This window comes from Bradyrhizobium sp. WSM4874 (assembly GCF_055811835.1).
Genome location: NZ_JBVVPR010000021.1, coordinates 57,672 through 115,342 on the forward strand (window position 1 = coordinate 57,672; position 57,671 = coordinate 115,342).

Annotated in this window: 43 protein-coding genes, 1 other RNA gene and 5 pseudogenes (1 of these 49 only partly in view); 30 read left to right on the forward strand and 19 right to left on the reverse strand. The window is 61.7% G+C overall.

Translation table 11 applies throughout. The features are described from left to right. Positions 1–139 precede the first annotated feature (139 nt). Positions 140–1,000 (forward strand): tyrosine-type recombinase/integrase, encoded by an 861-nt coding sequence (locus AC0L3P_RS21805; RefSeq protein ID WP_473304905.1) that lies wholly within the window; start codon positions 140–142, stop codon positions 998–1,000. Positions 1,001–1,056: 56 nt separating this feature from the next. Then, positions 1,057–2,241, forward strand: a pseudogene (locus AC0L3P_RS21810) (IS91 family transposase). 612 nt (positions 2,242–2,853) lie between these two features. Here AC0L3P_RS21810 and AC0L3P_RS21815 read toward each other — a convergent pair. Continuing rightward, positions 2,854–3,159, reverse strand: a complete 306-nt coding sequence (locus AC0L3P_RS21815; RefSeq protein ID WP_007599988.1) for a hypothetical protein — start codon at positions 3,157–3,159, stop codon at positions 2,854–2,856. A 415-nt stretch (positions 3,160–3,574) separates the two neighbouring features. Between AC0L3P_RS21815 and AC0L3P_RS21820 the strand changes: the two genes are divergently transcribed. The 7 genes and pseudogenes from AC0L3P_RS21820 to AC0L3P_RS21850 all read left to right on the forward strand — a co-directional run. Beyond that, complete coding sequence (locus AC0L3P_RS21820) at positions 3,575–3,781, forward strand: cold-shock protein (protein WP_473304989.1); 207 nt, start codon at positions 3,575–3,577, stop codon at positions 3,779–3,781. A gap of 1,213 nt (positions 3,782–4,994) precedes the next feature. Continuing rightward, positions 4,995–5,302: pseudogene (locus tag AC0L3P_RS21825) on the forward strand (transposase); the annotation flags it as partial. A gap of 880 nt (positions 5,303–6,182) precedes the next feature. Continuing rightward, the gene (locus tag AC0L3P_RS21830) at positions 6,183–7,388 is read left to right on the forward strand and encodes an MFS transporter (RefSeq protein WP_007599985.1); all 1,206 of its coding nucleotides are present in this window, start codon (positions 6,183–6,185) and stop codon (positions 7,386–7,388) included. Continuing rightward, complete coding sequence (locus AC0L3P_RS21835; RefSeq protein ID WP_473304908.1) at positions 7,381–7,773, forward strand: hypothetical protein; 393 nt, start codon at positions 7,381–7,383, stop codon at positions 7,771–7,773. Before AC0L3P_RS21830 ends, AC0L3P_RS21835 begins: the two co-directional genes overlap by 8 nt. Before the next feature lie 1,185 nt (positions 7,774–8,958). Further along, entirely contained in the window at positions 8,959–10,014 is a 1,056-nt protein-coding gene (locus AC0L3P_RS21840; protein ID WP_456766253.1) for a LysR family transcriptional regulator, read from the forward strand. A 99-nt stretch (positions 10,015–10,113) separates the two neighbouring features. After that, the gene (locus AC0L3P_RS21845) at positions 10,114–11,514 is read left to right on the forward strand and encodes an aspartate ammonia-lyase (protein ID WP_473304912.1); all 1,401 of its coding nucleotides are present in this window, start codon (positions 10,114–10,116) and stop codon (positions 11,512–11,514) included. A gap of 1,075 nt (positions 11,515–12,589) precedes the next feature. Further along, a pseudogene (locus tag AC0L3P_RS21850) lies at positions 12,590–12,993 on the forward strand (IS630 family transposase); the annotation flags it as partial. Positions 12,994–13,079: 86 nt separating this feature from the next. Here the strand turns inward: AC0L3P_RS21850 and AC0L3P_RS21855 are convergent. Further along, positions 13,080–14,498: an MATE family efflux transporter gene (locus AC0L3P_RS21855; RefSeq protein ID WP_473304914.1), complete on the reverse strand. Its 1,419-nt coding sequence runs from the start codon at positions 14,496–14,498 to the stop codon at positions 13,080–13,082. Between the two features lie 706 nt (positions 14,499–15,204). Here AC0L3P_RS21855 and queD point away from each other — a divergent pair. Then, positions 15,205–15,564, forward strand: a complete 360-nt coding sequence (queD, locus tag AC0L3P_RS21860) for a 6-carboxytetrahydropterin synthase QueD (protein ID WP_473304992.1) — start codon at positions 15,205–15,207, stop codon at positions 15,562–15,564. A 1,374-nt stretch (positions 15,565–16,938) separates the two neighbouring features. Here the strand turns inward: queD and AC0L3P_RS21865 are convergent. Both AC0L3P_RS21865 and AC0L3P_RS21870 read right to left on the reverse strand, forming a co-directional pair. Further along, the gene (locus tag AC0L3P_RS21865; RefSeq protein WP_473304916.1) at positions 16,939–20,043 is read right to left on the reverse strand and encodes an efflux RND transporter permease subunit; all 3,105 of its coding nucleotides are present in this window, start codon (positions 20,041–20,043) and stop codon (positions 16,939–16,941) included. A gap of 588 nt (positions 20,044–20,631) precedes the next feature. After that, positions 20,632–21,324, reverse strand: a complete 693-nt coding sequence (locus AC0L3P_RS21870) for an RNA-dependent RNA polymerase family protein (protein ID WP_473304920.1) — start codon at positions 21,322–21,324, stop codon at positions 20,632–20,634. 195 nt (positions 21,325–21,519) lie between these two features. Between AC0L3P_RS21870 and AC0L3P_RS21875 the strand changes: the two are divergent. Further along, positions 21,520–21,680, forward strand: a pseudogene (locus AC0L3P_RS21875) (IS256 family transposase); the annotation flags it as partial. 736 nt (positions 21,681–22,416) lie between these two features. Then, on the forward strand, positions 22,417–24,120 hold the full coding sequence (locus tag AC0L3P_RS21880; protein WP_473304922.1) for a recombinase family protein: 1,704 nt from the start codon (positions 22,417–22,419) through the stop codon (positions 24,118–24,120). Here the strand turns inward: AC0L3P_RS21880 and AC0L3P_RS21885 are convergent. The 7 genes and pseudogenes from AC0L3P_RS21885 to AC0L3P_RS21915 form a co-directional block, all read right to left on the reverse strand. Next, positions 24,102–24,182 (reverse strand): annotated as a pseudogene (locus AC0L3P_RS21885) (acyl-CoA thioester hydrolase); the annotation flags it as partial. The gene AC0L3P_RS21880 and the pseudogene AC0L3P_RS21885 overlap by 19 nt on opposite strands. A gap of 69 nt (positions 24,183–24,251) precedes the next feature. Beyond that, complete coding sequence (locus AC0L3P_RS21890) at positions 24,252–25,169, reverse strand: metallophosphoesterase (protein ID WP_473304925.1); 918 nt, start codon at positions 25,167–25,169, stop codon at positions 24,252–24,254. Between the two features lie 129 nt (positions 25,170–25,298). Further along, entirely contained in the window at positions 25,299–26,351 is a 1,053-nt protein-coding gene (gene ruvB / locus AC0L3P_RS21895) for a Holliday junction branch migration DNA helicase RuvB (protein WP_354063120.1), read from the reverse strand. Next, on the reverse strand, positions 26,348–26,878 hold the full coding sequence (locus AC0L3P_RS21900; protein WP_473304928.1) for a hypothetical protein: 531 nt from the start codon (positions 26,876–26,878) through the stop codon (positions 26,348–26,350). Before AC0L3P_RS21900 ends, ruvB begins: the two co-directional genes overlap by 4 nt. Further along, positions 26,875–27,492: a Holliday junction branch migration protein RuvA gene (gene ruvA, locus AC0L3P_RS21905; protein ID WP_473304932.1), complete on the reverse strand. Its 618-nt coding sequence runs from the start codon at positions 27,490–27,492 to the stop codon at positions 26,875–26,877. The genes AC0L3P_RS21900 and ruvA overlap by 4 nt, the downstream gene beginning before the upstream one ends. After that, positions 27,489–28,016, reverse strand: a complete 528-nt coding sequence (ruvC, locus tag AC0L3P_RS21910; RefSeq protein WP_007599969.1) for a crossover junction endodeoxyribonuclease RuvC — start codon at positions 28,014–28,016, stop codon at positions 27,489–27,491. The genes ruvA and ruvC overlap by 4 nt, the downstream gene beginning before the upstream one ends. A 70-nt stretch (positions 28,017–28,086) precedes the next feature. Then, positions 28,087–28,833, reverse strand: a complete 747-nt coding sequence (locus AC0L3P_RS21915) for a YebC/PmpR family DNA-binding transcriptional regulator (RefSeq protein WP_275174278.1) — start codon at positions 28,831–28,833, stop codon at positions 28,087–28,089. Positions 28,834–29,038: 205 nt separating this feature from the next. Here AC0L3P_RS21915 and AC0L3P_RS21920 point away from each other — a divergent pair, with 205 nt between their 5' ends. The 3 genes from AC0L3P_RS21920 to AC0L3P_RS21930 all read left to right on the forward strand — a co-directional run bounded on the left by AC0L3P_RS21920 (position 29,039) and on the right by AC0L3P_RS21930 (position 32,948). Continuing rightward, the gene (locus AC0L3P_RS21920; protein WP_473304938.1) at positions 29,039–30,787 is read left to right on the forward strand and encodes a methyl-accepting chemotaxis protein; all 1,749 of its coding nucleotides are present in this window, start codon (positions 29,039–29,041) and stop codon (positions 30,785–30,787) included. A 109-nt stretch (positions 30,788–30,896) separates the two neighbouring features. After that, on the forward strand, positions 30,897–32,321 hold the full coding sequence (locus AC0L3P_RS21925) for a methyl-accepting chemotaxis protein (protein WP_275174280.1): 1,425 nt from the start codon (positions 30,897–30,899) through the stop codon (positions 32,319–32,321). A gap of 225 nt (positions 32,322–32,546) precedes the next feature. Next, positions 32,547–32,948: a hypothetical protein gene (locus tag AC0L3P_RS21930; protein WP_473304940.1), complete on the forward strand. Its 402-nt coding sequence runs from the start codon at positions 32,547–32,549 to the stop codon at positions 32,946–32,948. A 732-nt stretch (positions 32,949–33,680) separates the two neighbouring features. Here the strand turns inward: AC0L3P_RS21930 and AC0L3P_RS21935 are convergent. Both AC0L3P_RS21935 and AC0L3P_RS21940 read right to left on the reverse strand, forming a co-directional pair. Further along, positions 33,681–33,929, reverse strand: coding sequence for a hypothetical protein (locus AC0L3P_RS21935; RefSeq protein ID WP_275174284.1), 249 nt, complete (start codon positions 33,927–33,929; stop codon positions 33,681–33,683). A 108-nt stretch (positions 33,930–34,037) separates the two neighbouring features. Continuing rightward, positions 34,038–34,301 (reverse strand): hypothetical protein, encoded by a 264-nt coding sequence (locus AC0L3P_RS21940; protein ID WP_275174286.1) that lies wholly within the window; start codon positions 34,299–34,301, stop codon positions 34,038–34,040. Positions 34,302–34,478: 177 nt separating this feature from the next. Here AC0L3P_RS21940 and AC0L3P_RS21945 point away from each other — a divergent pair, with 177 nt between their 5' ends. From AC0L3P_RS21945 to AC0L3P_RS21975, 7 genes are all read left to right on the forward strand, one after another. After that, positions 34,479–34,814 (forward strand): hypothetical protein, encoded by a 336-nt coding sequence (locus AC0L3P_RS21945; RefSeq protein WP_245286150.1) that lies wholly within the window; start codon positions 34,479–34,481, stop codon positions 34,812–34,814. A gap of 253 nt (positions 34,815–35,067) precedes the next feature. Beyond that, positions 35,068–37,014, forward strand: a complete 1,947-nt coding sequence (locus tag AC0L3P_RS21950) for a sensor histidine kinase (RefSeq protein WP_275174288.1) — start codon at positions 35,068–35,070, stop codon at positions 37,012–37,014. Between the two features lie 423 nt (positions 37,015–37,437). Then, positions 37,438–38,778 (forward strand): carbohydrate porin, encoded by a 1,341-nt coding sequence (locus AC0L3P_RS21955; protein WP_275174289.1) that lies wholly within the window; start codon positions 37,438–37,440, stop codon positions 38,776–38,778. Between the two features lie 13 nt (positions 38,779–38,791). After that, positions 38,792–40,663: a sensor histidine kinase gene (locus tag AC0L3P_RS21960; RefSeq protein WP_473304945.1), complete on the forward strand. Its 1,872-nt coding sequence runs from the start codon at positions 38,792–38,794 to the stop codon at positions 40,661–40,663. Between the two features lie 445 nt (positions 40,664–41,108). Further along, on the forward strand, positions 41,109–41,573 hold the full coding sequence (locus AC0L3P_RS21965) for a (2Fe-2S)-binding protein (protein WP_275174292.1): 465 nt from the start codon (positions 41,109–41,111) through the stop codon (positions 41,571–41,573). 8 nt (positions 41,574–41,581) lie between these two features. Continuing rightward, complete coding sequence (locus AC0L3P_RS21970; protein ID WP_473304947.1) at positions 41,582–43,759, forward strand: xanthine dehydrogenase family protein molybdopterin-binding subunit; 2,178 nt, start codon at positions 41,582–41,584, stop codon at positions 43,757–43,759. Beyond that, positions 43,756–45,099, forward strand: coding sequence for a c-type cytochrome (locus AC0L3P_RS21975; RefSeq protein ID WP_473304949.1), 1,344 nt, complete (start codon positions 43,756–43,758; stop codon positions 45,097–45,099). The genes AC0L3P_RS21970 and AC0L3P_RS21975 overlap by 4 nt, the downstream gene beginning before the upstream one ends. A gap of 218 nt (positions 45,100–45,317) precedes the next feature. Here the strand turns inward: AC0L3P_RS21975 and AC0L3P_RS21980 are convergent, their stop codons facing one another. The 5 genes from AC0L3P_RS21980 to AC0L3P_RS22000 form a co-directional block, all read right to left on the reverse strand. Beyond that, complete coding sequence (locus tag AC0L3P_RS21980; protein WP_275174298.1) at positions 45,318–46,142, reverse strand: TIGR00282 family metallophosphoesterase; 825 nt, start codon at positions 46,140–46,142, stop codon at positions 45,318–45,320. Continuing rightward, the gene (locus tag AC0L3P_RS21985; protein ID WP_473304954.1) at positions 46,120–46,710 is read right to left on the reverse strand and encodes a 5-formyltetrahydrofolate cyclo-ligase; all 591 of its coding nucleotides are present in this window, start codon (positions 46,708–46,710) and stop codon (positions 46,120–46,122) included. Before AC0L3P_RS21985 ends, AC0L3P_RS21980 begins: the two co-directional genes overlap by 23 nt. A 101-nt stretch (positions 46,711–46,811) precedes the next feature. Then, a non-coding RNA gene (gene ssrS, locus AC0L3P_RS21990) (6S RNA) lies at positions 46,812–46,971 on the reverse strand. Positions 46,972–47,019: 48 nt separating this feature from the next. After that, positions 47,020–47,403, reverse strand: coding sequence for a cell division protein ZapA (locus AC0L3P_RS21995; RefSeq protein ID WP_007599950.1), 384 nt, complete (start codon positions 47,401–47,403; stop codon positions 47,020–47,022). Continuing rightward, positions 47,400–47,720 carry a DUF4164 domain-containing protein gene (locus tag AC0L3P_RS22000; protein ID WP_026232773.1) on the reverse strand — a complete coding sequence of 107 codons (321 nt, stop codon included), beginning with the start codon at positions 47,718–47,720 and terminating at the stop codon, positions 47,400–47,402. The genes AC0L3P_RS21995 and AC0L3P_RS22000 overlap by 4 nt, the downstream gene beginning before the upstream one ends. A gap of 378 nt (positions 47,721–48,098) precedes the next feature. Here AC0L3P_RS22000 and tkt point away from each other — a divergent pair, with 378 nt between their 5' ends. The 8 genes from tkt (at position 48,099) to AC0L3P_RS22040 (ending at position 57,606) form a co-directional block, all read left to right on the forward strand. Then, positions 48,099–50,084, forward strand: a complete 1,986-nt coding sequence (gene tkt, locus AC0L3P_RS22005; protein ID WP_275174301.1) for a transketolase — start codon at positions 48,099–48,101, stop codon at positions 50,082–50,084. A gap of 146 nt (positions 50,085–50,230) precedes the next feature. Beyond that, positions 50,231–51,238: a type I glyceraldehyde-3-phosphate dehydrogenase gene (gap, locus tag AC0L3P_RS22010; protein WP_027515515.1), complete on the forward strand. Its 1,008-nt coding sequence runs from the start codon at positions 50,231–50,233 to the stop codon at positions 51,236–51,238. A 125-nt stretch (positions 51,239–51,363) separates the two neighbouring features. After that, positions 51,364–52,560, forward strand: coding sequence for a phosphoglycerate kinase (locus AC0L3P_RS22015; protein WP_354063092.1), 1,197 nt, complete (start codon positions 51,364–51,366; stop codon positions 52,558–52,560). A 67-nt stretch (positions 52,561–52,627) separates the two neighbouring features. Further along, entirely contained in the window at positions 52,628–53,695 is a 1,068-nt protein-coding gene (gene fba / locus AC0L3P_RS22020) for a class II fructose-bisphosphate aldolase (RefSeq protein WP_473304957.1), read from the forward strand. 213 nt (positions 53,696–53,908) lie between these two features. After that, positions 53,909–54,934: a class I fructose-bisphosphate aldolase gene (locus AC0L3P_RS22025; RefSeq protein WP_354209431.1), complete on the forward strand. Its 1,026-nt coding sequence runs from the start codon at positions 53,909–53,911 to the stop codon at positions 54,932–54,934. A 3-nt stretch (positions 54,935–54,937) separates the two neighbouring features. Beyond that, on the forward strand, positions 54,938–55,627 hold the full coding sequence (locus AC0L3P_RS22030; protein ID WP_354209432.1) for a thiamine phosphate synthase: 690 nt from the start codon (positions 54,938–54,940) through the stop codon (positions 55,625–55,627). An 8-nt stretch (positions 55,628–55,635) separates the two neighbouring features. Continuing rightward, positions 55,636–56,736 carry a tetratricopeptide repeat protein gene (locus AC0L3P_RS22035; RefSeq protein ID WP_354209433.1) on the forward strand — a complete coding sequence of 367 codons (1,101 nt, stop codon included), beginning with the start codon at positions 55,636–55,638 and terminating at the stop codon, positions 56,734–56,736. Positions 56,737–56,820: 84 nt separating this feature from the next. Further along, the gene (locus AC0L3P_RS22040; RefSeq protein ID WP_027515509.1) at positions 56,821–57,606 is read left to right on the forward strand and encodes an inositol monophosphatase family protein; all 786 of its coding nucleotides are present in this window, start codon (positions 56,821–56,823) and stop codon (positions 57,604–57,606) included. Positions 57,607–57,639: 33 nt separating this feature from the next. On the opposite strand, the gene AC0L3P_RS22045 is transcribed toward AC0L3P_RS22040, so the two are convergent. Continuing rightward, positions 57,640–57,671, reverse strand: the 3' portion of a protein-coding gene (locus AC0L3P_RS22045) for an AAA family ATPase (RefSeq protein ID WP_473304962.1). It continues 1,096 nt past the right edge of the window; the window shows 32 of its 1,128 coding nt (coding positions 1,097–1,128); its start codon lies beyond the right edge, outside the window; it ends in the stop codon at positions 57,640–57,642.

A 57,671-nucleotide genomic window follows, 5' to 3' on the forward strand; every position in this document is an offset into this window, starting at 1 on the left:
GCCGGATGGGGTTAGACCGAATCGATTTGGGATTGAACGAAGCCGCTGTCGCGGCGTGCGTGGCGAGGTGGCGTAGATCGCCTCCTGGCTGAGAGGATGTGGGTGTTGGAGCCCATCCCCCTCAGACAGGAGTATCGAGATGGCCGATTTGAGCCCTCTTCGCCGCCGCATGATCGAAGACATGACCGTCCGCAATCTGTCGCCGGCGACGCAACGATCCTACATCAGCGCGGTTTCGAAGTTCAGCCGCTATTTTGGCCGATCGCCTGACCGGTTAGAGCTGAAAGACGTCCGCGCCTTCCAGGTGCATCTGGTCTCGACCGGCATCTCATGGCCAGCGCTGAACCAGATCGTCTGTGCGCTCCGGTTTTTCTACGGCGTCACGCTCGGCGAGGCGCTCATCCCGGAGCGCATTCCCTATGCGCGAGAACCGCGCAAGCTGCCGGTCGTTCTCAGCGCCGACGAAGTGGTTCAGTTCCTCGAGGCCGTGTCCAGCCTGAAGAGCCGCGCCGCGCTCACCACGGCCTATGCGGCCGGACTCAGGGCCTCCGAAGTCGCGGGACTGCGGATCGAAGACATCGACAGCGCCCGCGGCGTCATCCAGGTGCGCCACGGCAAGGGCGCGAAGGATCGCAACGTGATGCTGTCGCCCCAGTTGCTGGGCATCCTGCGCACCTACTGGCGGCTCGCCCGGCCGCGGCTTTATCTGTTCCCTGGTCGTGACGAAGATCATCCGATCGATCAGACCGTGTTGCACGCAGCCTGTCGATCGGCGGTGAAGGCTGCGGGCCTGACCAAGCGCGTCACGCTGCACACACTGCGCCACAGCTTCGCGACGCATCTTCTCGAGAACGGAATCGACATCCGGATCATCCAGGTTCTGCTCGGCCACAATAATCCGTCGTCGACGGCGCGCTACACGCAGGTCGCCACCCATACGATCCGGGCGCCCCAGAGCCCGCTCGACCGCCTGTCGCTGGAGGTGACGCCACCGGCATGACAACGGCTCCGGGATCCGGCTTATGACCCCCCGACGTCCGCCCGCACCGACCCGCCATCGACATTGCCGATATCTTGCGCCGGCATGGCGACGACTATCGTCGTGACCATGCCGGTCATCACGGTCGCGTCGAGCGGCGGGTGATGAGCGCCATTGTTGGGTGCCGAACCGAGGCGCTCGGCGGCCACGTCGAGGCCGCAATGACTGCGGCATGACGCGGATCGCCTGTAATTCCTGCCGGAATCGGCATTGTCCGAGGTGTCAGGGGCCAGCCCGAGCCGCGTGCCTTGCCGCGCGAGAAGCCGACCTGCTGCCGGTCCCCTACTTCCACGTCGTCTTTACGCTTCCTGCACCGATCGCCGCGATTGCTTTCCAAAACAAGGCGGTCGTCTATGCCATCCTGTTTAAGGCCGCCGCCGAGGCGATCACCGACGCTTGCTGCCAATCCGCGCCGGCTCGGCGCGGAGATCGGCAGCGTCGCGGTCCTGCACACCTGTGGACGAGCGCTAACGCATCATCCCCACATTCACTGTGTCGTGCCGGGCGGCGGCCCGTCACCTGATGGAACACGCTGGATCGCCAGCCGACCGAACTTCTTCCTGGCTGTCAAACCGCTGTCCCGGCTCTTTCGCTGGCTTTTTCTCAAACGCCTGATCGGGGCCTTCAACGCCGCCGCCTTGCGCTTCTTCGGCGATCTTGCTTCTCTTGCCGAACTCGACGCTTTCGCTGGTCGCATCAAAGCCATGCAGCGCGTCAACTGGGTTGCTTACGCCAAGCGGCCCTTCGGCGGACCCGCACAGGTGCTGGCCTATCTCGGCCGCTATACCCATCGCGTCGCGATCGCCAACAGCCGGCTCGTCGCACCCGACAACGATCATGTTGCCTTCACATGGAAGGATTACCGCCAGGACGGCGCGACAAAGATCATGAAGCTCAAGCCCGACGAGTTCACTCGCCGCTTCCTGCTTCATACGCTGCCCGACGGTTTCCATCGCATCCGCCACTTCGGCTTCATGGCCAACCAATCGCGCTGCCAAGCTCGCCCTTTGCCGCGAACTTCTCGATCATGAGACAGCCCCAACGACAGCCAGCCGCCGCCTGTGGATTCGGAAGCTCAAACCTGGGCCGAAGTTCCTGCCTGTCCGGATTGTGGTGGCGTCATGCGCATCATTGAGCGCTTTCGACACAGCTTCAGACGCTCCAGCCCTCGAACATCACCGTTCCGATGCGACACATCGTGAGCCAAGTCATGCCGTGCACGACGATCATCATTCGTCATTTCGCTCCCAGCGTCTCGATCATGGCGGACGATTTCGACTCCGTGCTTTCACACTGCGCGACAACAACGGTCCCATGCAGCAAAATGCCTATCGCGATCTCCAGTGAAGCGCGTCTGATCTCAACTCTTCCCCGATGCGCACATCTCGTGTCTCTGCCTCACGCGCCGAGCCAGCAGATCGGGCCTTCCGATCTCGAACGTGCTGCATGCTCTGGTCCTCGTCTTCGGCCAGAACGAACTTCAAACTGGATTAAGCCCGAGGGGCAGGGTCAACACCCACGCCTTCCTCGGCGGTGCAAAATCCATGCGCCAGATTCGTGTTGGCGTCGGCGGCGCCACTACGACGATCGCGTGGTTGCCCCCCAGCGCATCCAGTACGAGGGCAACCTATGGCGTGAGGACACCACGCGGCAATCCTCAGCGCGCGACAATCCTCAGATGGGCTGTGACGGGCGTCTCTTGGAGACTCGTACGACTCTCACGGCTACTCGCCGTTCCCAGCCGGTGGTCGGCCGCAGTCGACTCTTCTGGCGCGTGGCGGATTGTTAGCAAAGTTGCGCGACTGTCCGACGGCCTACATCTGTTCGTCGGAGCCGTGGCCTCTCGCGAGATCCCGTGTCCGTTGCATCGTGCGGGAAAAATATTCGTCGCGCTCGCGGCGCACGCGCTCTTGATGCGCTCTGAAATTCGCAACTCGTTTGCTGATGTGCTCTCGCTCGGAGGTGTCCCAGCTCAACCGCGGGGGAGAATCGGGTGGGGAAGCTTTTGCGATTGGCGCGATGGGTGCTATCAGCTTTGGAATAGGCGCTACGCTCCGTGCGCGTTCTACGAGTGCCGCGGATTGTTGAACCAGCGCCTCCAGTTCCTTCTTCCAGTTCATCTTCCATGTTCTCCGAACAGTCATGGGAGCATGCTAATTTGGTGCGGCACGCTCGTCCAGCTACCCCTTTTGGTAGTTGCGAGGCCGCTGCTTGTCCGCAAAATAGTGGCCGATGAGCCATTTGGGCCGATGAAATTCGCGGCTTCCCTGCTAGGAGACCCCACCCACGTGACCTTCGTCACCCAAGTGACGCAACAGGATGGAAGATCAGAACGATGCGACCTGGGTCAGACCCGTCGGCTGTGCCTGGCCTCTGGCATGAAAGCATGATCGCCCAGGCTCGCCATACTCGAACTCCTCAAGCGAACTACGCTGACGCCGAAGCAGCGGAGATTGTGCGTCAATGCGCGAATCGGTGCCGCCCGAATGGTCCGACCAGAACTACTCTACAGTATTGCTCAAATGGGAGACGGGAGTGGCGAGGGGTGTTGTGAAATGGTTTAACGCGACGAAGGGTTTCGGCTTCATTCAGCCGGATGGGAGCGGCCAAGATGTCTTTGTACACATAAGCGCCCTGGAGCGCGCTGGCCTCTCTGACCTGCGGGAAGGGCAGGCAGTCTCTTACGAGCTTAAAGTCGACCCGAGGCGTGCTAAAAGCGGTGCGGAAAATCTGCGTTTCTGATTTCATGTCGTAGGCGTCTGGCCTCAGCCCCCCCGCCCATGTCTGGCGCTTACCTCGGAACGACCCCAGCCGCTTTAAGCACTGGGGTCGTTTCATTTCTCGCCAATTTTCGACGTTTCGCGGGTCCGAATACAAGAGAACGTAGATAGCGATGCTCGCTAGCGCGTCGCCTCTTTGTCCCGTTTGGTAGACGGGTAACAGTCGGTCCGCCCGCTCGTCATAGCGCGATTTGAAGCGCGCTCGCGAGCGGCTTATTGGTCGGAAGGTCATCCTCGCCCATCATCCTGGACTGGAGGTGATGGCGCGGGCGCTGATCAAACCCGATACCGTGCTGCGACGCGAGTTCAACAGTGTGGACCAACGAAGGGATGGGAAAGCTAAGCAAGGACTCTCGAGCGGTTCGAGAGGGCTACGAAATCAGGCTATTGCTGCGCGAGCTCCCTTCGCCGGACGTTGGATCCGGTAAAGGTCGCCAGCCTCGAGGGCTCACAACCAGGCAATTCGTAGATTGTGGGCAGGCTCGTCAACGCACTCCATCAGGAGCCTTCGGGGATCTCGGGGAGCACGACGCCGCACCTGCGGCCGCGTTTGTGCATGCGCTCGCCGCGCTCTTGGCTCCGCCACACGGCTGGCGCGTACGCTGAAGCTGCAACCGCGTAGCCGCCCTTCAAGTGCTGGATGATCCTCGCCGAGAAATGATAGCTCGTCACGCAGCGGCGATGATCGTTTACCTTTACATCAATAATTGTCGGGGCAGGGCTGGATTGAATTTACCTTAATTGGGCGGGGCCATCTTTGGTTGAGTGCTCGTCCGGTCGCCACGCCATTATGGGATCGCTCTCCGCCCTAGAGCCTCTCGTCCTGAGGTTGGCAATCCTCTTGGCGCAGCGAACCGGCTAGAACTGACAATCGAACTTTGAGATGCACGAAGGCAATGCCGAACTCACCTATCGGAATTCCAAGGGGATTTTGCTGAGCCGGGACATTTCGGGCGTCCACCACCGATCCGCGCCCCTCGTAGCCTAATCTATTAACCGCGGAACGCTTCCGTCCATCATTAGGACTTCGCACGGACCAACATACGGCCCGTTGGCATCGCGCGTTGAAGCCCACTTGAGGATTCAAAGCCGGAGCGGCTGCTAGCATCAATGCTAAAGCTCGATCCGTCCTCCTAATTTAACAGCGCATGCGACGGCACCTTGAAACATCGCACTTCCGATCGGCATCAAGCGTCGGCGCCTATCTGGGTCTTACGCCTCGACGCAACCACTCTGGCGAAACCGGGCAAAATATCACGATGGGGCGACCGTCTTCTCCCAACCTACCTGTACGAGGCGGCGATCGTCCTGCTTCATCGAACGAAGAAATGGTCCTCTCTTAAGGCCTGGGGGCATGGAGCTCGCTAAGCGGATTGGCATGCGAAAGGCAAAGGTCGCCATCGCGCGCAAACTCGCCATCCTTCTTCACTGTATCTGGGTCTACGGCACATCGTTCGACTGGGGCCAGGGGAAGGAAGCCTGATCCGATCTTGTAGAGTTCCTGGTCCGGTCTGCCGGGCTGGCGATGTCCCGCTGGGAGGGTGTTGTGGCGACCTCGGTCAATCAGGTGGTGGCGGCTCGTTCGCACTCCGCTGCAAACGTTGAGGCGCCCGACCCCGACATCATCATGAGGCGCTGCGCGACCTCGGAAAGGACCATGATCCGAGCGAAGACCTCAACCAGCCCCGGCGATCCAATGCACGTATCAGCCGGCCCGCGCCGTCTCCGCAATCCGGACCAGCTCCGACGGCGCGAGCACTACCACCGTGCCGCGGGCGAGTTCAGAAATGTAAGCTTGACAACAAACCGCGATTAAAGGGCCGATTGACACCCAGGGCGCGCGTACGCACCGAGGCAATGGCGGCTCCCCGGAGATCATGATCCGCGAGCGCCCTGCTAAAGCTGCCGAAGCAGTGCCGGGACATTGTGAGTGAGACCTCCTCCTCGGTGTTGGCAGCTCAGCAATCTGCAGGCCGTCCGTGCGCACGAAAGGCATCACGATTCTATTGCACCGTTCGTTTGGCGCGGTTGGCGAAGCGCAGCGCCTGGTGGCGAGCGACGCAGCTCTTCGAGTAAGGTCAGGCCCTCCTTCACGATGCCGGCCGGAACGACAGTCCCACTCAGGACGCCAGTCGGAGGACACCGAGTGCCGTTTGTCGTGTGTCAACTATCAACTCTCGCAGTTGATGGAGAGAACGACCCATGCAACCGTAACGATCGGATACCACCGATGCAGGTCGATCAACATTCGGAGAGACGCCCATGCCATGCGGCGCCACGTCCATGGATGAAAAATGCGTACAAGCAGCGGCTGATCATCGACAAATGAAACGGGCGGATCCTTCGTACAGTGATGTTTAATAATGACGAGTGACGGCACAGAATCTTCGCTCCGCATCTGGCTCGCCGTCATCGTGCTAGGCATCGCCTCGTTTCACATCGTCTTGGCAGAGATAGCACCTATCGGGCTGTTGTCTCAGATTGCTCGCGACCTCGGACGAGATCAGGCAGCGGTCGGGCTCACGGTGGCCCTCTATGCCTGGATCGGTGCTGCCAGCGCTCTGTTGTCGCCCGTTCTGCTTCAGAAGTTTCCTCGCAAGCCGCTAGTCATCGCCTTAACTATTATCCTTTCCGCAACAACGTTTGCGGCGACGATGTCTCACACTTTCGAAGGGTTGTTGCTGGCACGCACGGTGGGCGCTGTCGTTCACGGTTTCTATTGGGCCATGGCGGCTGTGGTTGCGTCTAAGATTGCGCCGTCCCGCAGTATGGGTGTTGCGACGGCAATCGTATTCGGCGGGATCTCGATGGCGACCGTTGTTGGCGTGCCGCTCGCGAACTTCGTCGGTCAGGTGAGCGGATGGCGTGCAGCGTTCAGATTGATTGGCGCCATCGGACTGATCACCTCAGCCCTGATGGTGGCAGTTCTTCCGAAAATGCAGGCCGGGACGCCAGCGGGATGGAGAGAGCTTGGATCAGTCTGCCGCAGGCATGACCTGTTGGGGATCTATGCCGTAACGACATTCATGGCGGCGGCGCATTTCGGGGCGTACACATTTATAGAACCATTCCTCAACGAGATTCCAAATGTTGCCCAAGTCATGATTGGCGCGCTGTTGTTCGGCTTTGGCGGAGCAGGATTCCTGGGGAACATCTTGGCGGGCGTCCTCATCGACCGCTTCATGAAACCCATCATCACTGCGGGGCTGCTTGCTCTGTGTCTGGCGCTCGTTGGCCTTGGATGGTTTGGTCCCCAGTTGGGGACAGGCCGGGTCCTTGTCTTGCTGGTCATCTGGGGCGCGGCCGTCGCGGCGCTGTTCGCGGGACTCCAGACCTGGATCCTGCGCGCCGCCGGTTCGACAGTGATGACTGCTGCCGCGATGCACTCGGCGGTCATCAATTCGGCCATCGGCTTCGGAGCCGTCCTTGGCGCCCAGGTGTTGACTGTAGCCGGCCCATCAGGAGTGATGCTGGCAGCTGGTATGGTCGTCATCATCCCTCTGCTGATAGTTCTCCCGCAAGCGGCCCCAGAGGGTGATCTAAAAAAGGGGGCGTTGCTTGATGGATAACGCCGCAGCCGTGCGCACGGCGCGGATCGCCGCGTGCCCTACCGCGAATGTCGCACGAAACCTTCCGCTGGTGCGCGAGCGTTGGACCAAAATGTTCGTGCAGCCCGGCGGACCGGTCGAAGGGGGTGAAACACCACGCCAGGCCTTGCCCGAGAACTCGTTGAGGAACTCGGCATCGAAGTTTCTGGCGATGTACGCGAACATCTCGGGCGATTGCGCCGTTGCGGCATTGCGAGGAGCATTCGGTCGAGCGGTCTACCGCACTGCGGGACACTTTTGCATTCTTTCCACACAACAATGTCTGTGTCCTGAGATTACCCCGCATTCTAGCATCATAATTGACGCTACCCGACAGACGGGCAAGCTCGCCTTCTTCATCCCGTGAGCGTCCTCACGCTGGCGTGTGACGCGCTTCTCGATGATCGGTCCTATCGCGCTCAACCGAAGGCGCTCTTTGCTGGCTCTTCCGAGGCGCTGCCGAGCAGCTGAGCCATCATCGCCTTCCTGCGCGGAAGAGCAAGCTGATGACGTCTACTTGCGTGCTTTCCTGATTGAGCGCTCACCAGCATCACAATGGCACTCCAACCAGCGACTTCGATCAATTGCGTCCTTAGACCCACTGGGATCTCAAAGCCATGGTCTAGAACTGGGCTTACTGTCAATGAACTCGCATGATGGTGCCGAAGACGAGACGCAAGATCGGCGCGGCCTCTAGATCAAGTTTACGCTCTTGAGCGCATTGTGGCAGGTGGCTTCACTCCTTTCGGGATGGCCGTCGCATTGGATCATCGGCCGGTGGTCGGACGTGTCCTGCGGATACCCATATCCGCGAACTCGCAGGCACTTACACATTGATGCCCGCGTCGGCCAAAACCACAGGCTCAAGAGGGAGCTCATGCGCGGCGGCCATCGCGTCAACTTCTGACCTCGTGGACAAAGGCGGCGCACTCATCGTTGACAAGAGAGAGGCGCGGCTACGTCCATGATCCAATAGGTGCGTGCACGAAAATCGAGCTGTTCCAGGAGCTCCTAAAATCGGGCTGCAGGGCGGAGGACTCAAAACTGCGGACCGCAGAGCGGCTCGCTAGTTTGATGGCGGTCGTCTGCCCTCTCAGCTGGCGCGTCCTCTGGCTCATCATGCTCAATCGTACGGCCCGGACGCATCACCGAAGATCGCCTCCACGGACACCGAGATCGTATTGCCCGATGAACTCATCAAGGACGTCGGCATTCGACGAGGTCGCCTTGGAACCCCGCATTCTACTTGACCGAACTTGCACAATTGGGTGGCGACCTGGCCAGGGCCGCCGATCCGCCACCCGGAAATGTTGTCATTTGGCGCGGACTCTCCAGACACACCGGATCGAACTCTGCGCCGAAATTGGAGCGGTTGGAAATGTCGATAAATGAAGTGTCATCGAACAGTTCCACCGCTGCGGCTTTGGAATCGGCTGTTTGCGCAGTAAGCGCGAGTTTCCGGTGCGCCAACCTGTCGAGTAGATTGACTCGCCGCAACTGAGAAAACGGACTAGTGGCACACCCGATAAAAATCCATTAGCGTAGGCTTCCTATGTTTAGTTTGCCTGATTTGCGTGTACTGGAAGTCGCGGCCGTCGTCATCGAAGAGGGCAGCATGAGCGCGGCCGGCCTCAGACTTGGCATCACTCAATCGGCCGTTTCACAAGCGATGAAGCGCGCGGAGGCGCATATTGGCGCATCCCTCGTCCGTCGCGATCGTCGTCCCCTTGGGCCCACGGAGGCGGGGCAAGCTCTGCTCACCCACATGCGCGAGATAACCCTGCGCGTCGGACGAGCTGTCGAGGAAATGCGGGCCGCCGCAGCGCGTCCCGAACGCGAGGACCTTCGGCTCGGGATGATCGACACGTTCGCGTCCACAGTGGGACCACTGTTGGTCCGCAGCCTCATGGCGGGTTCAATCGCGCTTCGCGTGAGCGCGTATTCGGGGCTGGTACCCGCGCACGCCGAGGCATTGATGCGCAACGAGATCGATGCAGCTGTCACATCGGATCCAATGGAGGGCGTTGACGAAGTTACCCGCTTACCCCTATTGCGCGAGCCATTCCTCCTGGTAGCACCGATTGCCTGGGCGGATACTCTTCGCGATCGTCCACTGGACGACCTACTACTCGAGCACCGACTTATCCGCTACACCGCGCGTTCGCACATGGGAACGCAAATTGAACGTCATCTCCGGCGTCTAAGGATAGAGCATCCGCAGACGATGTCGTTCGACACGTCGGACTCGCTGCTCTCGATGGTCGCCAATGGCATGGGCGTGGCGATTACAACACCCCTGTGCATATTGCAGGCTGCCGTCCATCGACCGGCGCTCGAAGTCATGCCATTGCCGGCGACCGGCCTCTCGCGCACGATCGCGTTGGTGACTAAGCAAGGCGGATTAGGCACGTTGGCTGCGCGAATAGCGGATGATACTTGTGTGCTCCTGCGGAACTGGACCTTGCCCCAGATCGCGGCTCAAATTCCCTGGATGGCTCGTTCCGTCGGCAGCATCGTGTTGGATCCGCTCGCTCACGAGGACGCCGCCTGCCGGTGCGTTGCGGGTGGCTCCACCCGGACTCTCGACGAACAGTATAACCCTAATTAATCATACTTATTAGCCTTCATAACATCTCCGATCTTAGCTTTAACTCTCACCCGTCTTCGGAGAGAGTTGTTTGCGTAACGTCCGAACCCGGGATCAGAGATGTCAGCGACTCGCACCGAAATAGACAGTCTAGGAACGCGCGAGCTGCCGCTGCGCGCCCTGTACGGCTTGGCCTCCCTGCGTGGGAGCGAGAACTTCGACATCTCATTCCAGAAGCTCGGTGATCAGCCGGCACTTCTTCGGGCACTAGCGCGCATCAAGCGCGCTGCCGCGGCGGCGAACCGTGAGCTCGGAGCCCTCGACGCCAAAGTAGCAGGAGCACTAATCGCAGCTGCGGACGAGGTCATTGCTGGTAAACACGATGGGCAGTTTATCATCGGTTTGCTCGAAGGCTCCGGCGGTACATCGATCAACATGAACATGAACGAGGTTCTGGCGAACCGGGCCCTGCAAATTGTCGGTGAAAAGCCCGGTCGGTACGACGTGATCCATCCAAATGATCACGTGAACCTATGCCAGTCGACGAACGATGTGCTGCCCTCGGCGCTCAAGTTGGCGGCGCACGAAAAGTCCGGCGATCTGGTGGGTGCGCTGGACCAGGTGGCGGCCGCTCTTTCGGAGCGGGCCATTGTATTCGCTGACGTATTGCGCGTCGGCCGCACATGCATGCAGGCCGCCCAGCCGATGACGCTCGGTCAGGCGTTCGGCGGTTACGCATCAGCGATCAAGCGGCTCTCCTTGAAGCTGTCCGTGGCGCGCCAGGAATTGATGGTGCTTCCCCTCGGAGGCACTGCGATTGGCACCGGGCTCGGAGCAGTGCCGGGCTATCGCCGTGCCGTTTATGGACATCTTGCGGCAATCTTGGGCCACGCGGTACGCCCAGGCGACGACATGTTCGATGCCATGCAGAACGCCGACGCCTTCGCACGCGTGTCGTCGGAAATCCGCATCGCAGCAGAGGTAATGGCGAAAATCGCCTCTGACCTGATCATCCTTTCCTCTGGGCCAAATACGGGGCTTGGCGAATTGCGGTTGCCCGCTCTCCAGCCCGGTTCTTCGATCATGCCAGGTAAACTCAATCCAGTCCTGCCGATGATGATCCAGCAAGTTGCGTTCGCTATCGTGGGCAACGACGCCGCAGTATCTCTCTCAGCGTTGAGCGGCCAACTCGAAATCAATCACTTCGAGCCAGTCATCGCCTCGCGCCTCTTCGATTCGATCGAGCTTTTGACGCGATCGGCCAGAATATTTGCCGACCAATGCATCTCGGGGATCCGGGCAGACCGGGAACGGTCGCTCAGCAACTTGATGCAATCTTCGGCTCTTGCGACCGTGTTCGTACCGCGCCTTGGTTATGAACAGGTATCGACACTTGTGCTTACAGCCGCTGAGCAAATGCGGCCCTTCATCGAAATCGCGATCGACCGCGGACTTCTGAACCGTAGCGCGGTTTTGCAGATGCTGCACGAGAGCACCCGTTATCGCGAGAATGCCGCATGAGCCGCGATTCTGCACTTGCCCTTGTACGCGAAGGGCTCACGAGCATGCCGCGAGTCGATGCACAACGCCAGAGGATCAACCTACGAAGGTCATGCCACAGCCAACTCGCCATCGCCCTGTCTCCAACCCGATGCGGCGGATGAGACGATGCGCCGCGATCGAGAGGCCGCTTGTCCATAGGTCAGTGCTCCGGCCTCTCTTCAAGTCGTGCTTATACGGACGCGCCTGGCCGTAGTGCCAGGGGCAGTGATCGGCAAAGTCAGCAAACACGTAAGACATCGTCGATAACGTATTCTAACCATTCGCGTGGGGCCGTCCTGGCCTCCGCCAATCTTCACATCCTGTTCGGCCGGTAGCCCGATCAAGATGTGCAAGTTCTCCGATAGCTGGTTACGGCCTGATTCACCTGATGATACATTCACGAGGCGTGATCGAGTCCCGCAGGTTCGAACACTGGCCCAACATTTTTTCGTTCGTTCGCTGCCGTATTCAAGACGGCACTGAGGCACGCGAAATCCATCCGATGCCGAGAGGCAGCTGCGCGCGTCAGAATCTCATCCGTCGTATCGACTGGGCCCAGCTGAAGTTTCCCCACTCCCAGACGTTGTTTATGTCGTATGCGACATTCGGTTTGAGTATAAGGTAAGGTCAATCAAGATGCTCTGGCTGTAGGCCTTGTTGATGACCGTGCCAGTGTTTACCTGGTTTGTAGCAAAAGTTAGCATCACCTTTTGTATTGGCGCCATTGCATTTAGCTGCTTGCCATAGAGTAGCAAAGCGCAAAGGGGGTTCGCATTTCCACTCACCAATTCGGAAACACCGCATGTTACTGGTGTGACAGTCAGCTCTCGATTGAGATCACCCCCGCTTCACGGCCGACCACATTGCCACTGCCTTGGGGCGCTTCGACTTCCAGCCTTTGGCCGATATCAATGCCGTAAGAGCTGACGCCCTTAATTTGGCCGTTAGGGCGCGCAATCGGACCGCCAAGCAGTTTGGAGTGGCGATCAGCACGGCGATCGGCTGGATGAAGCGGGTCGATGAGACCGGCAGCGTTGCTCGGGGCCAGATGGGTTGGAAAACCATTACCTTTCTGGCGGCCCTGCGCCATGACCGGATCGATGCGCCATGGTTCATCGAGGGACCAATCACGGCGTGAGCTTCCGGATCTATGTGGAGAAGGTTCTCCTGCCGACCCTTCGGCCCGGCGACATCGTCGTCCCGGACAATCTCGGCAGCCACAAAAGCAAAGCCGTGCGCCAGCTCATCCGCTTCGCCGGAGCAAAGCTCTTCTTCCTGCCAAAATACTCACCCGACCTGAACCCCATCGAACAAGTCTTTGCCAAACTCAAGCATCTGCTCCGCAAGGCAGCCGCACGAACCGTCGATGCGGTCTGCGCCGCCATCGGCGAACTCCTTTATGCATTTACACCCGAAGAATGCGCCAACTACCTCAAAAACTCAGGCCATCGAAGCTAGTCCCATCACGCTTTAACGGCGAGCCTCCCAGGAGGCTAGCGCCCAATGATCTGTGCCTCGATCATATCCGTTCTCAGCTCAACCCGCTATCCCGATCGCTCTTGAGGACCGTGCCGGAGCGCTCGTCTGAGCTCGCCGAACTGGTTGAACATGACGATGAGAGCGATTATTCCGGCGCCAAGCTCTGCGAGCGCTTGACTGGCTAACAGTCCGTTAAAACCCGCTACCAGCGGGAATAACAGTACGGCCGGTATGAAGAGATACCCCTGCCTGGCCAAGGACACAATTGCACTGAGGCGCGCTCTCCCAAATGACTGAAGCATTGCCGTCACGAAACTCTGCACCCCAAACAGTCCAAAGAAGAGATGGAACACGATGCAGGTCGAGACGGCAATTTCGGTGACGTACTCGTTATCGCTAAATAGGCTCACTAAAGGCCTCGCAAAAATCACAACGCCCGCAGAATACAGCACCGAGAATGCGATCGTCACGAAGAGCATGAACTTCGCAGCCCTCAATATATGAGCATAGTCGCGTGCGCCCCAACCGAAACCCAGGATAGCTTGAGCGCCAATACAGAACCCGGTGATAGGCAGTGCGCCGACCATCAAGATACGCACAGCTATTCCAACCGCGGCGATGGAATCGTCGCCGAACGGCGCAGCAGCTCCGTACAAGAGCATAACGGCAAGAGCAGATAAGATACTCGTCATTGTCGCCGGCGCGCCTACCAACGCGATCTGTCTGATGCGATCTGCTCGCAATGATATGTGAGATATCCTGACGAGAACCGTCCCGCCAAGCTTCGTAAAAAACGCGATATACAGTCCGACAGCAGAGATCTGAGACACCAGCGTTGCGAGGGCTGCGCCTCGCACGCCAAGGTCAAGTGAAAATATGAAGACGGGATCAAGCACAGCGTTCAGGATAAACGCGGTCATCATCACCCACATGCTAAATCGTGTATAGCCTTCGGCTCTTACAATGAACCCGCTGACGGTATTTAGTAGCATCGGGGTGTACCCCAACAAAACCGTTCCCGCGTAGTCGAGCGCCACGGGCATGATGGTTGGGGTTGCTCCGAGCGTTGCAAATATCCCTGGCAGATTTGGAAGCAGAGTGAGGGTGACTATGATACCGATCGGAGCGGCGAGCGCGAGTGCCGTGCTTGCGCCTCGACTCGCTTCTAGGTACTCACGAGCGCCCAGATGACGAGATATGAACGACGCTGCCCCAACACCGATTCCCTGTCCGGCTGCGGCGAGCAGGACCACGATCGGCAAGGTCATGCTAACAGCTGCGATCGCCTGGGCGCCTAGGGCGCCAACAATGATCGCGTTGACGACCTGCTGCAGCGCATGGATCGATAATCCAACAACAGACGGAATGGCGAGCCGCAGGATAAGACTCAAGAGATTCTGGTCCGATAGATCGACGTGCTGTTTTTTCTTTGGCATCACATTGCGCTTGCTGTCGAGGGCGAATTCTGTATTCGGTCCATTCACGGGCGAGTGAACTTTTCCAAATTCGACGATGGCGTACTCAGCGCAATCCTCTCTGGATCTGCTCTGGCACGCCGTGATCGGCTGGATAGGTTGACGTTTTCAAAGCTGATTTTTGCCTGGGCATACGCCTCCCGTCAGTTGTAGCGAATACTGACTGAGGTGTTCGAGGGTAGCCCCCAGGTTCTGCTAGTCATATTGTGCCGTTCCGCCCTTTGGTTGAGCATCGTGCCGGTTGCGTTCACTTCTCGGGATGATGATCGGCGGGGAAACGCGGCCAGACCCTAGAGCCTCAAGTTGGTTTTGGCATCTACCGGATCTTGTAGTAGACGCTCCATCATCTGCATGGCACAAGCAATGAACGTGCTCAGAACCACTGTGGTGGTTCGATGATGTCCTGCAATCTTTACACGACATCGGGTTCCTCAGCGCGATCGAGACGAACGGCAGGCTGCCGGCCCCGGCCAGCGTAGTGACTGGATTTGCGTCAGTAAATCGCGCCGCGCTGGCCGTCACTCGCGGACACGAACTGAAAATTCGTGTGGCCGCAACCGGCAGCCTGCCAGACCGGTTCGATGAGCGTGGCTTGAACAATTTCTGCTTCGATCGAAAGACCGCCCTGACGCCGTCGAGCGGCGGGCTATCTCGTACTGCCTGGCTCAGCCGAAATGGCGGCTCAGCGTGCAGTCCCACAAACACTCGGCATCACATGAAGATATCCCAAGCATTTAAGTTCGAGGCAGCGCACCGACTTCCAAACGTCCCGCAGACACATCGCTGTCATCGGGTGCATGGTCATTCCTATCGCGTCGAGGTCGTGCTGAACGGGGCCGTCGATCCGCACACCGGATTCGTAATGGATTTCTTCAACATGGAGGAAGCGTTTGGCCTTATAAAAAAGCTCGATCACCATTGCCTGAACGACGTCCCGGGACTGGAAAATCCGACGGCGGAAAATATCGCCATCTGGATCTGGGAGCACGCGAAACCGCGCCTCGCCCAACTCTCGAGCGTGAGGGTGTACGAGACGACGGATAGTTGGGCGGAATATGACGGGCCCGATCGCTGAATTCAGCGCTGATTTAGGAGTGTGTCGATGCGGCGCGCCTGTCGTTCTTCGGCTCAGAAGCGGACTTGCTCGATCTGCGATTCGGCTCTTCATCCGCCACGCCCGCGGCCAGATTTCCGCGCTCACAGAAGAGCCCTTGGATCCGACCGGAGCGCCCGGTTTGGCTATGCGGACACCCATCACGTGACCGCATTCGAAAAGCTTCCGGCCAAACGATTCGGAATCCCGCGTTGTGCTAACCGCGGAACGATCTGAGGGATTCGTCCTCAGGAGCGAATTCGATGCTGATTGTACCGGCGAGACGACCCGCCATTCCGGACGCTGCGGCTGGGCGACTTGGTGCTGCAGCAGGTCGGCGCTAGCCGCCAATGCGAGGAGCACGGGTTGATGCAAGATCGCGCAAGCCCGCATGTGCGCGAGCGTGCCATAGACATCGCCGTCAATACCCCCCGCTCGACACTTCGAGGGGCGAAGCCTCAATTGAAGCTGGCGAGGTGCCGGACTCGAGCGTCCGCGCTGACTGGTCACGGATGCATCCCTTGGCCGACTGGTTATTTCCACCCAACCAATAGCTGCGGACGTAAACCGGGCGAACAGCTGTCCACAGGAACCGATGCCTCGCCCCGCCGCATCCGATAGAGTGCAGTCAGGCCCGCACCGACCGCGGGTTCATCCCGGGAGCCTCCGATCCCCAAACCTTAGCCGAAATGGCGGCCGCGCTCGAGTAATCGCCGGACTATCGCGTCTTGGCCGGCTCGTTTCGCGCCCAAAATTGGCGGGGATTGAATTTCTTGGCAACTATCTAAGCCTGCAGCAAATCAGCGGTCTCTTTTCAGACAGCAATTGCAGCGCGGTCAGGAAGTGAATAATTCTCCACCAAGAACCAATTGAAAAATGGGTACGCCACCCATTCGGGGAACATGGATTCTGTCCCTGTCCCGGGCGACATCAATCCTGCGAGTTATGCTGCCGTGATGTCCGGCAAATCACGTGGCGGTGGCCTGCTCGGTCAGGTAACAACAGCATCCGCCTGTCGGAGCAGAAACGGATCCGCGACGCGCTCTTCGCCGAACACATGATTCCCCCCAAGCTTCGCACCACCGGCTTGAAGCTCCGGACGCGCAAGGGACCGTGAAACCCTCCCAGGCATCCGTCGCTCACCACATCTGCACAATGAAGCGGCCGTATTTGGTCGCGATGTAGTCCTTCACCTCGGGCAAGCAGTAGATCGAGACGAAGCGCAGCAGCCGCGGATCATCCTTCCTGTCCGCCGCCATGAACTGCAGGCACCCAGTGCGATCAAGTTACCGCGGTCGGCGAGCAGCGCCGCTACGCTAACGGCGCGATCGAGCAAACCCGAGTTGATCGTTAGGATCATCGCTTGGCCAGGTGGGCATCGGATGCTCGGATGAAGGCGAGCTCGGCGGCGTTCTGGACGTGATCGGAACTCGCGTCGGCGCGGTGATCCGACGCGATCGCGACATAGAGCGCCGGCAGCACGAAAAGCGTGAACAGCGTGCCGATGGACATGCCCGCGACGACCACGAGCCCGATCGAGAAGCGGCTCGCGGCGCCAGCACCAGTTGCGGTCAACAAAGGTAAGAGGCCCGTGACCATCGCCGCGGTGGTCATCAAGATTGGGCGGAGGCGGACGCGCGCCGCCATCTCGATGGCCGAGCGGGAATCGAGTCTCTCCTTGAGCTGCAGCTGATTGGCGAACTGGACCATCAGAATACCGTGCTTGGATATCAGCCCAGCCAATGTCAACAGTCCGATTTGGGTGTAGATGTTCATCGTCGCCAAGCCAAAGAATAGCGGGATTAAGGCGCCGGCGATTGCCATGGGAACGCTGAACATGATGATGAGGGGATCGCGCAGACTTTCGAACTGCGCCGCAAGCACCAAGAAAATGACGATGAGTGCAAACGCAAAGGTGATGACTAGTTTGTTACCCTCCTGCACATATTGACGGGCGTCCCCGAGGAAGTCGTGACTGAACTCTGCGGGCAGTTTCATTGCCTCGACGTCGAGGAAGTCCACAGCCTGACCGATCGTGACGCCGGGCATCGGTACGGCTTGGAAGGTCGCGGAGTTGAGCTGGTTGTAGTGGGTGAGTGCGTTCGGATTGGTCGCAGTCTCGATGGAGACCACGGTCGATAGCGGCAGCATCGAGCCCGCCGCTGTCTTGACATAATAGCTCCCAAGTGATTCCGGCGTCAGGCGTTTCTCGCGCGGCACCTGCGGGATCACTTCGTAGGAGCGGCCCTGCAGGTTGAAGCGATTGACGTAGTTTCCGCCAAGGAGGGTCGCGAGCGCGCTACCGACGTTCTGCATGGTGATGCCAAGGTCGCTCGCCTTGGATCGATCGACCTTGATTCGCACCCCCGGCTGGTTGAACTCAAGGTCAGAGTCGCTGACCATGAACAGACCGCTCTTGCGCGCGGCATCCTTCAGCTCCGACATCTGCTCGTAGATGTACTGGAAACCGAGCGTCGACTTGATCACCATCTGCACTGGTAAGCCGCCCGAACCGCCCGGAAGCGGCGGCAAGCTAAAGGCAAATGCGTTGATGCCTTCCAGTTTGGACAGCTCGGCCTGGACCAGCGATTTCAGCGCGATCGATGAGCGCTTGCGCTCGGCCCAAGGCTTAAGCAACATCCCGGCCATGCCGCCCTGCGGACCGCTGATGCCGTTGAGCACGAAGCGAAAATCCGTCTCGGGAAACTTCTGGAGTGCCTTGTCGAGCTTGGCGCCGTAATAATCCAGGTAATCAATATTGGCGTATTTCGGCGCTTTTGTCAGTGCGAATACGATGCCCTGATCCTCCTCGGGTGCGAGTTCCTTGGAAGTGTGCATATACAGAAAGGCGACGAGGCCCAGCATGGTCAGCGCAAACAGCCCGGTAATCGGGCGATAGTCGAGCGAGCGGTCGAGCTTGCGGCCGTACCAGCGCGTCATGGCGCTGAACACACGATTCACAAACTTTGCAAACCGCCCCTCTTCAGCGCTCTTCAGGAAGACCGCGCACATCATGGGCGACAGCGTCAACGCGATCACGCCCGACACGATCACCGAACCCGCCAGTGTAAACGCGAATTCGCGGAACAGCGCGCCGGTGAGGCCGCCGAGAAAGCCGATGGGCGCGTACACGGCGGCCAACGTAATCGTCATGGAGAGGACGGGGCCGACGATCTCGCCCGCGCCGTTCGTAGCGGCCTGCGCGGGCGACGCACCTTCTTCCATATGGCGATGAACGTTCTCCACCACGACAATTGCGTCATCAACCACAAGGCCGATCGCAAGCACCATCGCAAGGAGGGTCAGCAGATTGAATGAGAACCCCAGCGCCAGCATCATACTGCAGACGCCAATAATGGACAGCGGAATGGTGACGACCGGAATGATGACAGACCGTAAGGAGGCCAGGAACAGGAAGATCACCAACACCACGATCGCGACCGCCTCAAGGAGCGTCTTCTCCACCTCGTCTATCGATGATTGGATGAACTTGGTGGAGTCGTAGGCCACTTCCATCTTCAGCGATGGCGGCAGGCTGCGCTTCATTTCTGGAAGCAGTGCCCGAACGCCTCGCGCTATGTTCAGTGGATTACCTTCTGGGCTCGCCTGCACGGCGACGAAGATAGCGTGTTCGCCGTTCATCGCGACGCTGGCGTTTGTGCTCTGCGCCGCAAGCTCGACTGTCGCGATGTCCTCCATGCGCACAAAGCCGCCGTCATTGGCTTTGACGATCATGCGCTTGAATTCATCAACACTCCGCAGATCAGTGTTTACCGTGACGTCGGAGAGAGTGAAATAGCCCTTAGTCTGGCCGGCCGCAGCCTGGAAGTTGTTGGCCGCGATTGCAGCCGAAACATCAGCTGGCGACACGCCGTGGCCCGCCATTCTCGCCGGATCGAGCCATAACCGCATCGCAAAACTCTGGCCGCCGAGGATGTCTGCCGCTGCGACGCCGTCTACAGTTGACATAATCGGTTGCACCACGCGCGAGAGATAGTCGGAGATCGCGCTGGCCGTCAGTTCTTCGCTGGAGAAGGCGATATACATGACAGCTGTGGTCTGACCGGCAGATTTGGTGACGACCGGATCGTTCGATTCCTTAGGGATTAAATATTTGACCGAGTTGACCTTGGAGAGCACTTCAGTGAGCGCCTCGTTGGGCTCGAAATTGAGCTTGATATAGACCTGGATCGTCGAGGCACCGAGCACCGAGGAGGACGTAATGTAATCAACGCCTTCGGCCGAAGCGAGCGCTTGCTCAAGGGGCGTGGTGATGAACCCCTGGATCATGTCGGCGGAGGCGCCAGGATAAGAGGTTGTGATATTGACGACCGTGTTGGTCAGCTTAGGATACTGCCGGATTCGCAAAACGGTGGCCGCACCAATGCCGGTCAGCAGGATCAGGAGACTGACGACGATAGACAATATCGGACGTTTGATGAAGAGCTCGGTAAATGCCATCGCGATGCTCGCATTCAAGAGACTGACGGAAATTCGCCAGTAAGCCAGGCTACAGCAACAGTCATCAACGCGGCGACTGTGGCTAGGGGCACCTTCTCAGGGTAGAGTCCCATGTTTCTCTTAAGCTAGCAACCGCCCCGGGGGGGCCGGCTCGAACCAGTAGAGCTGAGCCTCTGGGCAAAGCCGCAGACAATGTAAAGAGTCAGCTCCGTCGTAGCAGCCGATGTCCAAGATCACTGGGTCTTGCTTCTGGAGGGAGCACACAATGTGCTGATGGACCTCCAACGCGGAAGTGGGCTGACGTATTTCCATTTAACCTCGTCCCACGCCTCAATGGCAGCAATGCCTTGCAGCACACTTATCAACTCAGCTTAGGATTTCGCGCCGCCCCACCCTTCGGACGGTCCAGCTTCGACGCTGAAACTACAGACAAGCCGACGGGCAGCTCAACTCTACAGAGGTAAGCGGGGGATATAGAACGGGTTGCATAACCTATACCAACGTTTGTCGACGAGCGACGCCCGCATGAGCCGCGCGAGACTTGTGATGTTGCTCGAGAGCACAGGCGTTTCCCTTCGGTCTTGTGCTTCACGATGAACCGGCCATCTCGGGTCCGCCCGCAAAGTAAGTGAACCCCAGGAAGGCGAAGGTCTCGGCCACCGCTCGCTGCGCGGCTGACGCGGGAGGCCGCGAACCGCGCCAAACTCGATCAACCGGGTTTTGTCCGCATGGAGCGCCGGCCAGTCGCGCATTGAGGGCCAAGAGCATTTCCTGGGCATCTGCCTTGCTCTCGAAGCCGATGACGAAGTCGTGCGCAAAGCGCACGGTCACAACGCGACCGCGTGCATGGCGACCGCTCCAGTGGTCGACCCAGCGATCGAGGAGGTAATGCAGGAAGATGTTAGAAAGGAGCGGACTGATCCTGCCCTTTGCGGCGTGTGTCTTGCTTCTCGCCGCTCTCACGAACGCCAGCTCGCAGCCGCATCTCGATGAGCTGCAGGATACGAGGATCGGCAATCCTGTGCGCCACCATCCGCAGCAGCCACTCGTGGTCGACCGAATCGAAGACACTGGATATGTCATGAAAGCCGGATCGAGGGCATCAAGCTCCATCTGAGGATCCCGCCCCGGCCGGAAGCCGTAGGAGAACCCGAGGAATTCGAGCTCATAGGCGGCGCTCAACACCTCGGCCACCGCGCTTTGGACGATCTTGTCCTCTAGCGGCCGGCACACCGAGAGGCCGCCTACCCCCGTCGGGTTGGGGATGTAGACGCGCCGCACCGGCTGTAGCCGGTAGGGACAGTGTGGACCCGTGCGCAGAGATCGCGGATTGGTCCGTGAGCCCCTCTTCGTACTTTGCCTCCCTTATCCCATCGACCTCCGCGCCGGCCTGCGGGCTTTTGTCGTCGAAACGCCCGAAGCAGAGCGTCTTTCTCGATGTGGTGCAGCAAGGCTGTGAACCGGTTTGGACATATGGTCGGCATGTTCCCCAACGAGGAGGCCATGGTTCGCCTCATTGGAGCGGTCCTGCTCGAACAGAACGACAATGGGCCGTCCAGCGCGCCCGTTACATGACGCTAGAAACCATCGCGCCTTTGAGCGATGATTCGAGCGTCAGCCTTCCGGCCGCCAGCTGACCGGCCCGGCCCTCTTGCCGGCGAACCGGTTGCCCGAGCGCCAGTTACAGCATGCTGAGGAACACGAGTATTTCTGACAGTGCTTTTCGCGCCCTACTGCGGAGCTCACGAAGACGCGATTGCTGGCTCTTGGAGCCTCGACGCAAGATCAGTCAAGCGGAATAAGAAAAGACCCAATCATCGAAGGGTCCTTGGGGTCGGACCACCGCGTCTGGGCTGAACGTTACAGTTCGCCGGGGCTCTGCGGCAGCCACTACAATATGTGGGGAACCGAGGACGGCTCCTACGCACCGGGCACCCGCACCCGCACCCGCACCCGATAACAAACTTACGCCGCCGCCAGTATTTTTACTCCGCTTTGCTTAGCATTTCTGCTCTGGACTACGCGCCTCATCGCCAGGAATGCCCTCACGCACGCTGCGGCACTTGACGAATTTCATTTTCATTCGACGCTGCCGAAGCCAGCATGAGGGACGCGTTGCGAGTAATCGCTGCGGCTTGGCCGTAGCGCAGCGCGGAAATTTACGCTAGCTTCCGCTCGCGAGTTTGCAAATGCCTACCCGCATCCGATCTTTCCGAAGACAACGAGCGACCATTCGACCGCTTGCCCCCTCCCATCCTCAGAGCTGGGATAATCCGGACAATGAGGAAATCTGGTTTGAGTTGGCGCGCTCCATCGGCCGTCAGATCGCACGGGATGAAAATCATGGCTCGGGGCAGCCGATAGAGGACCGGCATGACGACACCGTCATCGAAGAAAACGGCCGTAATATACGCGCGCTATTCGAGCGACATGCAAAAGGCGAGCTCGATTGACGGTCAGCTGTTACTCTGCCGCAAGGTCGCATTGCGCAACAACCTCGATGTCGTCGGCGAGTTTGTGGATGCCGCAAAATCTGGTCTTACCGAAGGTGCGCGGGACGGCTATCAGCGCTTGCTCAACGGTGTGCGAAGCCGGCAGTTTGACGTAGTCGTCGTTGAGCATTTCGACCGCTTGTCGCGCGATCCCGCAACCATCCAGCGTCTCAAGCAGGTTTTCGAGTTCAACGGCGTTGAGCTGATGGATCAGAAAGGAGTCTACGCGACCGCCACTGACATTAGCATCGCAAGTCTGTACAACACGATTTACAAGCCGCAGCTCGCCGAAAAGGTTCGGCGCGGCCATGACAACGCTGTTGCGAACGGAAGAATTCCGGGCTCATACGCCTATGGTTATCGGCCAAGGCCGGGCGCGCCCGGCGAGCGCGTAATCGATGAGAACGAAGCAAAGATTGTGCTCCGCATCTTCAAAGAATATGCAGCGGGCCGCTCGACCCGAACTATCGCCGCTGACCTCACCCGCGAAGGCGTGCCCTCACCAGGGGCAACTCGTCACAAGAACAAGGCGGGTCGCACCACCTGGAACCATCAGTGCATCACAGGCGGTCGGCATGGTCGCGGCATTATCGGCAACGAACTCTACATCGGCGAGATACATTGGAACGTTCGCTCGACAATTCTTAACCCAGAGACGCAGAAGAAACAGAAGCGCCGCAATCCAGCTGAACGCCACATTATCGTCAAAAAGCCAGAGCTGCGGATCGTTCCGCAAGGGCTCTGGGATCTAGCGCAGAAGGTTCGTAGGGTGCGCGCGGTGTCTATGTTCGGACCGACTGGCCAGCCGCGGCGTCGCGCCGTGAGTCCGCGCAACAATGAGCACCCGCTTGCCGGTGTGCTCCGGTGTGGCGTCTGCATTGGCCATATGCGAATCGCTCAATCCTCGCGTAACGGTGCGCCGCGCGCGGCATGCGCGAGCGCGCATCAGCGGGGCACCTGCGAGCACACCCGTAGCTTTGATATGGACGTTCTGCTCGAGGATGCCTCCGAAAAAATCCAGGTGAAATTGCTTTCGCCGAAAGCCATTGAAGAGGCGATGCGTTCTTGGAAGGAGGAGCGCAAAAACGATCGGAACAATGGCAGCGAACACAATAAGCTAGAGCGTCGACGCCGCGTATTGACTACCGAGATCGAACGCCTCTCTTATGCCATCGCAAATAGCCGCCGCAAGCCGGACGAATTGCTCAAGCGGATCGATGAGTGCGACCTGGAGCGGGAAAGCGTTGAAGAGCGCTTGCGGCTGCTGGGCGGTGGCGGCGAAAATATAGTTGGCTTCGATCGCCCGAAATTCAGTGACCGATACTCCTCGGAGGTTAGAAGGCTTATCACCGCGCTCAAAACCAATCCGAAGGCGATCGAAACTCGCATTGCCTTCCGCAACTTGATTGAATGCATAGTAGTGCATCCGGTTCGCAAGCGGATGCCCTACGAATATACGCCCTACCTGAATAGCTCCGCGCTTTACGGAAGGAACCTTTTTCCCGAAAACCGCAGCAAGGAGCGAGAGATCAGCACGTTTGCATACTACGACAATGGCAAGTCAGGGAAATCCGTGTCCTCGTAGTAGACGCGGACCTGCATATGGTGGCGGCCGTCGCGGATCTCGCCGTCGAGATGAGCTGTCACGTCGCTAGCCTCTTCGCATTGCGGTCACCAACCCGTTTTGCGCAAAAACGGCCGGCTGCGCAAGCGTGGCTAGACGACCAACGGCCCCCGCCCCAGCGTCACTTCGACGATCTCAGGCGGCACGCCGACGCGGAGCGGCATGATGCTGCAACCGAGGCCGCCGGAGATGATGACGTCGCATTTCAGCCGGACATGACCATAGGCGAGCCGGAGGCCGTGCTGCGGCGGAACCGCCGGCGACCAGCCGAGCAGACGGACCTGACCGCCATGGGTGTGCCCGGACAGTTGCAACGCGACGCGGGCAGGCACGCGCGGCGCGATATTGGGCTCATGCGCGAGCAGGATGATCGGCGCATCGTCGGTGACCTTGGCAAGCGTCGCGTCGAGATCGTCGGCGCCGAAGCGCCCCGTGCTCCGGAAGCGTCGCGCCGGCAGAAAGGCAAGCTGATCGCCGAGGCCGGCGAGCCAGAACGCGCGGCCGTCCTTGGTGAGCCGCACGACGTCGTTCTCGTAGACGGGAATGCCGGCCGCCTCCAGCGCGCGATGCGCGACCGTCGCCCCGTGCCCCACCTGCTGCACGGTCCTGTCGTCCCAATAATCGTGATTGCCCATGACGGCATGGACGCCGAGCGGCGCTTTCAGGCCGGCCAGCACCTTGGCCCATTCGCTCGCCGGAATGACACGCGTGACCTGGTGCAGGCCGGCGACATAGTCGCCGAGCAGCACGATGATATCCGCGTTCAGCGCGTTGGTGCGATCGACGATTGCCTCGATCCGCTCCAGCGACATCCAGGGATCGCAGGCATGGATGTCGGCGATCACGGCGATCTTCAGCGGGAAATCCGCCGGCCATTGCCGCGGGGTTGGATGATAGCGGGTGACCCGAAGCCGAAGCATCGGCTCGACGCCGACGCCATAGGCCGCGGTCGAGACGCCAAGGGCGGACAGGCCGCCGATGGAACGGAAGAAATGACGGCGCGTGATCATGGCAGCCCGATCGTGATGCGGCTTGTTGATGCGACCCTATTGGAGCGGAAATGGGGTGCGTTTGTGCAGACCCTCTGCACGAGATGACTGGAAATTCATGACGGCCCGAGCAGTCTGCACTTGCGCAGATCAGTCGTCGCTCTCGTCGGTGCCGAACAGGCCGAACTGCGCCGCCGCATCGCGCGAGGGCTCGCTGATGCCGAGGTGGCGGAAGGCGTGCGAGGTGAGCAGGCGGCCGCGCGGGGTGCGCTGCAGATAGCCGCACTGGATCAGATAGGGCTCGATGATGTCCTCAATCGCATCGCGCGGCTCGGACAACGCGGCGGCCATCGTCTCGACGCCGACCGGGCCGCCGCCATAGTTCTGCGCGATGGTCGTGAGATAGCGGCGGTCCATGGCATCGAGGCCGGCGGCGTCGACCTCGAGCGCACTCAGCGCGTGGTCGGCAATCTTGCGATCAATCCTGTCGGCATCAGCCGCCGAGGCGAAATCGCGCACGCGGCGCAACAGCCGGCCGGCGATACGCGGCGTGCCACGGGCGCGGCGCGCGATCTCGTTGGCGCCATCCGCGCTCATGCCGACGTTGAGCACGCGGGCGCCCCGGGTGACGATACTCTCAAGCTCTTCGATCGTGTAGAAATTCAACCGGATCGGAATGCCGAAGCGGTCGCGCAAGGGATTGGTGAGCAGGCCGGCGCGGGTGGTGGCGCCGACAAGGGTGAATTTCGATAGCTCGATCTTCACCGAGCGCGCCGCCGGGCCCTCGCCGATGATGAGGTCGAGCTGGAAATCCTCCATCGCGGGATAGAGCACTTCTTCCACCGCCGGGCTCAGGCGATGGATCTCGTCAATGAACAGCACATCGCGCTCTTCGAGATTGGTGAGCAGCGCCGCGAGATCGCCGGCCTTGGCGATCACCGGGCCCGACGTGGCACGAAAGCCGACGCCGAGCTCCTTGGCCACGATCTGTGCCAGCGTGGTCTTGCCGAGACCGGGGGGACCGACGAACAGCACGTGATCCAGCGCCTCGCCGCGCTTGCGCGCCGCCTCGATGAAGATGGACAGATTCTTGCGCGCCTGCTGCTGGCCGACGAAGTCGGACAGCGATTGCGGGCGCAGCGCAGTGTCGCCGACATCATCGCTGCGGCGCTCGGGGGTGACCATGCGGGGAGGCGTGCTCATGCGGGCAGGATAACACGATGCAGCGGTTTCGCGAGCCACCAGCACAGGCTGGCCGGGATGACAGCGACGATGGCGAGCATGGCGGAAAGCTTCAGCGCCTCAGGCACGGAACGGACACTCGGCAAGATCACCGCCGAAGTTTCGGCAGGAACAACGAACATGCCAAACCCGACGAAGCCGGCGGCGGCCACGGCTGCGGCGAGCCACGCCATCCAGATCATGTTGAGGTCGGCGTAGACCGCAGCCAGTGCGAAGATCAAGCCGGCGGCGACTGCAGGAAGGAACGAGGCGAGAATCGTGGCGATGGCCAGCAGCACGACCGCGACCGAAACCAGGGTGCGCAGTGCCTCCAGTTCGAGGAGCGCAAGAAACATCTGCAGCACCGCGGCACCGAGCGTCGTCACCATCACCGAGACCAGCGCGGCGACCGTCAGCGGCCCCACAACGGAGAAGATCACGACGATGCCGGCCACGCGCCAAAGGCGACGAAAAACAAAGGCGGCGGGATGGGCGCGGGCCGCACTCACTTCGACAGCTCCTTCAGGCCCAGCCGGATGAGCTGCGCGGTCCCGGCGCTCTCGCCCGCGCTACGCGAGGCCGATGCGATCGCGGCGGCAGCTTGCGGCTGGCCGTAGCCGAGATTGACCAGCGCGGAGATCGCGTCCGCCACGGGCCGCGGCGCGCGCTGATCGTCGACGGCGCCGGCGAGATGCACGACCGCCGGATCGACATTGGCGAATGCCGGCGCCTTGTCCTTCAGTTCGGTGACGATGCGCTCGGCGACCTTGGGGCCGACACCGGGCGTGCGCGCCACCGCAGCCTTGTCGCGCAACGCGATCGCGTTGGCGAGGTCGGACGGCTGCAGCGTGCCGAGCACGGCGAGCGCGACCTTGGCGCCGACGCCCTGCACGGTCTGGAGCAGGCGAAACCATTCGCGCTCCTGGTCGCTGCGGAAGCCGAACAGCTTGATCTGGTCCTCGCGAACATAGGTCTCGATCGACAGCACGGCGGCCTCGCCCGGCGAGGGCAGATGCTGCAGCGTGCGCGTCGAGCAGTGCACCTGATAACCGACACCGCCGACGTCGAGGATGACGAAATCCTCGCCGTAGGAATCGATCAGGCCCTTGAGCTTGCCGATCATAACCCAGCCACCTTCAGCCGCAGCGCGGTGCTCTGGCGATGATGGGCGTGGGTGATGGCGATAGCGAGCGCGTCGGCGGCGTCCGCGGACGGCGGATCGGCTTTCGGCAGCAAAATCTTGAGCATCATCGCGATCTGCTGCTTGTCGGCGTGGCCGGCGCCGACCACCGTCTTTTTCACCTGGTTCGGCGCGTATTCGGCAACACTGATGCCGAACATCGCGGGCGCGAGCATGGCGACGCCGCGGGCCTGGCCGAGCTTCAGCGTCGCGACGCCGTCCTTGTTGACGAAAGTCTGCTCGACCGCGGCTTCCATCGGCTTGTGACCGGACAGGACGGCGGCGAGCCCCTCATGGATCGCGAGCAGCCGGCTCGCCAGCGGCAAATCGTCCGGCGGCTCCACCGAGCCGCAAGCGACGTAGATCAGGCGGTTGCCCTCGGCCTCGATCACGCCCCAACCGGTGCGGCGCAGGCCAGGGTCGATGCCGATGATGCGAACGGGGCCACGAATCGGGAGCGTCGTCATGGGCCAGTGATAGCGGCTGGCTGCCGTGGGGGAAACAGAAACAGAACGGAAGTAACAGGGGAAGTGGCCCCTACCCGCCCATCTTCGCCAGCAGCGCGTCCGACACCTCGAAATTGGCGTAGACGTGCTGGACGTCGTCGTGCTCGTTGAGCAGGTCCATCAGCTTCAACAGCTTCTCGCCGGTCTCGTCGTCGACCGCGACGGTGTTCTGCGGCTTCCAGATCAGCGCGGCCTTACGCGGCTCGCCGAACTTGGCCTCCAGCGCCTTGGCGACGTCGCGATAGCCTTCGGTCGAGGCGTAGATCTCATGGCCGCCTTCGCTCGAGATCACGTCGTCGGCGCCGGCCTCGATCGCGGCATCCAGAACCGCATCGTCGGAGGCGACGCTGCGGTCGTATTCGACGATGCCGGTTCGGTCGAACATGAAGGAGACCGAGCCGGTTTCGCCGAGATTGCCGCCGGACTTGGTGAAGAAGGAGCGGATGTCGGAAGCCGCGCGGTTGCGATTGTCGGTCAGCGCCTCGACGATGACGGCAACGCCGCCGGGGCCGTAACCCTCGTAGCGGATCTCGTCATAATTCTCGCCGTCGCTGCCGAGCGCCTTCTTGACGGCGCGCTCGATATTGTCCTTCGGCATGTTCTCCTGGCGCGCCGCGATGATGGCCGCACGCAGGCGCGGGTTCATGTTGGGGTCGGGCGTCCCCAGCTTGGCCGCGACGGTGATTTCCCGCGCCAGCTTGCCGAACAGTTTCGACTTCTGGGCATCCTGCCGCCCCTTGCGGTGCATGATGTTCTTGAATTGGGAATGTCCGGCCATGCGTGATCTTCTCTAGGGACTCGTGCGCCAAGGTGAGCGTGGGAAGCGCGGCCTTATAGGCCGCCCCCCCACTGGAAAGAAAGAGGCTCTACGACTTTAAGGTAACACCGTACTGGACCGTGCCTAGATGTCAGGCATCGTTAACCCTGATTTCATTCCAGCCTGCGAAAATAGCGTCCGACCGTCCCCCGACAAGAGAGACCTGATGGCATTCGGACTATTTCGGAAGCGTCTGCCGGACATGGCTTCAACTGCGGCTGCCCCGCAGGCTGCGCAGCCCGTGGCCAATTCCGAGCCTGCGGCGACCGTCGAAAGCGATTCGGCCAAGGAAATCCTGGAACTGCTGGAACTCGAGCTGGGCGCCATGATTCGCCAGCTCGAGCGCGCCGCCAATTCGGTGGCCGGCGGCGCCGAGGCGACCGCCACGACGCTGGCCGCCATTCGCGACCGCACCGACGCCCTGACCGGCCGGACCAACGCCGCGCAATCGAACGCCTCCACCTTCGCCCATGCCGCCGACAAATTCACCCAGTCGGCGCTGGGCATCGGGGCGCAGGTTCGCGAGGCCGGCAAGCTCGCCGACGAGGCCAGCGCCGCGGCGCAGGAAGCCCGCGCCAATGTCGATCGCCTGCGCGAATCCTCGGCCGCCATCGGGAACGTCGTCAATCTGATCGCACAGATCGCGCGGCAGACGACGCTGCTCGCGCTCAACTCGACCATCGAGGCCGCGCGCGCGGGCGCTGCGGGAAGAGGCTTTGCGGTCGTCGCCACCGAGGTCAAGGCACTTGCGGTGCAGACCCAGGGCGCGACGGAGGAAATCACCAAGAAGATCGACGCGCTGCAGCGCGACGCTGCCGGCTCCGCGGACGCGGTGCACCGCATCTCGCAGGCGATCGAGGCCATCCGCCCGGTGTTCGAGACCGTCAACGGCGCGGTCGCCGAACAGAACGCCACCACCAGCGAAGTCTCCGGCAACGCGACAAGCGCGTCGGAGTTCATCATCTCGGTCGGCGAAAGCGCAGCCGAGATCGATGCTGCGACCAAGGCGGCCGAGAACCACGGCGAGAACGTCGCCAGCGCAGGCAAGGCCGTGACCGCCTTCGCACAGAAACTGAAATCGCGCTGCGCCGTGCTGCTCCGCCAGAGCGAGCACGACGACCGCCGCAAGACCGAGCGGCTGCCCTGCCATCTCAAGCTCGAAACCGCACGCGGAGTGCTGCCAGTCTACGAGATTTCGATGGACGGCGTGCTGATCGGCGGCGCCGACGCGGGCCGCCTTGCATCGCAAGCCATGATCGAAGGCACCCTCGAAGGCGTCGGGGCGTGCCGCCTGCGCGTGGTCGAGCAATCCAAGGCCGGCGCCCGCGCGCAATTCGTCAATCCCGATGCCGCGCTCAGCGAGAAGGTCGAGGACCGGCTCTGGTCGATCCACGAAGAAAACACCGAGTTCGTGACCCGCGCCATGGAAGCGGGCAACGCGCTGACCGCGATCTTCGAGCAGGCGGTTGCCCGCGGCGAGGTGAAGATCGATGACCTGTTCGACACCGATTATGCCGAAATCGCCGGAACCAATCCGCAGCAGTACCGCACCAGATATCTGGACTGGGCCGACCGCGCGCTGCCGGCGTTCCAGGAGGCCTTTCTGGCAAAGGACCCGCGCTTGGCGTTCTGCGCCATGGTCGATCGCAACGGCTTCCTGCCGGTGCACAACAGGATCTATTCGCATCCGCAGCGGCCGGGCGATGCCGCCTGGAACACGGCCAACAGCCGCAACCGGCGGATGTTCAACGATCCGGCGGGGTTGGCTGCCGCGCGCAACCTGCGCTCGTATCTGGTCCAGAGCTATGCACGCGACATGGGCAACGGAAATACGGTGATGATGCGCGAGATCGACGTTCCGATCCGCGTGCAAGGCCGGCACTGGGGCGGATTCAGGACGGCCTACAAGCTCTAGTGCGCGCTCAGGCAAGACGCCAACGCGCGAATCACCTCTTAAGACCGGAATTGGAATGGGAATGCCGCGGAGAGCCGGCGAACGGCTCTGACTGGAGGACTCTCAAGACATGTCCGTCGTACAACTTGCAGTACTGGACACCGGCTCCAACCGAACGCTTGCCGAACGGCTGATCGATCAGCTCGCCGACCGCATCGGCGGCCTCGGCGTGGAACTCGCCGACATCGCCGGCAACGTCCAGGAAGTCGCAAACCGCGTCGCGAACCAGTCGGAACGGTTCCATCATCTCCAGGAAACCGCCGAGACGATGGTGTCGGCCAATCACGACATCGCCAATGCGTCACAGGCGGTGCAAACGACCACGTCAGCAGCGGTCGGCGAGATCGCGCAGTCGCGCGGCGCCGTCGACGCCGCGGTGAGCCACATTTCCGAGCTCGTCGCGGCGGTGGAGCGGATCGAGGCGCGACTGAGCGCCGTCGGCTCCGCGCTGGCACAAGTCGCCAAAGTGTCCGGCTCGATCGAGGCTATCGCGAAGCAGACCAATCTGCTCGCGCTCAACGCCACCATCGAGGCGGCACGCGCCGGCAATGCCGGCCGCGGCTTTGCGGTGGTCGCAAGCGAGGTCAAGAACCTCGCGGAAGCCACCCGCCAAGCCACACACCAGATCTCCGACACCGTGCGCGATCTCGACGGCCAGATCGAAGGCCTGATCGGCGAGAGCAGCGATGCCTCGCAGCGCGCGAAGACCGCCGGCGAAGGCGCCCAGCGGATCTCCGGCATCATCTCGCGGGTCCAGCAGGGCTTCGCCTCCGTGGAAGCGGAGATCGGCAGCGTCACGCGCGCGGCGACCTCCAATCTCGGACATTGCGACACCGTCATCAGCGAGCTCAACGAACTCGCCAAGGGCGTCGACCTCTCGTCGCGCGATCTCAAGAACGCCGATCAGCGCGTGACCAAACTGCTCGACACGTCTGAAGGCCTGATCGCGCTGATCGCCGACAGCGGCGTCGAGACATCCGATGCGCCGCTGATCCGCCTTGTCGTCGAGACCGCCAAGCGGATCTCCGACGAGTTCGAAGCCGCCATCGGCCGCGGCGAGATCACGCTCGACCAGTTCATGGATGAGAACTATCGGGAAATCCCCGGCACCGATCCCAAGCAATACAACACTGACTATGTCGAGTTCACCGACCGCGTGCTGCCCGCGATCCAGGATCCGATTCAGAAATCCGATCCCCGCATCGTGTTCTGCGTCGCCTGGGCCAAGGGCGGCTATCTGCCGACCCACAACCCGAACTACCGCCTGCCGCAGGGCAAGGACCCGGTCTGGAATAACGCCAATTGCCGCAACCGGCGCCTGTTCACAGATCGCGCGGTGCAGAAGGTCGCGGCCAATACCAAGCCGTTCCTGCTCCAGACCTATCGCCGCGACATGGGCGGCGGTCAGTTCGTGCTGATGAAGGATCTGTCTTCGCCGATCATGATCCGCGGCAAGCACTGGGGCGCCTTCCGGATGGGCTTTCGACAAAACTGACGGTCGCCGCGACGCGCTTACGGCGGCGACGAATGGCCTCCCTGAATCAAAAACCTCGAAAACAACCCCATGCACAGTAGCCGGGGTGAGCAGAATCAATAGGTTAAGCGCCTGATGAATCCGCCGGTTCAGGCGCCTCGTGCGGCGTTGCGCCGTCGGGCAAAACAGGCGTAGAGTGCTATTATTCCGAAAGTCACACGCGCTCCTTGCAGAGGATCATGAGGGGTGAAACTATTTGCGTTCATCCAATCCGTGCAGAGGGCGAAGAACAGCATGCGCTATTTCCCCGGCAAGGACCTCGAAGAAAGCCACCGCAGCACACTTGACGAGCATCCGCACGCAACGGGCGCCGTGCAGCAGCAGATAAAACGCTCACGCGCACAGATGGCTGCATCTCAAGAACTTCTGCATCGACCAGCAGTCGGCGGCACCGGACCTGCTGCGATGCCCACGGCCGCAGCTTGCCTGGAATTTGCCGCTGCGTTCAGATGCAAGGCCGCCAAACCCGGCACACCCGAGCGAACAGTGAACATCCTGAAGAATATATCCCGCAGTTTTACCGGCCTCGCGAGCCAGCTCGCGATACTGGAGGCTGCGGATAGGGCAGACCGCAGCGCCTCTATTTAGGGCACGCTGTTACCTATTTTGATAAAATCTTTTTCCGGTACGCCGCGTATTAAGGAGAATGGACGATCCTGACGAACGCCCTGCGGGCAACGACGCGCCGGAGCGGAAACAATCACGTATAGAGCAGGCGCGGCAGCTACTTGCCGAACACATTGACGACCTGCGCGCCCTCGTTGAGAAGCTCCGGCGCAAGATGAATAAGATCGTTTTTCAGGCTGGATACGATAGGGGCTCGGCAGCTGTCTGGTGGCCCGGCGCTAGCGGCGCTGTAGGGCCTTCCGGGCCTCCGTTGAGGCGGCCCGGTCGCTGTGCTTTGCCGATGAACGGCCTACTTTTTCTGCTCTGTGGTCGTCGTGGCAGCCGGGGTGCCGTCGCGAGCGTCCCGTCGCTCGTCACGTCCTGTACGCCTCTCTTGGCGCCGCTCTGTGCGGCCGGTCCGGCGTTCCTGTCGCCGCTCGGTTCGACCGCTGCGCCGCTCCTGGCGGCGTTCTGTGCCCGACTTGGGCGCGTCCGCTGGCGGCGTGGTGGCCGTGGCGGTCGGCGCCGTGGTCTGAGCTTCCGCCGTTGACAGCGTCAAACTCACGGGCGAGGCCACTAACCCAAACACCGCTGCGTGCCCAAGGAAAGTGAGTGCGTTGCGACGACAGACCTGTTTCGGCTCCGAACGTTCATTCATGTTCAGGCTCCCGGTTGCTGCCCCCTCAGAGCATGTCACCAGCGTCGGTGGCCTCCTTATTGATCTGGATCAACTTGGTTCGGTGCTTCAAGCCATTTTGGGATTTCGGTCGATGGGATCGACACTCTCGGAAAGTGAGGGATGATAGTCCCTGCAGTGACGACCAGTCCGTCGTTAAATTTGGTTCGCGCAAAATCCTTGGCTGCTGCTTCGCTTTCAAACGTGTTGGTCAGGCGCGGATGTCGCCGTCGTGACAGTGTGCCGTCCGGCGGCACCTCAAAAGTGACGTACCAAGTGTGTTTCATGCCGTAATGCCGCCCCGGCGGTACCGGTGGCCTATCCCCGCCAGAGAAAGAAAAGCCGCCACCGGGACGAAACGATGACGGCTTCTTCCTGGCTTGTGAAACCGGCCTTTACCGCCGGGCTCCAACGCGATTGACGCCACCATTCGCATTGCCACCGGCGTTATGACGGACTGCGGCGCGCGCCACCGGGCGCGGGCTGAGCACGACGCCTGCCCGGGCAACGCAGCCCGCCGGGTAAGCAGTGTACTGGCAGTACACGACCGCATTGGCCGGGGCTGGAGTGAGGGTGAGACCTGCAAGCCCGAACAGGGCGCTGGCAGCAATCCCGGCAACAGTCGCGGACTTTATCGAACGAAGCTTTCTCGAATGCATGGCGGACCTCCCTTTTCGCACTTGCGTCACCGAAAGTGACGGAAGCCGCCTCAGATGCGGCTGAACATAGCGTAGGGGTCGCAGTGCGCGGGTTCGATTGATCTACATCAACCTCACGCCCGGAGTGAGCCGCAATCTCGCGCGCGGGGCTCAATGAATTCATGGAAGGGTTCCATCATGCTCCGCTATATTCTCGCTTCTCTTGCCGCTTTCGTTTTGCTCACCGCCTGCTTGATCCCCGATGATGCCGAGGCTCGGCGCGGCGGAGGTGCCTATCGGGGTGGCGGCGGATACCGCGGCGGTGCGGTCGCAGTTCGAGGACCGCGAGGCGGCGGCGCTGTTGCAGTGCGGGGCGCAGGCTACCGTGGCTACGGCTATCGGGGCGGCTATCGCGGCTATGGCTATCGGGGCTACGGTGTAGGGGCGGCAGCGGTCGGCGCGGCTGCCCTTGGCACTGCTGCGTACCGCCGCAGCTGCTACGATGCTTACGGGAACTATATTTGCGCCTATTAATCCGTGGCGACGCGCGATCGCGCGGCTTCGCACTCTGCGGGTCCTTTCGAGGGCGTGGCTTTGTGCGGACCGCGCGATGGCCTGTTGCGAGGATATTCAAGAATCATCCCCCTAAATTATATAGATCAGTGTACACAACGCAGCGCGCGGGTCTTGCGGACCTGCTTGTGTCAGAATTGCCCCGCAGTTTCCCCTTGTTGATAATCTAATCGAGCGGTTACGGTGCTCCACCTGGATCGGGGCTTGGAGTGCGATGCTTTTCTGGCTGCCTCCCTCACCATGGCGGACCCGTCCCGCGCGGAACCTCACCGCTGCGTTGACCGTCGCATTGTTGGTCGCGACGACAGGCCAAAGTTATGCAGCTGATCCAGCGCCGAAACGTGTTCTGATGCTGCATTCGTTCGGCCTTCGGTTCAAGCCTTGGACCGTTTATGCAGAGGCCATTCGATCTGAAATAAGTCGGCACAGCAAAGTGGAGTTTCAGGACCACTCGCTTGTGGTTGCTCGCCTGAGTAACGACAAATCAGATGGTCCGTTCGTCGAATATCTTCACGCCCTTAATACCCAGAACCCGCCCGATCTGATCATGTCCATTGGCGCCCCAGCCGCCAATTTTGTCCAGCGGCACCGAAAAGAGCTTTTTCCAAATACGCCTATGGTCTTGACGGCTGTGGAGCGGCGGCGCGTGGCCTTCGATAAATTGGGCGAAAATGACACCGTGGTGGGATCTACCAACAACACCATCGAGTTCTTCGAAAATATTCTGAGCGTCTTGCCTCTAACAACCACAATTGCAGTCGTAATTGGAGCATCTCCAAGCGAAACGTATTGGCTGGAAGAGACGCGCCGACGAACCGCGCCGCTGGCGGGGAGAGTACAAATTCGATACTACAATGAACTTTCATTTGAAGAAATTCAGAAGGACGCAGCGACCCTCCCGCCGCATAGTGCGATCTTCTGGCTCTTGCTGAATGTTGACGCCGCGGGCGTGGCGTATGAGGGGCCCGGCGCGTTACTCCAACTTTCCAAGGTGGCCAACGCGCCGATCTTTACTCACGACCAATCTTTTTTTGGAGACGGCATCGTCGGTGGCCCCATGCATTCCGTGGTTGAGCAAAGCACCAAAGCCGCCACGGTCGCGCTTCGCATCCTCAATGGCGAAAAGATCGCCGACATCAAGCCATCATTCGTTGACGTTGCATCTCCCATATTCGACTGGCGACAAATGCAGCGGTGGGGAATTGCCGAGCGCGATCTGCCGCCCGGTAGCGCCGTCTACTTCCGGGAGCCCACGTTGTGGGAGCGATATTGGTGGCAAATCACGTTCACTATCGCGCTTGTCCTCGCGCAAGCGGGACTGATCGCACTTTTGTTATTTGAGCATCGTCGGCGTCAATTCGCCGAAGTACAGTCGCGACAGCGGATGGCTGAACTGGCCCACGTCAATCGCTTCGCGACCGCTGGTGAACTGACCGCCTCGATTGCTCACGAGATCAACCAGCCGCTTGGGTCTATTCTGACGAACGCCGAAACCGCAGCCGCGATCCTGCAATCGCAGCGTCCCGATATCGCTGCACTTTCTGATGTTGTTGAACTCAGGGAAATTGTGAACGATATTGTACAGGATGACCGGCGTGCCACCGAGGTCATTCGCAGGATGCGCAGCCTCCTAAAAAAGGCGCCGTTCGAGTTGAAGAAATTGGACCTCAATGAGGTTGTGCAAGAGACGGTGAGATTTCTTTCGGCGCTAACTGTCAGCCGAAGATTCGAAATGGTCAACGTGATCACGGCGGATGCGCTACCGATCCTCGGCGACCGCATTCAGCTTCAACAAGTCATTTTGAACCTTGTGCTGAACGGGGTCGAGGCTATGAAGGACACGTCTCACGAAAGCCGCACTATCAGCATCCGGACTGCGCGCGCCGATCAGTTTGCCGAGCTATCCGTATCAGATCGCGGACCCGGCATTCCAGAAGGCAAATTGAAACAGGTTTTCGAGCCGTTTTACAGCAGCAAAGCCGAAGGCATGGGCATGGGCTTGTCCATTGCGCGCACCATTATCGAAGCGCACAACGGGTTCATATCAGCGAGTAATCGGGAGCACGGCGGTGCCTCGTTCACGATCAGGCTTCCTTTGTCGGTTGATCCAAAACGGCGCCTGTTGGCCGAACGCCGTGGTGGGGTTTTTCATGTATCCTGAGGTGTATCCTATTCCCGCCGGGACGCGAGAAGCTCCTACATACGCAGGACGCGCGCTGATGCGTCCCCCGCGCGGACAATACCCGAATGCGTCGAAGAGCCCAGACGCGCACCACGCGCGTCCCCTGCGCGATCTCAATGGCTGTCTCCGGGGTCCTTTGACGGGCATAGAACTGTTGGGGGACCGCGCGACCCCATAGATTGAAGATATTTCACCCGGGCGTTTTTCGGGGTTGCGTTGCGGGTGGGGCATGTTCCAGTAGTCCTCCGAGGTATGACGGAGCACGATTTCGCATGTCAAAGACATGTGCCCCCGTAGAAGCAAGCATATTTGCGATCGCAAAAGCTCATCATCTCTACCACTTGATGAGGTCTGCTAGCCGTGCCAGCCTGATAGTGCACCTCGCGTTGCGATTGGGACTGCATGTTGAAGGCGTTCGCATTATCGATTTGTGCTGGCTTCCTTCTGCAAGCGACTTGTCATGCTACTGAGCTGACAGAAGACACCGCATTCGGGCCCGCGCCAGCCGCGCCAAAGGTTGACTTCCAGTCGCTCCGGATCAAGGGGCTCATCGTGGCGCTGCCCGGTCCGCAGGATACCATCGACCCCGATTTCGCCGGCATCCGATCAAGTCTCGCGGCACTCGGGATCGGCTACGTCGGCTACACCAACAACAACTTTTACGACAACATGCTGCCCGCGGAGCGGAGCACGTTCGGCCAGCAGGTCTATAATGGTCAGAAGCCAACCTTCTTCACGAATAACGTGATGCAGATGACTTACGACCTCAGCAGATACGGTATTTCCGACGGTCAGATCGCGGTTGGCGGCATCTACAATTACGACACCTGGGCACCGGCTGGGCCGAACGCATTTAGCCTCGCGACACTCAGCTATTATCAGACCTTCCTGAACCGGCAGGTGGAATTGAAGGTTGGATATTTGGCCAATGTTGTTGAGTATTGGGGACCATTTCTCGCAGGCAATTTGTCGTCCAGCATCTTTGGACCGAGCGGACAAATTCCGGTCGCGGCGGGTCTAAGCGCCTGGGCCTGGGCGAAACCGGCGATCAACATCAAGGTCAACGGCCCGGAGGGGCTATATGACAAGTTCGGTGTGCAGGTGGCGAGCAGCCCGGATGGCCCCTTCGCCGAGAAGACCGCTAACCCGACCGGCCTGGACTGGTCTACGCCGAACAGTGGATTTCTCGCGATCAACGAGGTTGGCTATCGCAAAGAGGCCGCCCCCGGCCAGCTTGCGACCTGGGTGCGTGCCGCAGCCATCATCAACACCAGCAGGTATGTCGATTTCGAATTCGGCGGACGGAATGCCGGGAATTACGCAGCCTATCTTCTGGCGGATCGACAATTTGTCCAACTTGCTCGAGTCGAAGGTCAGGCTGCAAGGGGGTGGTACGCTGGCCTCACCGCGATGTACGCTCCGCCGGAATTCAATCGCGTCAGCGAGTACTATGAGGCACGCCTCTATGGCATAGGTCTGCTGCCGTCCCGGCCAGGCGATATGGTATCCTTGGTTGTCTCCCGCAATGTCTTCAGCCGATATCTGGTCGATGCCGCCGTGCGAGGCGGCCAGCTCGCGCATACCGGCAATTTTTCGATAACTGCAGCCTATTATGCACCCATTGCGCCCGGCATCCGCGTGGGCATCGGGCTCGGGTACACCAATCACCCCACGCCGGTAGTCTATACGCCGCAGACCGGGAGCGCCCTCAACGTGTTAGCCAATGCGACGATGTACTGGTGAGGCGACCATCGCGATGACCTCGCTAAAGCGGCGCGTTTGCGTGTGGGTTGCTGCCGTTGTCGTGCTTGTCGTCTCAATGGGGAGCACAACCGCCCAAACCCTGTCTGGCCAGATTGCCGGCCAACCGAAAAAGATTTTGCTGCTTCATACATTCGGCCCGAATTTTGAGCAAGGAGCCGCATGGAGCAGGGAAATTCAGAGAGAACTCAACAAACAATCGCCTTGGCCGCTGAACATTCAGGAACACTCGCTCGTCACGGCGCTGGACGGGGACGACGCCGCCGATGCGAAATTTGTTGAGTATCTTAAGGCGCTCTATGCTCAACGGCCGCCGGATTTGATTGTCGCTTTAGGTGCACCCGCTGCCCTCTTCGTCCAGCAGCACAGGCCAAACTTCTATCCGACAACGCCGATGCTGCTTGCGGCAGTTGAGGTGCGGCGGGTTGAGCCATCCATGTTGTCGGAGCGGGACGCCTTGGCCGGGGTGCGATACGATCAAGTCGCGGCTTTTGAAAACATTTTGCGGTTGCTGCCGGAAACAAAGGCCATCGCGATCATCCTCGGAAGCTCCCCCAGTGAGCGCTTTTGGGCTGGCGAGAACCAACGGATAGTCGGTCCACTGCTGAAGAAAAACAACGTTGAATTAATCTTTTACGGCGAGCAGCCGCTAGCGGATATACTGAAAGCAGTTGCGACTTTGCCACCGCACACTGCACTTTTCTATCAGCAGCTAGCGGTGGACGGTGCAGGTGCCGTCTATGGAGACAAGGAGCCATTGAGGCGCATCTATGAAGTCGCCAACGCTCCCATTTTTTCATTCGATCAGTCTTACTTTGTCGGTCAGGTTGTTGGCGGTCCGATGTTTTCACCGGCTGAGGGCGCCCAACCAATGGCTGCTGTTGCCGTGCGCATGTTGCGAGGCGAGAAGCTCAGCGGCATCAATCCAATCGGATTTTCAGCGCCGAAATACGATTGGCGACTGCTTCAGCGCTGGAACATCAGCGAGAGCCGCCTGCCGCCGGGGAGCGAAATCCTGTTTCGGGAGCAAACTGCATGGCAGCGTTATTCCTCACAAATCCTGCTGATCAGTGCCGTTCTTCTCGCGCAAGCTGGGTTAATCTTGGCCCTGCTGAACGCACATCGTCGGCGTCGGTTGGCGGAAGTACAAGCGCGGCAGCGAATGAAAGAACTCGCCCACGTCAACCGCTTCTCGACCGCTGGGGAGCTTACTGCGTCGATTGCCCACGAAATAAATCAGCCACTAGGGTCTATTCTGACGAATACCGAAACGGCACAGGCGATACTCAAATCCTCAAATCCGGACCTTGCCGAATTAAGCGAGATCCTGGGCGATATTCTAAGGGATGATCAGCGCGCCAGCGAAGTCATTCGAAGGTTACGAAGTCTGATGAAAAAAGCTCCCTTCGACCCGATAGAATTGGACCTCAACGATGTTGTGCGGGAAACCATAGATTTTCTTTCAGCACTGGCCATCGCACGACAGATCGAATTGACCAGCCCGACTACGCAGAATGCGCTTCCGATCCTCGGCGACCGCATTCAACTTCAACAGGTTGTTCTGAACCTTGTAATGAACGGCATCGAGGCGATGAAGGATACGCCGCCTGAACATCGCAGCATCAGCATCCGGACTTCGCGCGTCGAGAAGTTTGCGGAGTTATCCGTGTCGGATCGCGGGCCCGGCATTCCCGAAGACAAACTAAAGGAAATTTTCGAGCCGTTTTACACCAGCAAAGCCGAAGGCATGGGCATGGGCCTGTCCATTGCGCGCACCATCATCGAAGCGCACAACGGGTTCATATCAGCGAGTAATCGGGAGCACGGCGGCGCCTCGTTCACGATCAGGCTTCCGTTTGTCGGTTGATTCAAAACGGCGCCCATACGCGGAGACCGACCCCTCACCAGAGTGAGCCTGCGTCTACCGGCGTCGCTGCCCTCTCCCACAAGGGGAGAGGGCACAACAATGAGCCGCTGCAATTGATCGCGTCAGAAGTGCTCGCCGTCTGACTTCCATAATCGCACGAGTTTCGTCATCGCATGATTTTGCGCATTCGCACGATCATCTGCGGCGATCAATGACGCTCGCGACGAAAAAACGTCAGAAAATGACGATTATCATATCAAACAGCCCAAAATCACCGCAGCGATCGCCGCACAAATTCGTGAACGTCATGGCCTGACGCTCACGCTCCGCAAATATGCATTGCCGGACATGTCGACGCTTCATCGTTTCGCATCGATATGATTATTGTGCGCGCGAATTCGCTGACTAGATCGCCGTAAGCGATCGAGCGAGCAAGGGGATGCATATGGCAACTGTTCTCACCATCAACGGCGAAACGAAATCGTTCGACGCGCCACCTGAAATGCCGCTGCTGTGGGTCCTGCGCGACGTCCTCGGGATGACCGGCACCAAATTCGGCTGCGGCATCGCGCAGTGCGGCGCCTGCACCGTGCACGTCGATGGCAAGGCAGTCCGCTCCTGCGTCTTGCCGGTCAGCGCGGTCGCGAACCGCGCCATCACCACGATCGAGCATGTCGGCAGCACGCCGGCCGGCGCAAAGGTGCAAAAGGCCTGGCTCGATGCCGAAGTGATCCAGTGCGGCTACTGCCAGTCCGGCCAGATCATGGCGGCCGCGGCACTGCTGGCGGCAACGCCCAGCCCTGACGATTCCGACATCGACGCCGCGATGGCCGGCAACATCTGCCGCTGCGGCACCTATGTGCGCATCCGCGAGGCCATCAAGCAGGCCGCCTCCGGCCGCCAGTCATGAGGTCCGCCATGATCGCAGACAAGACTCTTCCCGACGTTTCCCGCCGCTCGCTGCTAACTGGCGGTCTCGCGACCGGATTCCTGCTCGCCTTCCATCTGCCGCTGCGCGCCGCCGTCAACGAACCGGAGCAGCCGCGTGACACCACCGATGGCAAGTTCGCCCCGAACGCCTTCATCCGGATCGAAGACACTGGCCGCACCGTCCTGATCATGCCGCAGGTCGAGATGGGCCAGGGCATTTATACCTCGATCTCGATGATCCTGGCCGAAGAGCTCGACGCGGATTGGGCAAAGGTTGCGGTGCTGCACGCGCCGCCCAACGACCAGCTCTACGCCAATCCCGCCTTCGGCCTGCAGGCGACCGGTGGCTCGACCTCGATCCGCGCCTGGTGGAAGCCGTTGCGCGCAGCCGGCGCGAGCGCGCGAGCGATGCTGGTGCAGGCCGCAGCGACGCAATGGCAGGTCGAGCCTGCAAGCTGCACCGCGTCAAAAGGCGAGGTCATGCACGCCGCAAGCGGCCGCAAGCTCGGCTATGGCGAACTGGCACTGGCCGCACAGGCCAAGACGCCGCCGAAGGACGTGCCGCTCAAGGACCCCAAGGATTTCGTGATCATCGGCCAGCCCCTGAAGCGGCTCGACACGCCGGACAAGGTCAACGGCAAGGCCGTCTACGGCATCGACGCGATCCTGCCCGGCATGAAGATCGCCGCGATCGCCAATTGCCCGGTCTTCGGCGGCAAGGTCGGCAAGGTCGACGACAGCGCGGCGGTGAAAATCCCAGGGGTGCGCAAGGTCGTGGTGCTCGAGGACACGGTCGCCGTGATCGGCGACCACATGTGGGCCGCCAAGAAAGGCCTCGATGCACTCAAGATCGAGTGGAACGAGGGACCGAACGCGAAGCTCAGCACAAACGACATCTGGCAGCATCTGCGCGCCGCCAGCGCGAAGGACGGCGTGGTCGCGAAATCGGTCGGCGACATCGTCAAGGGGCTCGCGAGCGGCGACAGGTTCGAGGCGAGCTTCGAACTGCCGTTCCTGGCGCACGCCTCGATGGAGCCGATCAACGCGACCGTTCACGTCAGGCCAGATGTGTGCGAGATCTGGACCGGCACGCAGATCATGACGCGCGTGCAGTCGGAGGCGGCGAAGGCCGCGGGCCTCCCCGTCGACAAGGTGATCGTCAACCAGCATCTGCTCGGTGGCGGCTTCGGCCGCAAGCTCGAGCCGGACATGGTGGTGGCCGCCGTGAAGATCGCAAAACAGGTCGACTATCCCGTCAAGGTGATATGGACTCGTGAGGAGGACATCCAGCACGACGTCTATCGACCGGTCTATCGCGACCAGGTCACGGCATCGCTGGTCGACGGCAAGGTCGCGGCCTGGAAGTACAAGGTCGCCGGCTCCGCAGTGCTGGCGCGCTGGCTGCCGCCGGCGTTCCAGAAAGGCATCGACATCGACGCGGTCGATGCCGCGGTGGATGCGCCCTACGACTTCGCCAACTTCCATGTCGAATATGTCCGCGCCGAGCCGCCGGCGGTGCCCACCGGCTTCTGGCGCGGCGTCGGTCCGAACAACAACGTGTTCGCGGTCGAATGCGCGATGGACGAGCTCGCGCGCAAGGCCGGCAAGGATCCGGTCGAATTCCGCCGCTCGATGCTGACGAAGAATCCGCGCATGCTCGCGGTGCTCAATCTCGCGGCCGAGAAATCCGGCTGGGGCCAACCGCTGCCACCGCGCGTCGGTCGCGGCGTCTGCGTCCAGCCGTCGTTTGCAAGCTTCCTCGCCACCGTGGTGGAAGCGGAGATCGACGATATCGGCGAGATCGTGCTCCGCCGCATCACCTCGGTGGTCGACACCGGCATTGCGGTCAATCCCGATACGGTGAAAGCGCAGATCGAGGGCGGCCTGGTGTTCGGCCTCACCGCCGCGCTCTATGGCGAGATCACCATCGAGAAGGGCCGCGTGCAGCAGTCGAACTTCCACGACTACCGCATGATGCGCATCAACGAGATGCCGAAGATCGAGGTCTTCGTCGTCAAGAGCGGCGAGGCGCCCGGCGGCATCGGTGAGGCCGGCGTCAACGCCGGACCGCCGGCGCTGCGCAACGCGATTTATGCGGCAACCGGTGTGGCGCTGCGGCGCCTGCCGATCGATCGGAAACAGCTGGCTGCGGGGAAAAAGGCATGAGCGGCAAGATGCGTATCCTCACTGGCATCGTCGTGATCGCCATCGTGCTGGCGGGACTCGGCGTCTGGTTCATCCGCGGGCCGGGTCCGCTCGACTTCGCCGGCGGCCCCAAGGTGGCGCTGGCGGAATACCGCGCCGGCAAGCCGGCCGGCGTGCCGGCGAAGCTGGAGAGGGCTGGCATCGTCGAGCGCGGCGAATATCTCGCGAAGGCGGCCGATTGCATGGTCTGCCACAGCAAGCCGGGCGAGAAGGACTATTCCGGCGGGCTCGGCTTCAAGCTGCCGTTCGGCACGCTGTATTCCACCAACATCACGCCGGACAAGGACACCGGCATCGGCAATTACAGCGACCAGGATTTTCTCAACGCGGTCCAGCGCGGCAAGCGCCATGACGGCGCCCGGCTTTATCCGGCGATGCCGTACACGTCCTACACCTACATGACCGACGAGGACGTGCTGGCGGTGAAGGCCTATCTGTTCAGCCTGCCGGCGGTGCGCGCGAAGCCGCCGGAGAACACGCTGGCGTTCCCGTTCAACCAGCGCTGGGCCATGATTGTCTGGTCGGCCGTGTTCAATCCCGACACGCGCTTTGCGCCCGACACCTCCAAGAGCCCCGAGTGGAATCGCGGCGCGTATCTTGTTGAAGCATTGGCGCATTGCGGCGAATGCCACACGCCGCGCAATCTCGGCTTTGCGCTGGACAACCGCAAGAAATTCGCAGGCGCGATCACGGCCGGTTGGCGCGCCTTCAACATCTCCTCCGACAAGGCCACCGGCCTCGGCAGCTGGCGCGACGAGGACCTGATCTCCTATCTGTCGCTCGGCCATGCGCCGGGCCACGGCTCGGCGTCGGGTCCGATGGGTGAAGCGGTCGACCACAGTTTTAGCCAGTTCGCGCCTGAGGACATAAGCAGCATCGTCGCTTATTTGCGCAGCGTGCCGCCGCAGCCCTCGCCCGACCTGCCCGCAACCACCGCACCCGTTGCGCCCGCCTCACACAAGGACGGCGTCACGGCGGATGCTCGCGGCAAGAAAGTGTTCGCCAGCGCCTGCGCCAGCTGTCACGGCTGGAGCGGCGAGAGCCCGGTCTCGCCGATGGCGACGCTGACCGGCACCTGGGCCGTCAACGACCCTGCCGCCACCAACGTCGCGCAGATCGTGCTGTCAGGCACCAAGCGCCACACGCCGGAGGGGGCACTGTCGATGCCCGCGTTCGGCAACGCGTATAGCGACGACGAGATCGCGGCGGTCGCGAATTATGTCACCGCACGGTTCGGCGCGAAGGGGTCGAAGCTGACGGCGAAAGATGTGGCTGAGTTGAGGGAGCAGACGGCGGAGTAGTGGCGCAGCGGGATTGATGCGCAATCGCGCGTCAATCTCTACTGTCGTCCCGGACAAGCGCAGCGGAGCGGAGCGCAGATCCGGGACCCATACCCACAGGAGGTCGTTTGGCGAAGATTCGGAGTGGGAGCTGTGCCTCACACTACTCCCTGGGGTTATGGGTCCCGGCCCCCGTGCGCAATTGCGCACTAGGCCGGGACGACACTGAATTTGTCGCTTCAGCTCAACCAGAATTTCGGTGTCGCTGGCTCCAGCCGGCCGCCGGCACGCACCGGCGCGATGCGCAGTGCCAGGCCCGTTGCATCATCGGTCTCGACCGCGACGCCGCTGAGCGTCGCAGCACCCGCTGCCGGCTCGAAGCGGCCTGAGGGGATTCCGGAGGTGAACCTCCGCAGCGGCTCCTCCTTTTGCATGCCGATGATGGAATCGTAGTCGCCGGTCATGCCGGCATCGGTCATGTAGGCGGTGCCGCCCGACAGGATCTGGTGGTCGGCGGTCGGCACATGGGTGTGGGTGCCGACGACGAGGCTGGCGCGGCCGTCGCAGAAGAAGCCGATGCCCTGCTTCTCGCTGCTCGCCTCGCAATGGAAATCGACGACGATGGCGTCCGCGGCAACGCCGAGCGGACAGGCGCCGAGCTCGCGCTCCAGCGCTGCGAAGGGATCGTCGAACGGGGTCATGAAGACGCGGCCCAAAGCGTTGACGACGAGCGCGTGCTTGCCGTTCTTGGTCTCGACCAACGCGGCGCCGCGGCCGGGCGTCCCGCGCGGATAGTTCGCGGGCCGCACCAGGCGCTCGGCGCGCTCGATGAACACAAGCGCTTCGCGCTGGTCCCAGGAGTGATTGCCGAGCGTCACCGCGTCGGCGCCGGCGTCGAGAAACTCCTGATAGATCGCTTCCGTGATGCCGAAGCCGCCGGCGGAATTCTCGCCGTTGACGACGACGAGATCGAGCGACCAGTCCTTGACCATGCCGGGCAGATATTCGGCGATGGCGTTGCGCCCGGCACGGCCGACGACATCACCCACGAACAGAATGCGCAACTTCAGAACTCCGGAAATCGAATACGTCCGATTCCGTTAGCACATAATCCAGCGCCACGTCGTGGGATAGTGCCGGAACCGCCTTGATCTCCTGCGCTGCAAAAGCGAGCCCGATGCCGACGATAGTCTTGGCTTTTCGCAGATGCGCGAAAGTGTGGTCGTAGTGCCCCGCGCCATAACCGATGCGATGGCCGAGACGATCGAAGGCAGCGAGCGGCGTCAGCATGATGTCGGGAATGACTTCAGCGGCCGCAGGCGACGGCTCGGGAATGCCGAGCGGGCCGAGCATCAGGCGATCGTTGGGATGGAAGACGCGGAAGATCAGCGCCTGGCCGCGCGCGGTGACGCAGGGCAGCGCGAGCCTGGCGCCCTGCTCGGCGAGCTTCTTCAGCAGCGGCATCGGATCGATCTCGCTGCGGATCGGCGAATAGCCGGATACGATGCTGCCAGGCAGGAGCTGGAACGGCAGCCCGCGCTTGGCGAGCTTGGCGGCGGCGGCGGTACGTTTCTTTTCGCTCAGCGCATCGCGCGCCGCGAGGGCTTTGGCACGGAGTTCGGCTTTGGTCATGCGCTTGCCCCCGAGGCAGAGCTATCCCCCGCTGTCATCACCCGCAGCGTGTCGGGGACGCAATTTCGACAGGCACGAACCAGAAGGAAGAAAAACAAAAGTGCGAAGCCGCGAACGCCGTTGAAGCACTCGATCCCGGAGTTCCCTACGAAAGTAGGTGGGCACCATATGTCCGAGCCCACGGGCCCGGCCAGGGACAGTTCCCTAAAGGATCGATAAGGCCCCGGGGATAATGGCTCCTGACGCGCGTCGCAGCCCCGCTTGGGCAATGTAACAACGATGCTGACGAATCGCCAGCCCGGTGAAGGGTCAGCCGATGGCGATCCCGTTGCCGACGGTCCGGTTCAGGACCTGGGTCGACTTCTCGATGCGCTCGGCGGCGGAGTTCAGTGCGTTCACGACCGCGGTCTGGGTCAACCGGGCGCGCTCGACGGCGGCGTTGCGGAAATCCCGCAATTCGGTCAACTCCTGCTCCATGGTGCGGATGCGGTTGCCGGCGTCGACCAATTCGTCGCAGACGGTCAGCGCCGCCATCACGGTAAGCCTGGCATCACCGATCTCGCCGAACTTGCCGCGCAGCGACTGGATCCGCGTCTCCAGGCTTTCGGCGAGCTTGAGCAGCCGCACCTCCTGGCCTTCCTCGCAGGCCATGCGGTATTGCCGGCCGTTGATGGTGACGTTGATGTGGCTCATCCATCCTCTCCGGTATCGAGCACCGAACGTATCGTGACGATCGCGGAATCAAGCCGATCGGAGATCTCGCGGCTGGAGCGCTCGAGCTTGCGCGCCTTCACCAGCGCGCCGTCGAGCTCGTCGGCAAGCCGCGAGCGGTCCGCGCCCAGCGCCTGAATCCGCGCCGCGAGCTCGTTCTCGTCGCGATCGGCGTCACGCCGCCGCTCCACCGCGCTTTCGAGCGAGTCAAGCGCCGCCATGAGCCTGCGGGTCGCGATCTCGATCTCGACGGCCGAGGACTCGGTCATGGCAGAGCTGTTGGATACGCGATCGTTCATGCAGTCAGCGGCGGAACCTGTGGCCTATCCCCGGGGGGGCTTGCCGTCCGGCAAAAGACTCGGTTCGGCAAGCGGTTAGAAGCAGAAATTTACGTGGCAAGCTAGCGGAGCGCAACGCCGCCACGAAACTATGCACTGATAGATCGGGATGGGCTTCACCCCGATCTATCAGTTCCTGCCGGGCATGATCTGGCCGGAAAACCGGCCTCCACTTTTCCGGATCATGCCGTAAGCAACTTTTGCGGCCAAACCGGCGTTTGATTGCCTTGGCCTGCCGGAACCGAGATGCTATCCCAGCCGCGACCCCAGCGGCCGAAAGGCTCCTTCCGGCGCGGCGAATCCAGCCACAAGCGCCTCATTTCAGACGGATTTTCAGACATGACGCAGGTCGATCACAACCGTATGGCCAATGCGATCCGCGGCCTTGCCATGGACGGCGTCGAGAAGGCGAAATCGGGTCATCCGGGCCTACCGATGGGCGCCGCCGACATGGCGACCGTGCTGTTCACGCAATTCCTGAAATTCGACGTCGCCGCGCTGGACTGGCCGGACCGCGACCGCTTCGTGCTCTCGGCCGGGCACGGCTCAATGCTGATCTATTCGCTGCTGTATCTGATCGGCAGCCCCGAGATGACGATCGACCAGCTCAAGGACTTTCGCCAGTTGGGGTCGCTGACACCCGGACATCCCGAGCACGGCCACACCAAGGGCATCGAGACCACCACCGGTCCGCTCGGCCAGGGCATTTCCACCGCCGTTGGCATGGCGCTCGCCGAGAAGATGCTCGCCGCCGAATTCGGCAAGAAGATCGTCGATCACCACACCTATGTGATCGCTTCCGACGGCGATTTGATGGAAGGCGTGTCGCAGGAAGCGATCGCGATGGCCGGGCACTGGAAGCTCAACAAGCTCATCGTGCTGTATGACGACAACGGCATCTCGATCGACGGTCCGACCTCGATCTCCGATTCCGTGGACCAGGTGAAGCGCTTCAAGTCGGCGGGTTGGGCGGCCGAGAAGATCGACGGCCACGACCAGGCCGCAATCGCCGCCGCGATCACGCGCGCGCAGAAATCAAACAAGCCCACGCTGATTGCGTGCCGCACCACCATCGGTTTCGGCGCCCCGCACAAGGCCGGCACCAACAAGGTCCACGGCGAAGCGCTCGGTGCCGACGAGCTCAAGGCGGCCAAGGAAAATCTCGGCATTTCGCTGGAGCCGTTCTCGGTGCCCGACGACGTGCTGAAAGCCTGGCGCGCGGCCGGCAGCCGTGGCGCGGCGGCACGACAGGAATGGGAAGCAAGGCTCGGTGAACTCGGCAGCCGCAAGCGCGCCGAGTTCGAGCGTCGCCTGCGCCACGAGCGCCCGGCCGCGCTGGCGAAGGCGTTCAAAGGCTACAAGAAGGAGCTGCTGGAAAAGCCGATGACCGCGGCGACCCGCAAATCCTCCGAAGCCGTGATCGAAGTGATTGCCGGCGCGATGCCGATGGAATTTTTGGCGGGCTCGGCCGACCTCACCGGCTCCAACAACAACAAGGCGAAATCGGCGACTGCGTTCTCGGCCAAGACGCCGAAGGGCCGCTTCATCCATTACGGCATCCGCGAACACGGCATGTGCGCGGCGATGAACGGCATCTTCCTGCACGGTGGTTTTGCACCGAACGGCGCGACCTTCCTGGTGTTCACGGACTACGCGCGGCCCGCGATGCGGCTCGCCGCGTTGATGGGGACCGGGGTCGTTTATGTCATGACCCATGATTCCATCGGTCTCGGCGAAGACGGCCCGACCCACCAGCCGGTCGAACATCTCTCGGCGCTTCGCGCCATTCCCAACATGCGCGTGTTCCGCCCCTGCGATTCCATCGAGGTTGCCGAATGCTGGGAGCTCGCGCTCAACCGCATCGACGGCCCGACAGTGCTGGCGCTGACCCGGCAGAACCTGCCGCAGCTGCGCACCACCGCACCGAACGAGAGCCCCTGCCGGTTTGGTGCCTACGAGCTGGTCGCCGCCCAGGGCGAAGCCAAGGCGACGCTGTTCGCATCGGGCTCCGAAGTGGAGATGGCCGTGGCCGCCCAGAAGCAGCTCGCCGAGCGCGGCATTCCGACCCGGGTGGTTTCGGTTCCCTCGCTCGAGCTCCTGCTAGCGCAACCAAAGGAGCGCCGCGACGAGATCATCGGCAACGCGCCGGTCAAGGTCGCGATCGAGGCCGCCGTGCGCTGGGGCTGGGACGCCGTGATCGGCCAGGATGGCGAATTTATCGGCATGCACTCCTTCGGCGCCAGCGCCCCTCTCAACAAGGTATTCCAGCACTTTGGCATTACCGCCGAGGCCGCGGTTAACGCCGTTCTGAAACGCGTTTCCTGAGAGTTGAGATTGCCGAAAAAAAGGACTACCTAACTCTCATATGATCAAGCCCCGCCCGGCCGAACCGGGCGTCCGCCCTAAAAAAACCCTTGCAGGCGCGCTAGCGCGTTGTGCGGGATGACAACGGTCATTGAAGGAGACGAAACATGGCAGTCCGTGTCGGAATCAACGGTTTTGGCCGCATCGGCCGCAACATCCTGCGGGCCATCGCTGAGTCCGGCCGCAAGGACATCGAGGTCGTCGGCATCAACGACCTCGGCCCGGTCGAAACCAACGCCCATCTGCTTCGCTTCGACAGCGTCCATGGCCGTTTCCCCGGCACCGTGACCGTCGATGGCGACACGATCAGCCTCGGCGGCAACAAGATCAAGGTGACCGCCGAGCGCGATCCCTCGAAGCTGCCGTGGAAGGATCTCGGCATCGACATCGCGATGGAATGCACCGGCATCTTCACCTCGAAGGACAAGGCCTCCGCGCATCTGACCGCCGGCGCCAAGCGCGTGCTGGTCTCCGCGCCCGCCGACGGCGCCGACGCCACCATCGTCTACGGCGTCAACCACGACACGCTGACCCGGGAACATCTGGTCGTCTCCAACGGCTCCTGCACCACCAACTGTCTTGCGCCGATCGCCAAGGTGCTGAACGACCTCGTCGGCATCGAGACCGGCTTCATGACCACGATCCACGCCTACACCGGCGACCAGCCGACACTCGACACCATGCACAAGGATCTCTATCGCGGCCGCGCGGCTGCGATGTCGATGATCCCGACCTCGACCGGTGCCGCCAAGGCGATCGGCCTCGTGCTGCCGGAACTGAAGGGCAAGCTCGACGGCGTCGCGATCCGCGTGCCGACCCCGAACGTCTCGGTCGTCGACCTCAAGATCGTCGCCAAGCGCGCCACCGATCCGAAGGAAATCAACGAGGCGATGAAGCGTGCCTCCGAGCAGCAGCTCAAGGGCATTCTCGGCTACACCACCGCGCCGAACGTCTCGATCGACTTCAACCACGACCCGCACTCCTCGACGTTCCACATGGACCAGACCAAGGTGCAGAACGGCACGCTGGTGCGCGTGATGTCCTGGTACGACAACGAGTGGGGTTTCTCGAATCGCATGGCGGACACCGCTGTCGCGATGGCGAAGGTGATCTAACTCCGCAGCTGTTTCGTCATTCCGGGATGGTCCGAAGGACCAGACCCGGAATCTCGAGATTCCGGGCTCGCGCTGCGCGCGCCCCGGAATGACCTCCTAGAGGCCCGGGACAAGAGAGCCCAGAGATGACCAACAAATTCCGCACTCTCGACGACGTCGACGTGAAGGGCAAACGCGTGCTGCTGCGCGTCGATCTCAACGTGCCCATGGAGAACGGGCGCGTCAGCGACGCGACCCGGCTCGAGCGCGTTGCGCCGACCATCACCGAAATCTCGGACAAGGGCGGCAAGGTCATCCTGCTCGCGCATTTCGGCCGGCCGAAAGGGCGCGATGCCAAGGACTCGCTCAAGCCCGTTGCCGAGGCACTCGCCAAGGTCGTGAAGAAGCCCGTCGCCTTCGCCGACGACTGCATCGGAGAGCCCGCAGCCAAGGCCGTTGCCGGACTGAAGGACGGCGACATCCTCTGTCTGGAAAACACCCGCTTCCACAAAGAGGAAGAGAAGAACGATCCCGCCTTTGTCGCGGAACTCGCAAAACTCGGCGACATCTGGGTCAACGACGCGTTCTCGGCCGCGCACCGCGCCCACGCCTCGACCGAAGGCCTCGGCCACAAGCTGCCCGCCTATGCCGGCCGCACCATGCAGGCCGAACTGGTCGCGCTGGAGAAGGCGCTGGGCTCGCCGACCAAGCCCGTCATCGCGATCATCGGCGGCGCCAAGGTCTCGACCAAGATCGACCTGCTCGAAAACCTGGTGACCAAGGTCGACGCGCTGGTGATCGGCGGCGGCATGGCCAACACATTCCTGCACGCCCAGGGCGTCGGCATCGGCAAGTCGCTGGCCGAGAAGGATCTCGCCGCGACCGCGCTGCGCATCATGGAGAAGGCGGAAGCCGCCAACTGCGCCATCATCCTGCCGGTCGACGCCACCGTCGCCTATCATTTCGCGGCCAACGCGCCGTCGCACGCCTATGGCCTCGACGCGATCCCGGCCGACGGCATGATCCTCGACGTCGGTCCGCAATCGATCGCACGTGTCCACGCCGCCATCGACGATGCGGCGACGCTGGTCTGGAACGGACCGCTCGGTGCCTTCGAGATGCAGCCGTTCGACCGCGGCACGATGTCCGCCGCCAAGCATGCCGCCGAGCGCACCAAGGCCAAGAAGCTGATCTCGATCGCGGGCGGCGGCGACACCGTGGCGGCCCTCAACCAGGCCCATGTGGCCGGTCATTTCACCTATGTCTCGACCGCCGGTGGCGCATTTCTTGAATGGATGGAAGGCAAGCCCCTGCCCGGCGTCGAAGTTCTGCGCACCAAGTAATCGGTCGGCAATTCGTCAGCCGCCTTCAAGCAGTGGCCTTGCAGGCCCAAACGGGAGAAAAACACAGATGGCTCGGATCACGTTGCGTCAATTGCTCGACCATGCGGCGGAGAACGATTACGGCGTCCCGGCCTTCAACATCAACAACATGGAGCAGGCGCTGGCGATCATGGACGCGGCCAACCAAGTCGACGCGCCCGTCATCATCCAAGCCTCACGCGGTGCGCGCTCCTATGCCAACGACGTCATGCTCAAGCACATGATGGACGCGGTGACCGAGATCTATCCGCACATCCCGGTCTGCGTGCATCTCGACCACGGCAACGAGCCGGCAACCTGCATGACCGCGATCCAGGCCGGCTTCACCTCTGTCATGATGGACGGCTCGCTCAAGGCTGACGGCAAGACCCCCGGCGACTGGGGCTACAATGTCGGCGTCACCAAGACCGTGACCGACATGGCCCATCTCGGCGGCATCTCGGTCGAGGGCGAGCTCGGCGTGCTCGGCTCGCTCGAGACCGGCATGGGCGACAAGGAAGACGGCCACGGCGCCGAGGGCAAGCTCAGCCACGACCAGCTCCTGACCAATCCGGATGAAGCGGTGAAGTTCGTCCAGGAGACCCAGGTCGACGCGCTCGCGATCGCGATGGGGACGTCTCACGGCGCCTACAAGTTTACCCGCAAGCCCGACGGCGACATCCTCGCCATGAACGTGATCGAGGAGATCCACCGCAAGCTGCCGAACATGCATCTCGTCATGCACGGCTCCTCGTCGGTGCCACAGGACCTTCAGGACATCATCAACACCTATGGCGGCAAGATGAAGCCGACCTGGGGCGTGCCGGTGGCCGAGATCCAGCGCGGCATCAAGAACGGCGTGCGCAAGATCAACATCGACACCGACAACCGCATGGCGATGACCGGCCAGATCCGGAAAGTGCTTAAGGACAATCCGGAAGAGTTCGACCCGCGCAAGTACCTGAAGCCCGCAATGGAAGCGATGACCAAGCTGTGCAAGCAGCGGCTCCAGGAATTCAATACCGCCGGGCAAGCCTCCAAGATCAAGAAGGTGCTGACGACGGCCGAGATGGCCAAGCGCTACGCCAAGGGCGAGCTCGCCCCGACGGTGGCGTAAGGCCCTCAACCACATCCTTCCGTCATTCCGGGGCACGCGGAGCGTGAGCCCGGAATCCATAACCACAGCCTGCGGTTATGGATTCCGGGCCTGCGCCTTTCGGCGCATCCCGGAATGACAGCGGCGCCCCTGCGACGAACGTTAACTCGGCATTTGCCCGAGAACGGTCTATTTTCACCGGCAAGGGCAGAATCGTTTTGGGAGGACATCTCGATGAATCTGACTGAGCTCAACAGGATCGCGGCCGCCATGGTCGCGCCCGGCAAGGGCATCCTTGCCGCCGACGAATCCTCCGGCACCATCAAGAAGCGTTTCGACGCGATCGGCGTGGAATCGACCGAGGAGAACCGCCGCGATTATCGCGAGATGTTGTTCCGCTCGAACGAAGCCATGAGCCGGTACATCTCCGGCGTCATCCTCTACGACGAGACGATCTGGCAGAACGCGAAGGACGGCACGCCCCTGGTCAAGCTGATCGAACAGAGCGGCGCCATTCCCGGCATCAAGGTCGACGAGGGCACGCAACCCCTGCCGATGTGCCCGGGAGAGCTCGTCACCGTCGGGCTCGACAAGCTCGCCGAGCGCTTGAAGAAATATTACGAGCGCGGCGCCCGCTTCGCCAAATGGCGCGCCGTGATCGACATCGGCAGCGGTATTCCCTCGATGACCGCGCTCAGCGTCAACGCCCACGCGCTGGCGCGCTATGCCGCGCTGTGCCAGGCCGCGCAGATCGTGCCGATCGTCGAGCCCGAAGTGCTGATGGACGGCGATCACGACATCGACCGCTGCTATGAGGTGACGAGCCGCGTGCTCAACAAGACGTTCCAGGAATTGCGCGTGCAGCGCGTCGCGCTCGAGGGCATGGTGCTAAAGCCGAACATGGCCATCTCCGGCAAAAAGTGCGCGAAGCAGGCCTCCGTCGAAGAGGTCGCGGAGAAGACCATACGGCTGCTTAGGGCGTGCGTGCCTGCGGCGGTACCCGGCATCGCCTTCCTCTCCGGCGGCCAGTCGGATGAAGAGGCGACGGCGCATCTCAACGCCATGCACAAGCTCGGCCCGCTGCCGTGGGGCCTGACCTTCTCCTACGGTCGCGCACTCCAGGCCGCGCCGCAGAAGGCCTGGTCGGGCAAGGCCGAGAACGTCGCGGCCGGACAAAACGCATTCAGTCACCGCGCGCGCATGAATGGCCTCGCCTCCAAAGGCGAATGGCAAAGCAGCCTGGAAAAGAAAGCGGCCTAGATCTTGTCGAACAAATCTCCTCCGCCGCGCCCGGCGCCGCGCCTTTATCTCGCGACGCCCATCGTCGACGATCCCGCTTCGCTTCTGGCCGAGCTGCCTGGCCTGCTCGCCGCCGCCGACGTCGCGGCCGTGCTGCTGCGGCTGAAGGTGACCGACCAGCGCACCATGATCTCGCGGATCAAGGCCTTGGCGCCGCCGGTTCAGAAAGCGGGCGCCGCGCTGCTCGTCGACGGCCATCCTGAGCTCGTCGCACGCGGCGGCGCCGACGGCGCGCACCTGCCCGGCATCGCCGCGCTGAAAGAGGCGCTGCCATCGCTCAAGCCCGATCGCATCGCCGGCGTCGGCGGGCTGACAACGCGGCACCATTCCATGGATGCGGGCGAGATCGGCGCGGATTACGTGCTGTTCGGCGAGCCTGACGCGAAAGGCCAGCGGCCGTCGTCGCAAGCGATTGCCGAGCGGCTGGACTGGTGGGCCGAGCTGTTCGAGCCGCCCTGCGTCGGCTTTGCCATCTCGCTGGAAGAGGCCCACGAATTCGCCGTCAGCGGCGCCGATTTCGTGCTGGTGGGCGACTTCATCTGGGCCGATCCGCGCGGACCCAAGGCCGCGCTGGTCGAGATAGATGCTGCTATCAAGAAGGCCCATGCGGCTGCGCTTGCGGGCCAAAATCCTGCGGGTCAAGAGCACGGCTAGCGCCCGACATGAAGCTCCCGCGCATCACCATCCTGGCCACGCTGCTGCTGCTGCTCACAGTGCCCGCGGCCGCGCAGCTCCAGATCACGCCGCCCGTGGCGACGCCGAGCCCTTCGGCCGAGAAAACCAAGGACAAGCCGAAGGCCACGCCGCACACCATCACCAAGAAGAAGGAAGCGGCGCCGGCGCCCAAACCCTCAGCCTCCCCCAAGCCTTCAGCGTCCCCAAAGCCTGCTCCGGCCGCGACCGTGATCCCAGCGCCTCCGACGGACAATCCCAACGTCGATCTGGTGTACGGCGCCTATCAGCGCGGCCAGTACAAGACCGCCTTCGATCTCGCCACGGCCCGTGCCGAAACAGGCGATGCCAAGGCAATGACCATGCTGGGTGAGCTCTATTCCAACGCCATGGGCATCCGGCGCGACTATGCCAAGGCGCTGCAATGGTACAAGCGCGCCTCCGACGCCGGCGACCGCGAGGCGATGTTCGCGCTCGCCATGCTGAGGATTTCCGGCCGTGGCGGCCCGGTCGACAAAAACGAAGCGGTCAAGCTGATGGCGTCCGCCGCCAAGCTCGGCGAGCCCAAGGCGGCCTATAACCTCGCGCTGCTCTATCTCGACGGCCAGACCCTGCCGCAGGACGTCAAGCGCTCCGCCGAGCTGCTGCGCCAGGCGGCCGATGCCGGTCTGCCCGAGGCGCAATACGCGCTCGCGACCTTCTACAAGGAAGGCACTGGCGTGCCGAAGGACCTGGAACGGGCGGTGCGTCTGCTCCAGGTCGCCACTCTGACCGACAATGTCGATGCCGAGGTCGAATACGCCATCGCGCTGTTCAACGGCACCGGCACGCCGAAGAACCAGCCGGCGGCCGTAGCCCTGCTCCGCAAGGCCTCCCGCCAGGGCAGCGCGATCGCGCAGAACCGGCTGGCCTGGGTGCTGATCAACGGCATGGGCACGGCCGTGGACAAGGTCGAGGGCTTTAAATGGCATCTGGTGGCCAAGACCGCCGGCAAGGGCGATCCGGAGCTGGACAAGCAATTGTCGGATTTGCCGGCCGAGGACCGGGCCAAGGCCGAGACTGCCGCCAGGAAATGGCTCGGGACCAAATGACTTGACCTTAAGCCCCTCGCAGGGCACCCCATCCCTCAAACACGCGCGATTTCGCGCCATTTCCCCCGATCAAGACCAGAGCTCATGCTGTATTCCGCAACTATCAATGTCATGGTCAAGGCGGCGCGCCGCGCCGGCCGCAGCCTCAAGCGCGATCTCGGCGAGATCGAGCATCTGCAGGTCTCGCTGAAGGGGCCGGCGAATTTCGTCTCGCTGGCCGACAAGCGCGCCGAGGAGATCCTCTACCAGGACCTCGCCAAGGCGCGGCCCGGCTACGGCTTCATCGGCGAGGAAGGCGGCACGCGCGAGGGCTCCGACAAGAGCCACACCTGGATCGTCGATCCGCTCGACGGCACCACCAACTTCCTGCACGGCATCCCGCAATTCGCGATCTCGATCGGGCTTTCGCGCGAAGGCACGATCATCGCCGGCGTGATCTACAATCCCGCCAATGACGAGCTCTACATCGCCGAACGTGGCAAGGGCGCCTTCCTCAACGACCAGCGCCTGCGCGTGGCCGGCCGCCGCCAGCTCAACGAATGCGTGGTGGCCTGCGGACTGCCCCATATCGGCCGCGGCGACCACGAGGAATTCCGCCGCGAGATGACCGCGATGCAGGAGCGCGTCGCCGGCCTGCGCCGCTTCGGCGCCGCCTCGCTCGATCTGGCCTTCGTCGCCGCCGGCCGCCTCGACGGCTACTGGGAGCGCAATTTGCAATCCTGGGACATCGCGGCAGGCATGATCATGCTGCGCGAAGCGGGCGGCACGATCACCGACATCGACACGCCGGGCGATGCGCTGGTGACGGGCAATGTCGTGTGCGGGAATGAATTCGTGCACGGGGAGTTGGTGAAGATTTTGCGGAAGTAGGCCGCAGTAGCGCGACGGCTCGATCTACGGCGGCTAATCATCGTCCTCGTCGGGTTCGTCGTCGC

What these genes read in the sequence shown, in the direction of transcription:
- AC0L3P_RS21805 (WP_473304905.1), top strand. Translation starts at nt 140, where the DNA reads ATGGCCGATTTGAGCCCTCTTCGCCGCCGCATGATCGAAGACATGACC.
- AC0L3P_RS21815 (WP_007599988.1), bottom strand. Translation starts at nt 3,159, where the DNA reads ATGAACTGGAAGAAGGAACTGGAGGCGCTGGTTCAACAATCCGCGGCA.
- AC0L3P_RS21830 (WP_007599985.1), top strand. Translation starts at nt 6,183, where the DNA reads ATGACGAGTGACGGCACAGAATCTTCGCTCCGCATCTGGCTCGCCGTC.
- AC0L3P_RS21835 (WP_473304908.1), top strand. Translation starts at nt 7,381, where the DNA reads ATGGATAACGCCGCAGCCGTGCGCACGGCGCGGATCGCCGCGTGCCCT.
- AC0L3P_RS21840 (WP_456766253.1), top strand. Translation starts at nt 8,959, where the DNA reads ATGTTTAGTTTGCCTGATTTGCGTGTACTGGAAGTCGCGGCCGTCGTC.
- AC0L3P_RS21845 (WP_473304912.1), top strand. Translation starts at nt 10,114, where the DNA reads ATGTCAGCGACTCGCACCGAAATAGACAGTCTAGGAACGCGCGAGCTG.
- queD (WP_473304992.1), top strand. Translation starts at nt 15,205, where the DNA reads ATGAAGATATCCCAAGCATTTAAGTTCGAGGCAGCGCACCGACTTCCA.
- AC0L3P_RS21865 (WP_473304916.1), bottom strand. Translation starts at nt 20,043, where the DNA reads ATGGCATTTACCGAGCTCTTCATCAAACGTCCGATATTGTCTATCGTC.
- AC0L3P_RS21880 (WP_473304922.1), top strand. Translation starts at nt 22,417, where the DNA reads ATGACGACACCGTCATCGAAGAAAACGGCCGTAATATACGCGCGCTAT.
- AC0L3P_RS21890 (WP_473304925.1), bottom strand. Translation starts at nt 25,169, where the DNA reads ATGATCACGCGCCGTCATTTCTTCCGTTCCATCGGCGGCCTGTCCGCC.
- ruvB (WP_354063120.1), bottom strand. Translation starts at nt 26,351, where the DNA reads ATGAGCACGCCTCCCCGCATGGTCACCCCCGAGCGCCGCAGCGATGAT.
- ruvA (WP_473304932.1), bottom strand. Translation starts at nt 27,492, where the DNA reads ATGATCGGCAAGCTCAAGGGCCTGATCGATTCCTACGGCGAGGATTTC.
- ruvC (WP_007599969.1), bottom strand. Translation starts at nt 28,016, where the DNA reads ATGACGACGCTCCCGATTCGTGGCCCCGTTCGCATCATCGGCATCGAC.
- AC0L3P_RS21915 (WP_275174278.1), bottom strand. Translation starts at nt 28,833, where the DNA reads ATGGCCGGACATTCCCAATTCAAGAACATCATGCACCGCAAGGGGCGG.
- AC0L3P_RS21920 (WP_473304938.1), top strand. Translation starts at nt 29,039, where the DNA reads ATGGCATTCGGACTATTTCGGAAGCGTCTGCCGGACATGGCTTCAACT.
- AC0L3P_RS21925 (WP_275174280.1), top strand. Translation starts at nt 30,897, where the DNA reads ATGTCCGTCGTACAACTTGCAGTACTGGACACCGGCTCCAACCGAACG.
- AC0L3P_RS21935 (WP_275174284.1), bottom strand. Translation starts at nt 33,929, where the DNA reads ATGAAACACACTTGGTACGTCACTTTTGAGGTGCCGCCGGACGGCACA.
- AC0L3P_RS21940 (WP_275174286.1), bottom strand. Translation starts at nt 34,301, where the DNA reads ATGCATTCGAGAAAGCTTCGTTCGATAAAGTCCGCGACTGTTGCCGGG.
- AC0L3P_RS21945 (WP_245286150.1), top strand. Translation starts at nt 34,479, where the DNA reads ATGCTCCGCTATATTCTCGCTTCTCTTGCCGCTTTCGTTTTGCTCACC.
- AC0L3P_RS21950 (WP_275174288.1), top strand. Translation starts at nt 35,068, where the DNA reads ATGCTTTTCTGGCTGCCTCCCTCACCATGGCGGACCCGTCCCGCGCGG.
- AC0L3P_RS21955 (WP_275174289.1), top strand. Translation starts at nt 37,438, where the DNA reads ATGTTGAAGGCGTTCGCATTATCGATTTGTGCTGGCTTCCTTCTGCAA.
- AC0L3P_RS21960 (WP_473304945.1), top strand. Translation starts at nt 38,792, where the DNA reads ATGACCTCGCTAAAGCGGCGCGTTTGCGTGTGGGTTGCTGCCGTTGTC.
- AC0L3P_RS21965 (WP_275174292.1), top strand. Translation starts at nt 41,109, where the DNA reads ATGGCAACTGTTCTCACCATCAACGGCGAAACGAAATCGTTCGACGCG.
- AC0L3P_RS21970 (WP_473304947.1), top strand. Translation starts at nt 41,582, where the DNA reads ATGATCGCAGACAAGACTCTTCCCGACGTTTCCCGCCGCTCGCTGCTA.
- AC0L3P_RS21975 (WP_473304949.1), top strand. Translation starts at nt 43,756, where the DNA reads ATGAGCGGCAAGATGCGTATCCTCACTGGCATCGTCGTGATCGCCATC.
- AC0L3P_RS21985 (WP_473304954.1), bottom strand. Translation starts at nt 46,710, where the DNA reads ATGACCAAAGCCGAACTCCGTGCCAAAGCCCTCGCGGCGCGCGATGCG.
- AC0L3P_RS21995 (WP_007599950.1), bottom strand. Translation starts at nt 47,403, where the DNA reads ATGAGCCACATCAACGTCACCATCAACGGCCGGCAATACCGCATGGCC.
- AC0L3P_RS22000 (WP_026232773.1), bottom strand. Translation starts at nt 47,720, where the DNA reads ATGAACGATCGCGTATCCAACAGCTCTGCCATGACCGAGTCCTCGGCC.
- tkt (WP_275174301.1), top strand. Translation starts at nt 48,099, where the DNA reads ATGACGCAGGTCGATCACAACCGTATGGCCAATGCGATCCGCGGCCTT.
- gap (WP_027515515.1), top strand. Translation starts at nt 50,231, where the DNA reads ATGGCAGTCCGTGTCGGAATCAACGGTTTTGGCCGCATCGGCCGCAAC.
- AC0L3P_RS22015 (WP_354063092.1), top strand. Translation starts at nt 51,364, where the DNA reads ATGACCAACAAATTCCGCACTCTCGACGACGTCGACGTGAAGGGCAAA.
- fba (WP_473304957.1), top strand. Translation starts at nt 52,628, where the DNA reads ATGGCTCGGATCACGTTGCGTCAATTGCTCGACCATGCGGCGGAGAAC.
- AC0L3P_RS22025 (WP_354209431.1), top strand. Translation starts at nt 53,909, where the DNA reads ATGAATCTGACTGAGCTCAACAGGATCGCGGCCGCCATGGTCGCGCCC.
- AC0L3P_RS22035 (WP_354209433.1), top strand. Translation starts at nt 55,636, where the DNA reads ATGAAGCTCCCGCGCATCACCATCCTGGCCACGCTGCTGCTGCTGCTC.
- AC0L3P_RS22040 (WP_027515509.1), top strand. Translation starts at nt 56,821, where the DNA reads ATGCTGTATTCCGCAACTATCAATGTCATGGTCAAGGCGGCGCGCCGC.